Source organism: Candidatus Methylomirabilota bacterium, from assembly GCA_035936835.1.
In the GTDB taxonomy this organism is placed as follows: Bacteria; Methylomirabilota; Methylomirabilia; order Rokubacteriales; family CSP1-6; genus AR37.
The window spans coordinates 1-55,576 of record DASYVT010000015.1 but is presented as its reverse complement, the minus strand read 5'-3'; the positions used below and the strand labels follow the sequence as shown (position 1 = coordinate 55,576).

Here is a 55,576-nt window from a genome sequence, read left to right as displayed (position 1 = left end):
CAGGGCAAGAAGGTGGGCCTGGTGCGGCCGCGGTGGTTCCGCCCATTCCCGACCGAGCGGCTGGTGCAGGCGCTCTCGAAGGCGTCCGCCATCGGCGTCATCGACCGCGACTACTCCTTCGGCTCGCCCTTCAATTCGGGGGTGGTCGCCAACGAGATCCGCGCCGCGATGTACAATGCGGACAAGCGCCCGCCGCTGCTGAGCTTCATCTGCGGGCTCGGCGGTCGCGAGGTCACCCTGGAAGACGTCGCCAAGGCGGCGGACATGTGCTACGCGGCGGCGAAGGCCGGCAAGTCGGATCCCAAGACGCATTGGCTCGGTGTACGCGAGTAAGAGGAGACCAACCTCATGGCTGAGACCGCTTTCACGAACGCGACGCAGATCCTGGAGCCCTTCAAGGGCGTCAAGAAGGTCACGATCGAGGAATACTTCACCTCCGGCCACCGCACCTGCCAGGGCTGCGAGTCGGCCCTGGTGATGAAGCTCATGGTCAAGGCGGCGGGCCCGCGCACGATCGTGCTCGGCTCCACCGGCTGCATGTACGTGGCCAACACCACGTACTACACGACGCCGTGGGTGGTGCCGTGGATGCACACGCAGCTCGGCTCCTCGGGCTCGGCCGCGCTCGGCACCGCGGCGGGCCTGAAGGCGCTCATGAAGAAGGGCAAGATGAAGTCGGAGCCCATCAACGTCATCGCCTTCTGCGGTGACGGCGGCGGGGCGGACATGGGCCTGGGGGCGATCTCGGCGACCCTGACCCACAAGGAGTACAACTCGCTCATCCTGATGTACGACAACGAGTCCTACGCCAACACGGACATCCAGCTCTCGGGCTCGACGCCGTACGGCGCCAACACCACGTTCAGCCCGCCGGGCACTGTCAAACGCTTGATCCATACCCGGTGGAAGAAGAACATGGCGGGCATGCTGGCGGCCGGTCACCCCGAGTGCCGTTACGTCGCCACGGTGGATGCCTCGTACGCAGTCGAGATGATGAACAAGGTCAGGAAGGCCCTCTCCATCGGCGGGCCGACCTTCATCCACTCCCTCGACCCATGCCCGAAGGGCTGGGACTACGATCCGATGCTCAGCCACGAGCTGGGCGAGCTGGCGGTCGAGACCGGCATCTTCCCCCTTTACGAGGTCGAGGACGGCGTGGTGCGCCACTACGGCAAGACCAAGGCGATCGTCGAGGGACGGCCGCGCAAGCCGGTGCGGGAGTACCTCCTCAAGCAAGGCCGGTTCGCCCACTTCCTCGAGGAGGACATCGAATACTTCCAGGCCAAGGTGGACGAGATGTGGAACAAGTGGGAGATTCCGGGCGTGATCCCGTTCTGGAAGGAAGGCCGCCCGCGCTAGTGGACCAATTCGCACGGGGGTCGGGCCGCGGCCCTGATCTGCGCCCGGCCCCCCACGCACCAGCGCTCCACCTGCTGTCCCGGCCCGACGCGCGCCACGAACAGCCTTCGTCCCGTCCTCCAAACCGACCGCTTTGCGAGGAGGCTAGAACATGACACATCAACGGCGACGGGTTACCGGGTTGGTCCTGGCCTCTGTCCTTATTGTCGGAGCGCCAGGCGCCGCGTCGGCGGCATGGCAGCCCACCAAGCCCATCGAGTTCGTCATCCCCGCTGGCCCCGGCGGCGGCGCGGACCAGATGGCCCGCCTCATTGCCGGCCTGGCCGAGAAGCACAAGCTCACGCCGCGGCCCATCATCGCCGTCAACAAGTCGGGCGGCGCCGGCGCCGAGGGGTTCCTGCACGTCCAGGGCAAGAAGGGTGACGCCCACACCATCGTCATCACCCTGTCGAATCTCTTCACGACGCCGCTCCACACGGGCATCCCGTTCAGCTGGAAGGATCTCACGCCCGTCGCGCGCATCGCCCTCGATGAGTTCATCCTCTGGGTCAATGCCGAGACGCCGTACAAGACGGCGCGCGAGTACCTCGCCGCCGTCAAGGAGAAGAACGGCGCGATGAAGATGGGCGGCACCGGCTCGGCCCAGGAAGACCAGATCATCACCATCCAGATCGAGCAGGCGCTCGGGGTGAAGTTCATCTATGTGCCGTTCAAGGGCGGTGGCGAGGTCTGCGTCAACCTCGTGGGCAAGCACGTCGACTCGACGGTCAACAACCCGATCGAGTGCGCCAGCAACTGGAAGGCCGGCCGCGTCCGCCCGCTCGCCGTCTTCGACTCCGCCCGGATCTCCGTGCTCGAGTGGAAGGACATCCCGACGGTCAAGGAGGCGCTCGGCGCCGACATCACCTACCTCATGCTGCGCGGTGTCTTCGGCCCCCCCGACATGCCCAAGGAGGCTCTGGCCTGGTACCAGGACCTCCTGAAGAAGGTGGCCGAGACACCGGAATTCAAGGAGTACATGCAGCAGGGCGCGCTCAAGCCTGCCTGGCTCATCGGGCCTGAGTTCTACACCTGGCTCGAGCGCGAGGACCAGGTGCACAGGGATCTCATGTCCAAGGGCGGCCTGCTGAAGAGGTAACCGGCATGCGCGCCGCGGACCTTACGACGGCGGTGGTGCTGATCGCGGGTGGGCTGCTCGTGATCTGGGATTCGCTCCGCATCGGTATCGGCTGGGGCACCGACGGGCCCAAGAGCGGCTTCTTTCCTTTCTGGCTCGGCGTCCTGATGATCGGGGCCTGCATCGCCATCGCGGCGCAGGCCATCAGGCGCGCGGACCGTACGCCCTTCGTCCGGCGCGAGGCTATCGCGCCAGTCCTGAAGGTGCTGCTGCCGGCCACGGCCTTCGTGCTGTCCACGCACTGGATCGGCCTCTACGTTGCCACGACCCTCTACATGGCCTCCTACATGCGCTGGATCGGACGGCACTCGTGGCTGTCCGTGGTGGTCGTGAGCGTCACCGTCTCGTTCGTGACGTTCTTCGTCTTCGAGCTCTGGTTCCTCGTGCCCATGCCGAAGGGCCCGCTGGAAACCTCGCTGGGCTACTAGCGCATGGGCATCGAGAACCTGCTGCTGGGCTTCCAGGTCGCGCTCCAGCCGCACAACCTCATGCTCGCCGTCATCGGCGTCGCGCTCGGCACCATCATCGGCGTGCTGCCGGGCCTGGGTGGCGCCAACGGGGTCGCCATCCTGCTGCCGCTGACCTTCTCCATGCCGCCGACCTCGGCCATCATCCTGTTGACGAGCCTCTACTGGGGGGCGCTGTTCGGCGGCGCCATCACCTCCATCCTGTTCAATATCCCCGGCGAACCCTGGTCGGTGGCCACGACCTTCGACGGCTTCCCCATGGCCCGCAACGGGCAGGGCGGACAGGCGCTGACGGCCGCCTTCACCTCGTCCTTCGTCGGGGCGCTGTTCGCGGTGGTCCTCATCACGCTCTTCGCGCCGCTCCTGGCCGAGGTGGCGCTGAAATTCGGCCCGCCCGAGTTCTTCGCCATCCAGCTCCTCACGTTCTCGTCCTTCGTCGGGCTCGGCGGCGGCAGCGCGCTCAAGTCGCTCGTGTCGATGTTGATCGGCTTCGTCCTGGCCGCGGTCGGGCTCGACATCGTGACCGGCACGCTCCGGATGACCTTCGGCATCACCGACCTCATGAAGGGCTTCGACTTCATCGTGGCGGTGATCGGCCTCTTCGGCATCGGCGAGATCCTGCTGACCATGGAAGAGGGCCTGTCGTTCAAGGGCGCCTCGGCGAAGATGAGCCCTCGCATCGTCTGGGACACGTGGCGCGTCCTGCCGCGCTACTGGCGGACCTTCCTGCGCAGCTGCTTCATCGGGTTCTGGATGGGGTTCAAGCCGGGCGGGGCGACGCCGGCTTCGTTCATGAGCTACTCCTTCGCCAAGCGCTTCTCGAAGCACCCGGAGAGCTTCGGTCAGGGCGATATCGAAGGCGTCGTGGCGCCTGAGACGGCCGCGCACGCGGCCGGCGGCGCGTCGATCCTTCCCATGATCACGCTCGGCATCCCGGGCTCGCCGACGGCGGCCGTCATGCTGGGCGGGCTCATCATCTGGGGACTCCAGCCCGGGCCCATGCTCTTCAAGGAGAAGCCCGAGTTTGTCTGGGGCCTCATCGCCAGCATGTATACGGGCAACGTCATCGGCGTCATCATGGTGCTGGCCTTCGTGCCGGCCTTCGCCGCCATCCTGCGCGTGCCCTTCGCCATCCTGACGCCGCTCATCGTCTCCGTCTGCGCTGTCGGGGCGTATTCGGTCAACGGCCGCATGATCGACATCTGGTATATGCTCGTCTTCGGCGTGATCGGTTATGTCTTCAAGAAGCTCGACTATCCTCTGGCGCCGCTTGTGCTGGCCCTCGTCCTGGGCGACCTGGCTGAGAACGCCCTGCGCCAGAGCCTCATCATGTCGCAGGGCTCGCTCCTGATCTTCCTCGAGCGGCCCATCTCCGGGGTTATCACGGCCGTGGCGCTCTTCTTCTTCGCGCTACCGGTGATCACGCCGTGGTGGCGGCGGCTCCGGGGCCTTCCGACGCCGGCCGTCTCTCCCCGGGAGACCTGAGAACGGCCGGTCGCGCGTGACCTCTCTCGACCTCGGCCCGCAGTTCTGGCTCCGCCTCCTCGAGATCGGGTTCCTCAACCTCCTCCTCTCCGGCGACAACGCGATCCTCATCGCGCTGGCCGTGCGCTCCCTGCCGCGGCACCAGCGGATCCTCGGCCAAGTCTGGGGCGCCGCGGGTGCGGTGGTGCTACGCCTGGTCTTCGTGGGCATCATCAGCGCGCTCCTCGCCATTCCCTTCCTCAGGATGACGGGCGGCGCCGTGCTGCTCTGGATAGCCTACAAGCTCGTCCAGCCCGAAGGAGGCGAGGGGGACGCGGGTCGCCACGGCCGGTCGCTCTGGCATGCCATATGGCTCATCCTCGTGGCGGACGTGACGATGAGCCTGGACAATGTGCTGGCGATCGCAGGCGCCGCGCGCGGGGACATGCTGCTGGTCGGACTCGGCATCGGCATGTCCGTGCCCATCGTCATCGTCGGGAGCAGCGTTCTGGCGACCCTCATGAGTCGCTATCCGGCCATCATCTGGGTCGGCGGCGGCGTCTTGGGCTATGTGGCGGGGGACATGATGCTCGAGGACCCTGTGGTCGAGCGCCATCTGGGGGCGTTGGTTCACGCGCTCGAATATCTTCTCCCGCTGACCCTGGCCGCCGTCCTCACCGCGGTGGGCTGGTGGCTCGCGCGCCGCCAGCCTCGGGGAAGCGCGGCATGACGGCGCTCCTGGACCCTGAGTTCTGGGCGCGGCTCCTCGGCATCATCCTGATCGACATCTCGCTTGCCGGCGACAACGCCCTCGTGATCGCGCTGGCCGTGCGCGACCTGCCGCCGCGGCAGAAGCTCCTCGGGCGGATCTGGGGCACAGTAGGCGCCGTGGGTCTCCGCGTCGCCTTCATCGCGGTCGTGAGCTTCCTCCTGCGAATCCCGCTGCTCCAGCTCGCGGGCGGACTGGCCCTGATCTGGATCGCCGTCCGGCTCGTGCGCCCCGGCCAGGTCGACCATGCGGGCACGCGACACGGCACGTCGCTCAGGGAGGCGATCTGGATCATCATTGTGGCCGACGTGACCATGAGCCTCGACAATGTGCTCGGCGTCGCGGCCGCCGCCAAGGGTGACATGGTCCTCGTCGTTTTCGGGATTGCGCTCTCGCTGCCGCTCGTCGTCTGGGGCAGCGGGCTCCTGGCCAACCTCATGGCCCGCCACGAGTGGATTGTCTGGCTCGGAGGCGGAGTGCTGGGATATGTGGCCGGCGAGATGATGGCCAATGACCCCATCGTCGAGCGCTGGCTGGGCCACGCGGCCGACGCTGCCGACCAGTGGCTGTCGATCGTTCTCGGCGTGTTCGTGCTCGGCCTCGGATGGTGGCTCAGCCGGTCGGCCGCCCGCCCGGGCCGTGAGCGCAAGCGGGTGTGATGGATCTCGAGCCCGTCAAGTCCGTCCGGATCTACGAGGACATCGTCCGCCAGGTCAGGGCCTTGATCGCCGACGGCCATCTCAAGTCCGGCGACAGGTTGCCGCCGGAGCGGGACCTGGCCGAGCGCTTCCGCGTCAGCCGCACCTCGGTGCGCGAGGCGCTGCGGTCGCTGCAGAGCCGCGGCTTGATCGACATCAGGGCGGGGGAAGGCGCCTTCGTCCGTGACATCTCGGTCGAGGCCCTCATCGAGCCCCTGGCCCTCGTCATCCTGCCTTACCGCGAGGCGGTGGGAGAGCTCTTCGAGGCGCGCCGCCTCATCGAGCCCGCGATCGCGGCTCTTGCGGCGCGACGCGCGACCCGGGACGACCTAGCCGATATGGAGCGCATCCTCGCCGAGCAGGCGCGCGAGGTCGCGCACGGGCGCACAGGCATGGCCCAGGACTCGGCGCTCCACGCGGCCATCGCCGCCGCCGCTCACAACCGGGCGATCGTTCGCATCGTCAACGCGCTCGTGGATCTCCTGGCGCAGAGCCGGGAGGAGAGCCTGCACACGCCCGGCAGACCGAGACGCTCCCATCAGGACCACAGGCGGATCCTTGGCGCTATCCGCCGCCGCGACGAGGCCGGAGCGCGGCGGGCGATGCTCGACCATCTGATGGCGGTCGCGAAGCTCGTCGGCGGCTTGCCGGGCGGGCGCAAACCAGGCCGCCGGGCTTCCAAGGCCAAAGCCCGTGGAGAGCGACCCCGCTAGAACCTCGTAAGTGCCTGTTGCGGAAGAATATTCATTGACACCCGGCTGCCACTCGGAGTAGCATCTTTGGATAACGCAGGCCTCTTCGGGGCCTGCCTTTGTTTCTCTGCAGCCATTGTTTCTCTGCAGAATGTCCGGCCCGACCGAGGGGGTCTCTGTATGGCGCGCGCCACGTCACGCCGGAGAGCACGGACAAAGTCCCCGAGCCCTGCCCCTCGCCGACCCAGGTACGTGTACTCCTTCGCCAACGGCAAGGCGGACGGCTCGAGCGCCCTCCGCCACCTCTTGGGCGGCAAGGGGTGCGAGCTGGCGGAGATGACCAACGTGGGGGTGTCCGTGCCTCCCGGCTTCACGATCACGACGGAAGCCTGGGCCGCCTACAGCTCCGGGGGCCGCAAGCATCCCGCGGGGCTCTGGGAGCAGGTCGAGGGCGGGATGGCGCGCCTCGAGGCCGCGGTCGAGCTCCGGCTTGGGGACACGGCCAAGCCGCTTCTCGTGTCGGTGCGCTCGGGCGCGCGCGCGTCGATGCCCGGCATGATGGACACCGTGCTGAACCTCGGGCTCAACGACCGGACGGTGATCGGCCTCGCGCGCTGGACCAAGAACGAGCGCTTCGCGTGGGACTGCTACCGGAGGTTCATCACGATCTTTGGCGACGTCGTGCTCGGCATCGAGCGCCGCGCGTTTGACGAATTGCTCGACCGCGCGAAGGCCGCCGCGCGGGCGAAGAGCGACGCGGATCTCCAGCCCGAGCCCCTCAAGACCCTCGTGGCCGAGTTCAAGCGACTCGTCCAGACGCGCACGGGCAAGCCCTTCCCTCAAGATCCGCCCGAGCAGCTCAAGCTCGCGGTGAACGCCGTCTTCGACTCGTGGTACGCGAAGAAGGCGGTGGACTACCGGCGCATCCACCGGCTGCCGGACGACTGGGGCACCGCGGTCACCGTCATGGCCATGGTCTTCGGCAACCTGGGTGAGTCCTCCGGCACGGGCGTCTGCTTCACGCGTGATCCGTCGAGCGGGGAGCGACGCTTCTTCGGCGAGTTCCTCATCAACGCGCAGGGGGAGGACGTCGTCGCGGGCATCCGCACCCCGCAGCCCATCGCCACCCTCAAGGACAGCATGCCGGCGGTCTACGACGAGCTCGTGACCATCAAGGACCGCCTCGAGCGCCACTACCGCGACATGCAGGACATCGAGTTCACCGTTCAGGAAGGGCGGCTCTTCATCCTCCAGACGCGCTCCGGGAAGCGCACCGCTGGCGCGGCCGTGCGCATCGCCGTCGAGATGGTGCGGGAGCGCCTGATCGACCGGGACACGGCCCTGCTGCGCGTCGAGCCAGCCTCGCTCAACCAGCTCCTCGTGAAGACCGTGGATCCGCGGGCCAAGTACACGGCCATCGCTCGTGGGCTGGCCGCCACGCCCGCGGCGGCGGTGGGCAAGGTCGTGTTCGACCCCGAGAAGGCCGTCGAGATGGCGCTCCGCGAGGAGCACGTGATCCTGGTCCGGCAGGAGACCTCGCCGGAGGACGTGGCAGGGATGCACGCGGCTCAGGGGGTCCTGACCTCCCGGGGCGGCCTGACTTCTCACGCGGCCGTCGTGGCGCGCGGGTGGGGCAAGAGCTGCGTGGTGGGCGCGGGCGACGTGATCGTGGACGAGGAGAACCGGCTCTTCCGTGCCGGCCGAGCGGTGGTGCGCGAAGGGCAGGTCGTCACGCTGAACGGCGCGACGGGTGAGGTGGTCATGGGCGCCCTGCCGCTCGTGGACCCGAAACTCTCGGCGGAGTTCCGGCAGCTCCTGGCCTGGGCCCGGAAGGCGAGCACGACACGGGTGCGTGCCAACGCCGATACGCCGAACGATGCCGCGAAGGCGCGGGAGGAGTTCGAGGCGGAAGGCATCGGCCTCGTCCGCACCGAGCACATGTTCTTCAAGGACGACCGCATCCCGATCGTCCGCGAGATGATCATGGCCGGTGACGAGCAGGCCCGGCGCAAGGCCGTGGACAGACTCCTCCCGTTCCAGCGTGAGGATTTCATCGGGATCTTCACGGCGATGAACGGCTACCCGGTGACGATCCGGCTGCTGGATCCGCCGCTCCACGAGTTCCTGCCCAAATACAAGGAAGTGCTCGAGGAGTACACGCGGCTCGACGCGCTCGGCATCAACCCGGCGCGCCACCAGGAGCTGGGCGCGGTCAAGGCGCGGATCGAGGCCCTCCAGGAAGCCAACCCCATGCTCGGGCACCGCGGCTGCCGGCTCGGCATCACCTTTCCCGAGATCTACGAGATGCAGGTGCGGGCGATCATGGAGGCGGCGTGCGAGGTGGCGAGACGGGGCGTCCGGGTGGAGCCCGAGATCATGATCCCCCTCACGGGCACCGTCCCCGAGATGAAGATCACGCGCGACATGACCGTGCGCATGGCCGACAAGACCGTGGCCGAGATGGGCGCGAAGGTCGCCTACACCGTCGGCACGATGATTGAAGTGCCGCGCGCCGCCCTGATCGCCGACAAGCTCGCCGAGCACGCGGACTTCTTCTCGTTCGGTACGAACGACCTGACGCAGATGACATTCGGTTACAGCCGGGACGACATCGGCAAGTTCCTGCCTTTCTACCTCGAGAAGAAACTGCTCCCGGATGATCCCTTCGCGGTGCTGGACCAGGAAGGGGTCGGGGAGTTGATCGAGTTCGGGATCCAGCGCGGCCGCAAGACGAAGCCGAAGCTCAAGGTAGGCATTTGTGGCGAACACGGCGGCGAGCCGTCTTCGGTCGAGTTCTGTCATCGCGTCGGCATGGACTACGTTTCGTGCTCGCCGTACATGGTGCCGATCGCGTGGCTCGCGTCCGCCCAGGCCCAGATCAAGCAACCGCGGCCCGCCGCCAGGGGGAGGTCCCATGCGTGACTTCTACGGCGTCTACGTCCCTGTGCCCACGCCCTTCCGCGGCAAGGAGAGCCTGACTTCGGCGGGGCTCCTCTAACCAGATGAACCCCAAGATGTACCCATGGAGGGAAGGGCAGTGAAGCTTTCAGGTGCGCGGATTCTACTGGAGTGTTTGAAGCGCGAGGGCGTGGACCTCATCTTCGGCCTGCCCGGCGGGGCCGTGCTGCCAATCTACGATGTCCTGTACGACTTCGAGGGGATACGCCATATCCTCGTCCGCCAGGAGGCGGCGGCCGGGCACGCGGCCGAGGGCTACTCCCGGACGACCGGCCGGACCGGCGTCTGCCTGGTCACCTCGGGCCCCGCTGCGACCAACCTGGTGACTGCGCTGCAGGACGCCCTCATGGACTCGATCCCGCTCGTCGCCTTCACGGGCCAGGTGCCCACGCACCTGATCGGCAACGACGCCTTCCAGGAGGCCGACAACGTCGGCATCACGCGCTCCGCGACCAAGCACAATTTCTTGGTCAAGGACGGCAAGGACCTCGCCGGGATCATCAAGGAAGCTTTCCACATCGCGGCAACGGGCCGTCCCGGCCCGGTGCACGTCGACCTGCCCAAGGACATCCTGGTCAAGGAGTGGCCCTTCGAGTACCCGGAAACGGTGCACCTGCGCTCCTACAACCCGACCTACGACGGCCACCCGGGGCAGATCAAGAAGGCCGCGCGCGCCATCGTGCGGGCCAAGCGCCCCGTGCTCTACGTGGGAGGCGGCGTCATCTCGTCGGACGCCTCGCCGGAGCTCTACGAGCTGGCCGAGCTAACGCAGGTGCCGGTGACACAGACCCTCATGGGACTGGGCGCTTTCCCGATGGCGCATCCCCTGTCGCTCGACATGCTGGGCATGCACGGGACGTACTACGCAAATATGGCCGTCCACAATTCGGACTGCCTGGTCGCGGTGGGCGCCCGCTTCGACGACCGCGTCACCGGGCGCGTGGACGCCTTCGCTCCCAATGCCGAGATCATCCACATCGACATCGATCCCTCGTCGATCTCGAAGAACATCCAGGTCGGCATCCCGATCGTGGGGGATTGCAAGCGGGTGCTCGGCAAGCTCGTGGAGGCGGTGCGCGAGGAGATGAAGACGTACCCGCAGGGCGCCGTCAAGGAAGCGCGGCGCCAGTGGACGGAGCAGGTCGCCGAGTGGAAGCGCGCGGAGCCGCTCCGCTACGAGTGGAGCGACGAGGTCATCAAGCCGCAGTACGTGGTCGAGGAGATTTCCAATCTGACCAACGGCGAGGCCTTGATGGTCACCGGCGTGGGCCAGCACCAGATGTGGGCGGCGCAGTACTACCGTTTCAAGCACCCGCGCACGTGGTGCACGTCCGGGGGCCTGGGCACGATGGGCTACGGCCTGCCGACGGCCATGGGCGTCCAGGCGGGCAACCCGGGCAAGCTCGTGATCAACATCGACGGTGACGGCTCCTTCGCGATGAACAGCCAGGAGCTGGCGACCTGCTTCGAGGAGGGCCTGCCCGTCAAGACCGTCATCATCAACAACGGCGGCCACGGGATGGTGCGGCAGTGGCAGCGGATCATCTACAAGGAGCGCTTCTGCGCCATTGACCTCGGGTCGAGCCCCGACTTCGTCAAGCTCGCCGAGGCGTACGGCTGCACGGGTATCCGCGCCACGAAGCCTTCCGAGGTGGTGCCCGCCCTTGAGAAGATGATCGCGACGCCCGGCCCCGTCGTGCTGGACGTTCGGGTGAACAAAGACGAATGCGTCTTCCCGATGGTGCCCGCGGGCGGCGCGAACATCGACATGATCCTGGCGCCGCCGAGCCGCGAAGTCCGCGACCGCGCCGCCAAGTCGCAGACGGGGTTCTAGCCGTGGCCGACGCGTCGGGGAACACGAAACACACGATCGCGGTCCTGGTCGAGAACAAGTTCGGCGTGCTCTCGCGCGTGGCCGGGCTCTTCTCAGCGCGGGGGTACAACATCGAGAGCCTGTCGGTCGGGGAAACCCTCGACCCCTCCGTCTCGCGCATGACGCTCGTCGTCAACGGGGACGCCTTCGTCATCGAGCAGGTCATGAAGCAGCTGCACAAGCTCATCGACGTCATCAAGGTCATCGACCTGAGCGTGGAGACCCACGTGGAGCGGGAGATGCTGCTGATCCGCGTGAACGCGGAGCCCGCCGCCCGCGCCGAGATCCTCCGGATCGCGGACATCTTCCGCGCGAAGGTCGTCGACGTCACCGCCGCGAGCTACACCCTCGAGGTCACGGGCGAGGAGACCAAGATCGAGGCCATCCTCGAGCTGCTCCGGCCCTTCGGCATCCAGGAAGTCGTGCGGACGGGCAAGGTCGCCATCGCCCGGAGCCCGAAGGCGCGGCTGCGGCGCGTGGAGGAAAAGCTCGGCAAGGTCGCCCCGGCGCAGCCGGCCAACCAGGACCCGCGCGTGGTCGGGTTCGCGGACTAACAACTCAGAGGAGAGCACACGTCATGCCGGCGAAGATTTTCTACGACCAGGACGCTGACCTCGGGCTGATCAAGAGCAGGAAGATCGCCATCATCGGCTACGGCAGCCAGGGGCACGCGCACGCGCTGAACCTGAAGGACTCGGGGCAGGATGTCATCGTAGGCTTGTACAAGGGCTCGAAGAGCTGGGCCGCGGCCGAGAAGGCCGGGCTCAAGGTCATGACGGTCAACGACGCCGCCGCCGCGGCCGACATCATCATGATCCTGCTCCCGGACCAGACCCAGCGGCAGGTCTACGAGGAGTCGATCAAGGGCGTGCTCGGTAAGGGCAAGACGCTCATGTTCGCCCACGGCTTCAACATCCACTTCAACCAGGTCGTGCCGTCGCCCGACGTGGACGTCTCGATGATCGCGCCGAAAGCTCCCGGCCACGTCATGCGCGACCTCTTCACCCAGGGCCCGGGCGTGCCGGCCCTCGTCGCGGTGTACCAGGACGTCTCGGGGAAGGCGCGGGACGTCGCGCTGGCGTACGGCAAGGGCGTCGGCTGCACGCGCGCGGGCGTCATCGAGACGACGTTCAAGGAAGAGACGGAGACGGATCTCTTCGGCGAGCAGACGACGCTGTGCGGCGGCGTCTCGCACCTGATCAAGGCCGCCTTCGAGACCCTGGTCGAGGCGGGCTACCAGCCGGAGGTCGCCTACTTCGAGTGCATGCACGAGATGAAGCTGATCGTTGACCTCTTCTACCAGGGCGGCCTCGCCTACATGCGGTACTCCGTCTCCGACACGGCCGAGTACGGCGACTACACGCGCGGCCCGCGCGTCGTCAGCTCCGAGACCAAGGCAGAGATGAAGCGCATCCTGGGCGAGATCCAGTCCGGCCAGTTCGCGCGCGAGTGGATCCTGGAGAACCAGGCCCACCGCGCCGGGTTCCTCGCGATGAGGAAGCGCGAGGCCGAGCACCAGATCGAGGAAGTCGGGGCGCGGCTGCGCAAGATGATGTCCTGGATCAAGCCGCCGCGGATGTAGCGGTGGCGGGGGAGCGCGTGCGCATTCCCGTCGCCGCCGAGGGGTGGCCCTTTATCTTCCCACCCGCGGCGGCGGCGTGTATTCTGGGCTGGATGGGCTGGTGGCCGGCGGCGGCCGCCCTGGGGGCGGTGACGCTGTGCTTCCTGGCGTTCTTCCGCGACCCCGATCGGATCGCGCCGGTTGTCCCGGGCGCGGTCCTGGCCCCGGCGGATGGCCGTGTGATGCGGGTCGTGGAGATCGACGATCCGTGGGTGGGACGGGCGGTGCGGGTGTCCATATTCCTGTCGCCGCTCGACGTGCACGTCAACCGGTCACCGGTGGCGGCCCTGGTCGAAGGCGTCCAGCACGTGGCCGGGCGCTTCGTGGCCGCGTACCGGGACGAGGCCTCGGAGCTGAACGAGCGCTGCACGCTCGCACTCCAGGGCGAGGCCGCGAGGGTCGGGGTGAAGCAGATCGCGGGCGTGCTCGCGCGGCGCATCGTGTGCCGGGCGAGGCAGGGGGACAAGCTCCAGGCAGGCGAGCGCTACGGGCTGATCCGGTTCGGCTCGCGGACGGATCTGGTGGTGCCGCAGGGCACTGCGCTCAGGGTACGGGTGGGTGACAGGGTCAGAGGCGGCGAGACGATCATGGGAGTGCTGCAGTGGGGGGGGCTGAAGTGAGACGCCGACATCAGAGCGGGGAGGGGGCGCGGCATCCGCGCCGCCGGCGCTGGCAGGAGCTGCGCGAGCATCCTCGCCGCGGCATCTTCCTGCTCCCGAGCCTGCTCACGACCGGCAACCTCTTCTGCGGGTTCCTCGCCATCGTGCTCTCCGCCCAGGCCCGCTTCGTCGAGGCGGCGGTGGCCGTCTTCGTCGGCATGGTGTTGGACATCCTCGACGGTAAAGTCGCGCGGCTGACCCGGACCACGACCCAGTTCGGCGTGGAGTTCGACTCGCTGGCCGACGTGGTGTCGTTCTGCGTCGCCCCGGCCTTCATGCTCTACGCGCTGGCCCTCTCGCAGGCGGGCCGCGTCGCCTGGCTCGGCGCCTTCCTCTTCGTGATCTGCGGCGCCCTGCGGCTTGCCCGCTTCAACGTCCACCAGGGCGTCACGGACCGCCGCTACTTCGTGGGATTGCCGACGCCGGCCGCGGCCGGCATCGTCGCCTCGACCGCGCTCCTTCTCGAGGGCGTCGAGATCACGCGCTGGCAGGCGGCGGCCATCAGCGTGGGGACCGTTGTGGTCGCGCTCCTCATGGTCTCGACGTTCCGCTACTACAGCTTCAAAGAGGTGGACTTCGCGCGCCGCAAGCCCACTCAGGTGCTCGTGCTCGTGGTCCTGGGAGTGCTCATCGTCGCGACGCACCCGCAGTGGTTCCTGTTCATCCTCTTCTCGCTGTACCTGCTGAGCGGTCCTACGCGCCCCGTGTGGGCGCGCCGCCGTCTCGATCAAGTGCAGGCCATTGAGAAGGGAACCAGGGACGCGCTCTAGCGCGGTGAGGAGGCGGCCATGGATCGCATCATGATCTTCGACACGACGCTCCGGGACGGCGAGCAGGCGCCCGGGTTTTCGATGAACACGCAGGAGAAGCTCGAGATGGCGCGGCAGCTCGCGCGCCTCAACGTGGACGTCATCGAGGCCGGCTTCCCCATCTCCTCGGACGAGGACTTCGGGGCGGTGCGCGAGGTCGCCAAGCAGGTGGGCTCGCTGGAGGGCTCGCCCATTATCTGCGGTCTCAGCCGCGTGGGCCTGGGCGACATCGACCGGGCGTGGGAAGCGGTCAAGTACGCGCGCCGGTCGCGCATCCACACGTTCGTGGCGACCTCCGACATCCACCTCAAGTACAAGCTCAGGAAGAGCCGCGCGGAGGTGCTGAAAGCGGCGGTGGAGGCCGTCAAGCACGCGCGCGGGTACTGCCAGGACGTCGAGTTCTCGCCCGAGGACGCCTCCCGTACGGACTTCGACTACATGTGCGAGGTCCTGGAGGCGGTCATCGATGCCGGAGCCGGGACAATCAACATCCCGGACACTGTCGGCTACGCGATCCCCGAGGAGTGGTTCAACCGGATCATGAAGATCCGGGAGCGGGTCAGGAACAGCGCCAAGGCCGTGCTTTCCGTGCACTGCCACAACGACCTGGGGCAGGCCGTCGCCAACTCGCTGGCGGCGATCCGGGCGGGGGCACGGCAGATCGAGTGCACCGTCAACGGCATCGGGGAGCGGGCCGGCAACGCCTCCCTCGAAGAGATCGTGATGGCGCTCAAGACACGCCGGGACTTCTTCGAGACCGACACCCAGGTGCGGACGGAGGAGATCTTCAAGTCCTCGCGCCTGCTGTCGTCGATCACCGGCGTGCGCGTCCAGCCCAACAAGGCCATCGTCGGCGAGAACGCCTTCGCGCACGAGGCGGGCATCCACCAGGACGGTGTGCTGAAGGAGAAGCTCACGTACGAGATCATGCGGCCCGAGGACATCGGCCGGGCCGCCACCAAGCTCGTCATGGGCAAGCACTCGGGCCGGGCCGCGCTGTCGGCGCGCCTGAAGGAGCTCGGGTTCGAGCTGGACGACGTCGAGCTCGGCAAGGCGTTCAAGCGGTTCAAGGACCTCGCCGACAAGAAGAAGGAGATCTTCGACGAGGACCTGATCTCGATCGTCAAGGATGAGATCGCCCAGGTGCCGGAAACGTACGCGCTCGACTACCTGCACACGATCAGCGGCACGGGCATCATCCCGTCGGCGACCGTGCGGCTCAAGAAGGACACGGAGGTCTTCCAGGACTCGGGCGTCGGCGACGGCCCCGTGGACGCCGTGCTCAACGCCATCGACGCGATCACGGGGCTCAAGGGCAGGCTGCAGGACTACCAGCTCCGATCCGTCACCTCGGGCAAGGACGCGCTCGGCGAGGTGTCGGTCAGGGTGGACTTCGACGGCACCGTGGTGCCGGGCAAGGGCAGCTCGACGGACGTGATCGAGGCGAGCGCGCGGGCATACGTCAACGCGCTCAACCGCCTGGTGCAGTCTGCGGGCGGACAGAAGGTCAAGGAGGTCGGCCCGTAGCCGACGGAGAGAGTGAAGACTCCCTGATGGCGACACACAAGATCGCGCTCCTGGCGGGCGACGGCATCGGGCAAGAGGTCATGCCCGAGGCCCGCAAGGTGCTCGAGGTGGTGGGCCGGGCGACCGGCGCCTCGTTCGAGTTCGAGACGGCGCTCGTCGGCGGCTCGGCCATCGACGCCACCGGCGACCCTCTGCCGCCGTCCACGCTCGCCCTCTGCGAGCGGAGCGACGCCATCCTCTTCGGGGCGGTCGGCGGACCCAAGTGGGACGACCTGCCGCAGGAAATGCGTCCCGAGCGGGGTCTGCTGGGATTGCGCAAGGAGCTCGACCTCTTCGCGAACCTCAGGCCCGCCACATGCTTCCCGATGCTGGTGGACGCCTCGCCGCTCAAGCGCTCCGTCGTCGAGGGCACGGACATCATGGTGATCCGCGAGCTGACGGGCGGTCTCTACTTCGGCGAGCCGCGCGGCCGGGAGGAGTTTGCCGACGGCGGCGCGCGGGCGATCAACACGATGGCGTACACCTCCCGCGAGATCGAGCGCGTGGCGCGGGCGGCCTTCGACGTCGCCATGAAGCGGAAGAAGCGCCTGGCGTCGGTGGACAAGGCCAACGTCCTGGTCGTGTCCCAGCTCTGGCGCGAGGTCGTGACCCGCGTCTCGAAGGACTATCCACAGGTGGAGCTCGAGCACGTGCTCGTGGACAACTGTGCCATGGCGCTGGTCCAGAAGCCGACGCACTTCGACACCATCGTGACCGAGAATACTTTCGGCGACATCCTGTCGGACGAGGCGGCGATTCTGGCGGGCTCCATGGGCATGCTGCCCTCGGCGAGCCTGGGCGGGCGCATCGGCCTCTACGAGCCGGTGCACGGCACCGCGCCCGACATCGCGGGGCAGGGGGTGGCCAACCCCATCGCGGCCATCCTCTCGACGGCCATGCTGCTGCGCTACTCGCTCGACAAGGGCGCCGACGCGGACCGGATCGACGCGGCCGTCCTGCGGGTGCTCGAGCAGGGGCACCGAACCCGCGACATCGTGGGGGCCGGCGCGAAGATTTGCGGCACGAAGGAGATGGGCGACCTGATTTCGACCGAAATCGAGAAGTCCTACTCTTGACAGCCAGGAGACGCTAGAGACATGGCATCCGGCGTGACGGTCGCGATCGTTGGGGTGACGGGAGCGGTCGGGCAGACGACCCTCCGGATCCTCGAGGAGCGCAAATTCCCCGTGAAGGCGCTCCGCGCTTTCGCCTCCGAGCGCTCGGTGGGCAAGACCGTCACCTTCAAGGGCGAGTCGATCCGCGTCGAAAAGATGGGGCCCGAGGCCTTCAAGGGCGTCGAGGTCGCCTTCTTCTCGGCCGGCTCAGCCCAGGCCAGGGAGTACGCGCCGCAGGCGGTCAAGGCGGGCGCGGTCGTCGTGGACAAGTCGAGCGCGTATCGGATGGATCCCAAGGTCCCGCTCGTCGTGCCGGAGATCAATGCCCACGCCCTCCAGGGACACCAGGGCATCGTCGCGTGTCCCAACTGCACGACCATCGTCACCGTCATGCCGCTCAAGCCGCTCCACGACGCCGGGCGTCTCACGCGCGTGATCGCCACGAGCTACCAGGCCGTCTCCGGCGCAGGCGTCAACGGGGTCGAGGAGCTTCGGGAGCAGACGCTCGCCTGGGCCCGCGGCGAGGCCATGATACCGAAGTATTTCCTGCACCAGGTCGCGTTCAACGTCATCCCCCACATCGACACGTTCGTCGAGGGCGGCTACACGGGGGAGGAGATGAAGCTGGTCGACGAGATCCGGAAAGTTCTCGAGCTGCCGGACCTGCGCATCTCGCCCACGACCGTGCGCGTGCCGGTCTTCACCGCGCACTCCGTGGCGGTCAACGCCGAGACCGAGAGGGCCGTGGGCCCCGACCGGGCGCGCGAGCTCTTCGCCGCGTTTCCGGGCCTCACGCTGTGGGATGACCCAGCCCAAAATCGCTACCCGATGCCTATCTCTGTCGAGGGGCAGGATGACTGCTACGTCGGCCGCGTCCGCCAGGATCTCTCGCTGCCCAATGCGATCAACTTCTGGGTGGTAGGCGACCAGCTGCGCAAGGGCGCCGCGTTGACCGGGGTCCAGGTCGCCGAGCTGCTGATCCGTTGAGGGCGCCCTGCGCACCCTGCGCCTGACGCTGGCCTACGACGGCACGGACTTCGCGGGCTGGCAGGTTCAGCCCGACTGCCCGACGGTGCAAGGCCTTGTGCGCGATGCCTGCGCGCGAATCCTGGGCGAGCCGGTGAAGCTGACGGGGGCGAGCCGCACCGACGCGGGTGTCCACGCCCTCCGCCAGGTCGCGAGCCTCGTCACCGCGTCCTCCCTCGCTCCGGCCAGGCTCGCCCGGGGTCTGAACGCGCTGCTGCCAGACGCGATCCGTGTGCTTCAGGCATCCGAGGCGCCGGCTGGATTCGACGCCAGGCGCTCGGCCCTGGGGAAGCGCTACCTCTACCTGATCGACCGGGGCCGGGTCGCCCATCCGCTGGGACGCCGCTACGCTTGGCACCCGCGTTTCTGTCTCGACGTCGGGGCGATGCGGAGCGCGCTTGGAGCGCTCAGGGGCAAGCACGACTTTTCCGCCTTCTGCGCCGCGCCCGGTCGCGCGCGCACGCCAACCTGCACGGTGCGCTCGGCGCGCCTGGTCGAGCGCGGCGACCGGGTCGCCATTGCCCTGTCCGCCGACAGCTTCCTTCATCACATGGTCCGCAACATCGTGGGCAGCCTCGTCGAGGTCGGGCGGGGGGCCCAGCCGGCTTCCTGGATGGCCGACCTCTTGGCGGGGCGCGACCGCACCCGGTCGGGCCCCACCGCCCCGCCCCAGGGGCTTCTGCTCGTAAGGGTGCTGTACGGGGAGGCCGGTCGTGGATGAGGCGCCCGGCGAGCCTGTCCGGGACCGGGGATTCAAGGCCCGCAAGCGGGAAGACCACGCGCTCGTACTGATCGAGAGGCTCAAGGAGAATCTCGCGGACCTCGCTGAAGTGCGTAGAATCCTTCGAGAGCTTGGCCGCTACTACGATCCCGTGCTGGGCGGAGCCATCATGGAGGTCCGCCACCAGCGGGCCATCGTCGAGGCGCTCGAGGCGGGCCGGCAGGCCGAGGCGCTGGCCTTGGTCGAGCAGCGCTACGAACTCTACTTAAAGGATAGGGCCCACCTGGGTCACGGCGGGGGAAGAGGCGGGGAAGGCTGACGCGAGGCGTCACCATCCGCTGTCTCGAAGCTTGACACCCAGACGTTCCGGCACGATAATCCGCGCAGTTCCGCAGCACCGTCGGTCGCTGGACCAGAATCGCAGAGAAGCTGACGTGGATCATGGACCCTAGTGGCCCGTTCGAAATATTGAACGCTCCAAAGAAGGAGACGCCGCCATGAGCCTCTCACGCAGGGACTTCTTCAAGTACGCGGGGTCGGCCGGCGCCGGCGTGGCCATGGGCACGGCGACGCTGGACCTCAAACCGGTGGCGGCGGCGGCCACCGCGCTCAAGCTCAAGGAAGCCAAGGTCCACACGAGCGTCTGTCCGTATTGTTCTGTCGGCTGCAACCAGCTCGTGTATTCGAAGGGCGACACCATCATCGACATCGAGGGGCACCCGGACACGCCCCACACGCTCGGCAAGCTCTGCCCCAAGGGCGCCGCGACCATCCAGCTCTCCAACAACCCGCTTCGTCCCACGAAGGCGCTCTACCGCGCGCCCGGCTCGGACAAGTGGGAGGAGAAGCCGATCGAGTGGATGTACGACCAGATCGCCAAGCGCTACCGCGACACGCGCGAGAAGTACTTCATCGAGCGGGAGAAGGACAAGGACGGCAAGGAAGTGACCGTGAACCGATTCGAGGCCCTCGCCTCGCTCGGCTCGGCCTGCATCGACAACGAGGAGTGCTACCTCCTCACCAAGCTCAACCGCACGCTCGGCATCGTCTACCACGAGCACCAGGCCCGAGTCTGACACTCCGCCACGGTCCCAGCTCTGGGGACCACGTTCGGGCGGGGGGCGATGACGACCAACCTGATCGACCTCCAGCACTCGGATGTCATCATGTGCACCAACAACATGGCCGAGAACCACCCGGTGGGCTTCCAGTGGGTGATGAAGGCCAAGGAGCGCGGCGCCAAGGTCATCCACGTCGACCCGCGCTTCACCCGCACGAGCGCCGTGTCGGACATCCACGTCCCGCTGCGCTCCGGGACGAACATCGCGTTCTTTGGCGGGCTGATGAGCTACGCGATCCAGAACAACCTCTACTTCAAGGATTACGTCGTCTCCTACACCAACGCCTCCTTCCTCATCGACCCCGCGTTCAAGACGCCGACCGACCTGAGCGGGCTCTTCGAGGGTCTCGAGCAGACGGGCAAGGGCGGCACGGACCCGCACGTCGCCCAGACCTACAACAAGTCCACGTGGAAGTACCAGCTGGACGGCGAGGGCAACCCCAAGCGGGACCTGACCCTCCGGGACCAGAACTCCGTCTTCCAGCTCCTCAAGCGGCACTACAGCCGCTACACGCCCGAGATGGTCGAGCGCGTCTGCGGCATCCCCAAGGCCAAGTTCGTCGAGGTGGCCCAGCTCTACTGCGGCACCTCCGGGCGTGAGAAGACCGGCACCATCACGTACGCGCTTAACCTGACCCAGCACACCAACGGCGTCCAGAACATCCGGGCGTTGTGCATGCTCCAGCTCCTGCTCGGCAACATCGGGCGGCCCGGCGGCGGCGTCACCGCGCTGCGCGGCCACGCCAACGTCCAGGGCGCCACCGACCTGGAGCTGCTCTACCACGAGCTGCCCGGGTACATGGCCATGCCGCTCCGGGACGCGCATCCCGACCTCAAGACCTACCTCGAGAAGGAGACGCCGAAGGGCGGCTTCTGGATCAACAAGCCCAAGTTCTTCGTGAGCCTGCTCAAGGCCTTTTACGGCGATGCCGCCACGAAGGACAACGAGTTCGGCTACCAGTGGCTGCCCAAGCGCGCCTCCACCGACGCCTACAGCCACCAGCACACCTTCGTGGATATGTACAAGGGCAAGGTCAAGGCCTTCCTCTGCGACGGTCAAAACCCGGCTGTCGGCGGGCCCAACGCCAAGCTCGCGCGCGCGGCCATGCAGAAGCTCGACTGGATGGTGGTCGTGGACATCTTCCTGACGGAGACGGCGGAGGTATGGAAGACGCCCGGCACCAACCCCAAGGACGTCAAGACCGAGGTCTTCTTCATCCCGGCCGCCCCCGCCGCGGAGAAGGACGGCTCGCTGACCAACACCATGCGACTCATCCAATGGCACGAGAAGTCGGTCAACCCTCCGGGCGAGGTCCAGACCGACGCCCAGTTCGTCTGCACGCTCGCCCACCGCCTCCAGAAGATGTACGCGGGCTCGAAGAAGGAGCGCGACAAGGGGTTCCTCGCCGCCAATTTCACCTTCGGCGAGAAGCCCGACCACCCCGACATGGAGCTGGTCCTCAAGGAGATCAACGGCTTCGCGACCGAGGACATCAACGACAAGGACGGCAAGCTCGTCTACAAGAAGGGGCAGGCGCTCAACACCTTCGTCCACATGACGGACGACGGCAAAACGGCCAGCGGCTGCTGGATCTACACCGGCGTCACGGTCGAGGGCCCTGACGGCAAGCTCGTGAACAAGGCCAATGCCCACAAGCCGCCCGACGAGAAGGACTACCTGGCCCACGGCTGGGCCTTCTCGTGGCCGGCCAATCGGCGCATCCTCTACAACCGCGCGTCGGCTGACCTTGCCGGCAAGCCCTGGAGCGAGAAGAAGAAGCTCATCTGGTGGGACCCGGAGGCGCCGGGCCAGACCCCGGACAAGAAGGGCAAGTGGGTCGGGCTCGACGTGCCGGACTTCAACGCCTTCCTGGCGCCCGACGCCAAGAATGGGGACAAGCCGTTCATCATGCGCGCCGACCTCGTCGGCGCCTTCTTCGGCCCGCTCAACGACGGGCCGTTCCCCGAGCACTACGAGCCGATCGAGTCGCCGACGCGGAACCTGCTGTCGAAGCAGCAGAACAACCCTGTCGCCAAGATCTGGAGTTTGCCGGACCACAAGAACGACCTGGTCCCGCTGGGCTCGAAGGACTACCCCTACGTCATCACGACGTACCGGCTGACGGAGCACCACCTCTCCGGCGTCATGTCGCGCTACCTGCCGATGCTGGCGGAGATGTTCGAGTCCCACTTCGCCGAGATCAGCCAGGAGCTGGCGAAGGAGATCGGTATCGCCAACGGCGACAAGGTCACCGTGTCGACCCCGCGCGGGAAGATCGTCGTCAAGGCCATGGTCACGCACCGCCTCAAGCCCTTCAAGATCGACGGCAAGACGGTGCACCAGATCGGCGTGCCGTGGCACTGGGGGTGGAAAGGCATAGACTCGCTCCCGGGCAGCAAGGGTGACATCACCAACGACCTCTCGGCCACGGTGGCGGACCCGACGGTGTACATCCAGGAGACCAAGGCCTTCATGTGCAACGTCAAGAAGGGGGAGGTGTAGCCATGGCCCGCACGCTGGCGATGTTCACGGACACGTCGCTGTGCATCGGCTGTCGCGCCTGCCAGGTCGCCTGCAAGCAGTGGAACGAGCTGCCGAGCGAGCAGCCGGAGTGGACGGGCTCCTACCAGAACCACGCCACGTTCACCGACAAGACGTACCGCCTGGTCCGCTTCATCGAGAAGCCCCAGGCGAACGGCGAGCTCTCCTGGCTCCTCATGTCGGACGTGTGCAAGCACTGCGCCCAGGCCGGCTGCCTGGACGCGTGCCCGACCGGGGCTATCTACCGGACCGAGTTCGGCACGGTCAACATCAACCAGGACGTCTGTAACGGCTGCCGCTACTGCGTCAGCGCCTGCCCCTTCGGCGTGGTCTCCTTCAACCACGACACGGGGCGGGCCAACAAGTGCACCTTCTGCAACGACCGCATCCACAACGGGCTCGGGCCCGCCTGCGCCAAGGCGTGCCCCACGGAGTCCATCCAGTTCGGCTTCCGGGACGAGCTGGTGACCAAGGCCGGCAAGCGCGTCGCGGCGCTCAAGGAGATGGGCTACAAGCAGGCGCAGCTCTACGGCGCCGACAGCAACGGGCCGCTGGGAGGGCTCAACGCCTTCTTCCTGCTGCTCGACAAGCCGTCCACGTACGCCCTTCCCGAGAAGCCGCTCCTGCCCCAGCGTAACGTGCTGGTCGATTCCCTCCTCTCGGTAGGCTCGGCGCTGCTGGTCGGGGTGGGGGCGGTCCTGGCCTTCCGCGAGCGCGGCGGCAATGCCCCAGCCGGCGGCAGCCCTACGGGCGGCGGCGATGCTTAAGAACCCCGATTGGCATCTCCTGATCGTCTGGTACTTCTTCCTCGGCGGCATCGCCGGCGGCGCCTATTTCACGGCCGCCATCGCGGACAACTTCGGCAGCCCCAGGGACAAGAGCGTCTTCCGCATCGGCTACGTGCTGGCCCTGCTGCTGATCGGCCTCTGCGGCATCCTTCTGATCCTCGACCTCGGCACGCCGAGTCGCTTCCTCAACATGGTCATGTACTTCAAGTTCTCGAACCCGATGTCGATCGGCGCGTGGATGCTCGGCGTCTTCGGCGCCTTTGCCTTCCTGTCCTCGGCGCTCTCCTTCGCCGGCGGCGAGGGCGTCGCCCCGCTCAGGCGGCGGCTGAGCCTGATCGGCACAATCTCCGGCTTCTTCATCGCGGCCTACACGGGCGTGCTCCTCTCCGCCACTGCGCTGCCGTTCTGGACGGACGCGCGTCTCTTGGGCGCGCTCTTCCTGGCGTCGGGCGCTTCGACGGGCATGGCGGCGATCTCGCTGCTGCTCTACCTTTCCGGTGAGTCGGCGGGCGAGGGGTTCAGCAAGGTCAAGCGCGCCGACCGCTACGCCATCATGTTCGAGATAGTGGTGCTCGCGGCCTTCCTTGTGCTTTTGGGGGGGGCGGCCGGGCCGCTCGTTTCGGGCCAGCTGGCTCCGCTCTTCTGGGGCGGCCTCGTGGTTGTCGGGCTCGTCATCCCGCTGCTGGTGGATCTCGTCGGGCTCAAGCTGCCCGGGGCCGTGCCCGCCGCCCTCGTGCTGGTCGGCGGATTCATCCTGCGCTACGTCATCGTCATGGCCAACGCTTGAACTTTTTGGTTCCGGGGGGGAGCGACCGCCGCTCCTGCTGAGGGTGAGCTCGGCTCGCCTTCGGCTGCGCCTCACAATTCGCCCCGGACGCCCCCACCGGCTTCCGCGTCAGATTTGGCGATAGAGCAAGGGTCTCCTACCGGGGGCCCTTTGCCTTTCCCGACGGGCATGGCACGATAGGGCCATGCGCACCTATTTCCAGCTCAAGAGCGGTCGCCTGGACGAGGTCAAGGGCGAAGTCGTCCGCGAGCAGCCGCTGACCGTCTACGTCGACGGCGAGCGCTTCCTGACTCTCCTCTGCTCGCCGTTCGAGCTGGATGCCCTCGTCCTGGGGTACCTCTGGATGGAGAAGGTCATCGGGAGCCTCGACGAGGTCGCGGGGCTCCAGATCTCCGAGGTGGACGGCCGCGCAGACGTGACGCTGACGCGGCCGGTGACGTTGCCCACGGAGCGCATCCTGACGTCCGGCTGCGGCGGCGGCATCACGTTCCGCATCGACCCGCGGCTCTTTCCGCGCATTGCGTCGGACCTGCGCGTCCGCCCAGCGGAGCTGGGGGACCGGATGCGCGATCTCATCCAGGAGGCCGTCCACTACCGCGCCTCGCGGGGCATCCACGGCGCCGCCTTGGCCGACCGCGACAGGGTGCTGCTGGTCGCCGAGGACGTGGGCCGCCACAACGCCGTGGACAAGCTCATGGGCATGGCGCTGCTTCGCGGCATCCCCGCGACGGACAGGATTCTCCTCTCCACGGGGCGCGTGTCCTCCGAGATGCTGCTCAAGGCCGCCCGCATGGGCGTGCCGGTCGTCGCCTCGCGCACCTCGCCCACGGAGATGGCCGTCGCCCTCGCCGAGCAGCTCGGCGTGACCGTGGTGGGCTATCTCCGCGGTGAAAGCCTCAACCTGTACGCCGGCCAGGCCCTCGAGCTGCCGGACCCCTCCTGAGCCATGCCGGACTACGCGGGGCTGTGTGCGGAGTGGCAGGAGATGCTCACGCGGCGGCGGGCCATGGGCGACGCGCTCGCTCTGTGGACCTCGGTGCTCGATGGCTGGCGCGGTTGGCAGGATCCCGGGGTTGAGCCCTTAAAGTCGAGCGCGGAGGAGTGCCTGGAGCGCTGGGAGAGGGGCGTACCGCTCCTTGCCGAGGCTCTACCCGCCATCGCACCCGAGTCTCTCGAAGACCTTCTGGGGCCGGTCATGGAGCGGCTTGCAGCTGCCGGACCCGACGACGCCCTGGCGCTCGGACGATTCGCCGAGGCCTGGGACGCGGGACGCATCGGGCCGGCCGCGCTCTTCCCGGCCTCCGGCAAGGACGCGGCCGCGGCGCTCCAGCCCGCGGCGCTCCAGCCCGCGGCGCTCCAGGACGAGACCGGTCTCCCCGCCCACCTCGCGGGTTTCCTCGCCCATGCTGGCATGCGCCCCGCGCTCGAGACCTTCTTCTCACGGGTCCGCGCGCTGCCGGAGGGCGGCTGGGACCGTGGCTTCTGTCCGTGGTGCGGCGGCCTGCCGTCCTACGGCGACCTGCTCGAAGACGGCCGGCGGCGGCTGTCCTGCCATCTCTGCGGCGGCGCCTGGACGGCCGCGCGCCTTCGCTGTCCCTTCTGCCAGGCGTGGCAGTCGGGCGACATGGTGCGGCTCGTGGCCGGGGGCGCCGAGGAGGGCTACTTCGTGGAGGCGTGCCTGGCCTGCCGGGGCTATCTCAAGGGCGTGGACCGGCGGGAGCGCTGGAACGCGGCCTCGCCGCTCGTGGAAGATTGGGCCTCGCCCCACCTCGACTACTACGCCGCGCGGGAAGGGTACTGGCGGGGCACGCCGTCCCTTGCCCAGCTCTTGCCACCGGACTCAGACCCCCCCGCATGAACGCCGTCGTCTTTGACGTCGCGCTCACGGCCTACATCGTCGCCGCCGCCGCGGCTCTGGGCTCGCTCTTCGGACGACGGGAGGATCTGGCGCGCTTCGCGCGACTGCTGACCGCGGCTGGCTGGGCGTGCCACACCGGGGCGATCATCCTCCGCTGGGCGGAACTCCGCCGTGCCCCTGTGCTGACCCTGGCCGAGGGCGTCTCGGTCGTGATCTGGGTCGCGGTGCTCTTCGGTCTCTGGATCGAGTACAGCTACGGGATCACGACCTTCGGCGCCTTCTTCCTGCCGGCGATCCTGGCTCTGGGCCTGGGGCTGCCGACGGGGCTCAGGGGCCTGGCTCTCGAGCCGCAGTCGCAGAGCGGCTGGGCCGTCGTCCACGTGGCGCTGATCCTGGTGGGGTTGGCCGCGCTGGTCCTCAACTTCGGCAGCGCCCTCATGTACGTGCTCCAGGAGCGGCAGATCAAGGCCAAGCGCCGCGGCGCCTTCTACTACGGGCTCCCGGCGCTCGAGACGCTCGACCATCTGACGCTGGTGACGCTCACCGTGGGTTTCCCGTTCCTCACGGTCGGGCTCGTTCTTGGTATTCTCCGAGCTTGGGGCGTGCCCCAGGCTGGGCGCTCCTGGGCCAGCCTGCTGGCCGGCGACCCGCTGGCGCTCTTCTCGCTGGTCATGTGGCTGGTCTACGCGGCGACGCTGTCGGGCCGCGCGGTCGGCCGGTGGCGGGGCCGCCGGGCCGCCTACTTCGCGATCGCCGGCTTTTGCGTGCTACTGGCGACGCTTGGCGCAGGCGCCCTCTTCCACGGGCGGCACGGCTCATGATCCACACCGTCTTCGTCGCCGGGCTGTCCCACAGGACCGCGCCCATCGAAGTCCGGGAGCAGCTCGCCCTCGAGGAGGACAAGCTGCGCGAGGTGCTGCGAGACGTCGCGGGGCGCGGCGTCTGCTCCGAGCTGATGATCCTCTCCACGTGCAACCGCGTCGAGGTCTACGGCGTCGCGGAGGTGCCCGGCGAGGCCCGCGGCGCCGCCTTCCGTGGGATGAGCGCCCAGCGGGGCCTGGACTTCCAGGCTCTCGAGCCGCTGCTCTACACGAAGACGGGCGCCGACGCGGTCCTGCACGCCTTCCGGGTCGCCGCAAGCCTCGACTCCATGGTGCTGGGCGAGCCGCAGATCCTGGGTCAGGTCAAGGACGCCTTCGCGCTCGCCCAGTCGTGCCGCGTCGTGGGGCCGATGCTGCACGCGCTGATGAGCCAGGCCTTCGCCGTCGCCAAGCGTGTGCGGACCGAGACGGAGATCGGGCGCTTTGCCGTGTCCGTGTCCTTCGCCGCCGTCGAGCTGGCGCGAAAGATCTTCGGCAGCCTCGACGGCAAGACGGTGCTGCTGATCGGGGCGGGGGAGATGGGCGAGCTGGCCGCCCGGCACCTCCAGGATCAGGGGACGCTGCCCGTGTACGTCGCCAACCGCACCTGGGGCCGCGCCCAGGACCTGGCGCGTGACCTCGCGGGCACGGCCGTCAGGTACGAGGACTTCCCGTCGGTGATGGCCGAGGTGGACATCGTCATCACCTCCACGGCAGCCCCCGAGCCCATCATCCGCTGCGCCGACGTCGAGGCGGTGCTGCGCGCGCGCCACGAGCGTCCGCTCTTCTTCATCGACATCGCCGTGCCGCGGAACGTCGAGCCCGCCGTCAACGACCTCGACAACGCCTTCTGCTACGACGTCGACGACCTCCGCTCGGTCGTCGAGTCCAACCTGCGCGAGCGCCAGCGCGAAGCGCAGCGGGGCGAGGCGCTGGTCCAGGGTGAGGTCCGAAAGTTCGCCGAGCGACTCAGAGATCTCGAGGTCGTGCCGACCATCGTGTCGTTAAGGGAAAAGCTGGAGGCTATTAGGCGGGGCGAGGTGGCGCGCGCGCTCGGACGCCTGCCGGGAGCGGATGAGGCGACGAAGCAGGCGCTCGAGGCGCTCTCGCAGGCCATCGTGAACAAGGTCTTGCACGGCCCCACGGTCAAGCTGCGCGACTCGTCGCGGGCGGGCCATGCGCGCCGCTGGATCGAGGTCATCTCGGAGGTGTTCGGGCTCGGGGCCAAGGGCCGGACCGGGCCTCCGCCATGAGGACGCTCCGCCTCGGCACCAGAGGCAGCCGGCTTGCCGTCGCACAGGCTGGGCAGGTCGCCGACGCACTCCGCGCGCGCGGCGCGGAGATCGAGGTCGTGGTCATCCGCACGTCGGGCGATCGTCTGGCGGACGTCGCCCTCGCCGATTTCGGGGGCAAGGCGCTCTTCGTGAAGGAGATCGAGGAGGCTCTCCTCGACGGCCGGGTGGACGCGGGCGTCCACAGCCTCAAGGACATGCCCGCCGAGCTGCCCGCCGGTCTCTGGCTCCCGGCCTATCCCCCTCGTGAAGACCCACGCGATGTCCTGCTCACGCGCTCGGGCGGCGGGCTCGACGAGCTGCCGCGGGGCGCCCGCGTCGCCACCTCGAGCCTGAGACGGCGCGCCTTGCTCCTCGCCCGGCGTCCCGACCTCAGCATCGAGCCTATCCGCGGCAACGTGGACACGCGGCTGCGCAAGCTCGATGAAGGTCTCTGCGACGGCCTCGTCATGGCCCGCGCGGGGCTCGATCGCCTGGGCCTGAAGCCCGAGCACGCCCACGCGCTGCCCGTGGAGGAGTTTCTTCCCGCCGTGGGGCAGGGCATCCTGGGCGTAGAGGCGAGAACGGCCGACACCGAAGTGCTCGAGGCGCTGCGGGGCGTGGACCACGCCGGGACGAGGATGCAGGCCTTGGCGGAGCGCGCGTTCCTCCGCCGTCTCGGCGCGGGCTGCCACACGCCGGTGGCGGGCCACGCGCGCCTCGACGGCGACGCCATCTCGATGGCCGGGCTCGTGGCGAGCTCCGACGGCGTGACCGTGCTCACGGGCGAGGTGAGCGGACCGGGCTCACGGGCGGAAGCGCTCGGCGAGCGTTTGGCGGACGATCTGCTGGCCCGCGGGGCGCGCGCACTACTCGACGCCGGAGGCCCCGCATGACGGCCGTCGCGGCCGCGCGGCCGCTCCGCGGTAGGGTCGTCGTCGTGACGCGCCCGCGCGCCCAGGCCCAGGCCTTCGCCGGCCTGCTTGAAGCGGCCGGCGCGCGAGTCCTCCTCGTGCCGACCATCGCCATCGAGCCTCCCGCCTCGTGGGAACCGCTGGACCGCGCGCTCGAGCGTCTCGACGACTACCGGTGGGCGGTTTTCACCAGCGTCAACGGCGTGGAGATGACGCGGCGCCGTCTCGAGGAGAAGGGCCGCGGCGCCGACGCGCTTCGCGGGCGCCGGTTGGCCGCGATCGGTCCCGCCACTGCCGAGGCTCTCCATGTCATGGGACTCGAGGCCGAGGTCGTGCCCGAGGAGTACGTCGCCGAAGCGCTCGCCGAGCGGCTGCGCGCCCTGATCAGGCCCGGAGAGCGCGTCCTCCTCGCCAGGGCCGCCGAGGCCCGCGATGTGCTCGTGACGCTCCTCGAGGCCGCGGGCGCCAGGGTCGACGAGGTGCCGGCCTATCGGACGCGGCCGGCGGCCGAGGACGCGGGCGAGCTCCGCGTGGCGCTCGGCGAGGGCCGGGTCGACGTCGTCACCTTCACCAGCTCGTCCACCGTCCGTCATTTCGCCGAGCTCTTCCCCGGCGAGAGCCTGCCGGGGCTCCTCCGCGGCGTAGCCGTGGCCTGCATCGGCCCAGTGACGCGCGCCACCGCCCTAGTCCTTGGACTCGAGACGCGGATTGTCCCGAGGGAGTACACTATCCCAGCGCTGGCCCAAGCCATCACCGACCACTATGCCTCGGGACCATCGCGCGCGAATGACGCAACGTGATTGGCCCACGGTCAACATGCCGAACGGCATACTGAAGCGATTGACCTGGTCCACGGTCAACATGCCGAAAGGCATGTTGAGGATGGATAAGGAGGCCTGAGACATGCCGTATCCATTGTACCGGCCGCGCCGGCTCCGCGAGTCTCCGCTCCTGCGCAAGATGGTCCGCGAGACCGTGCTCCGCACGGACGACCTCGTTTATCCGCTCTTTGCCGTTCACGGTCGTGGCGTGCGCGAGCCCATCGGTCCCATGCCGGGGCAGTTCCGCCTGTCCATAGACGAGCTGCTCAAGGAGTGCAAGGACGCCGCGTCCATGGGCATCCCCGCGGTGCTGCTCTTCGGCCTGCCGGCGGAGAAGGACCCGCGCGGCAGCGAGGCCTATGCGGAGGACGGCATCGTCCAGCAGGCCGTGCGTGCGGTGAAGGAGACCATCCCCGATCTCCTGGTCGTGACCGACGTCTGCCTCTGCGAGTACACGAGCCACGGCCACTGCGGCGTCGTCGAGGACGGCAGGGTCAAGAACGACCCGACGCTCGATCTCCTCGCGCGTACGGCGGTGTCTCACGTCGAGTCGGGCGCCGACATGGTGGCGCCGTCCGACATGATGGACGGGCGCGTGGCGGCCATCCGCGAGGCCCTCGACGAGTCGGGCTACCAGGAGACGCCGATCATGGCCTACTCGGCTAAGTACGCCTCGGCGTTCTACGGGCCGTTCCGGGAGGCGGCGGACTCGACGCCGCAGTTCGGCGACCGGCGCTCCTACCAGATGGACCCCGCGAACTCGGCCGAGGCGATGCGCGAGGTTGCGCTCGACATTGACGAGGGCGCCGACATCGTGATGGTCAAGCCTGCGCTGCCGTACCTCGACGTCATTGCCAGGGTCAAGAACGAGTTCGGGCTTCCCGTGGCGGCCTACTCAGTGTCCGGCGAGTACGCCATGCTCCGCGCGGCGGGCCAGCTCGGCTGGCTCGACGAAGAGGCCGCCATGATGGAGGCGCTGACGGGCATCAGGCGGGCCGGCGCCGACATCGTCATCACCTACTTCGCCAAGGAGGCGGCGCGGATCCTGGAGCGGGGGCGGAGGTGAGGATCTCCGCGAAGGGCGAGTACGCCATCAAGGCGATGCTCGACCTGGCGCTGTGCGACGACGGCGAGAGGCTCCAGCCGATCCAGGACATCGCCAGGCGCCAGGGCATTCCCCAGCGCTACCTCGAGCAGGTGCTGCTCGGGCTCAAGCGGGCGGGGTTTCTCCACTCGCGGCGCGGCTCGGCCGGCGGCTACCGTCTCGCGAAGCCGCCCGCCCAGATCACGGCCGGCGCGCTGCTCCGCGCCGTCGAGGGCCAGCAGGGGGTCGGCTCCGCCGGGCGCGCCGCGCGCGGATCGGTCGGTGATGGGGGCGGCGATCTCATTCAGCTCTGGCGGGCGGTGTCGGAGGCCATGGATTCGGTGGTGGACGGCACGACGCTCGAGGATCTCAGGCGGCAGGCGTTGGAGCGGCGGGCGTCGACGAAGCCCATGTACCACATCTGACCTTTTTTTTTGCCTGGGAACCTGCGTTCCCGATAGGATTGCACGCCATGACCCTACGTAGACCTTCAGCGGCCGCTCGACCGCGCATCGCCGCGTCGGTGCTCGATGTCGTGGGAGGCACGCCGCTCGTGAAGCTCAACAGGCTGCCCGCTGCCGGCGGCGCCGCGGTCCTCGCGAAGATGGAGTCGCTCAACCCGGGAGGCAGCGTCAAGGACAGGATCGCCGTCGCCATGATCGAGGACGCCGAGCGCCGGGGGCTGCTCAAGCCCGGCGCCGTCGTGGTCGAGCCGACGAGCGGCAATACGGGCATCGGGCTCGCCATGGTCTGCGCGGTCCGCGGCTACCGGCTCATCCTGACCATGCCCGATGACATGAGCGTGGAGCGCCAGCGTCTCCTCGCGCGCTACGGCGCCGAGATTCACCTGACCCCGGCCGTCGAGGGCATGAGCGGCGCCGTGTTCGCCGCGCAGGAGCTCCGGCGCGAGCACCCCGACTACTTCATGCCACAGCAGTTCGAGAACCCCGCCAACCCCGAGGCGCATCGGCGGACGACGGCGCTCGAGATCCTGGACGCGACCGAGGAGCGCCTGCACGCCTTTGTCGCCGGCGTGGGCACCGGCGGCACCGTCACGGGCGTGGGCGAGGTGCTCAAGGAGCGCGTGCCGGGCATCCGCGTGATCGGCGTCGAGCCAGCGCGCTCGCCGGTGCTCTCGGGAGGCAGGGCGCGGCCCCACGGCATCCAGGGCATCGGGGCATCCTTCGTGCCGGGCGTGCTCAACCGCGCCGTCCTCGACGAGATCATCCTGGTCCGTGACGAGGACGCCACCGCGACGGCCCGGCGCCTGGCAAGGGAAGAGGGGCTGCTGGTCGGCATCTCGGCCGGCGCCAACGTCTGGGCGGCCTGCCGCGTCGCCGAAGCGCTGCCGTCGGACCGGGTCGTCGTGACAGTGCTGTGCGATACTGGCGAGCGCTATCTCAGCGTGTCGTTCTAGGACCGCGAGGAGGAGAGCCATGAGCATTGACGTGTATATCCCGACGCCGTTTCGCCGCGCCACGAACAACAAGGACCGCGTGTCCGTCGATGCGCGCGATATCCGCGGGCTGCTCGACGAGCTCGAGGGGAGCTTCAGCGGTCTCAAGGGCCTCGTCCGCAACGAGGCCGGCGAGATCCACCACCACGTCAACATCTACGTGAACAACGAGGGCATCGAGTCGCTCCAGGGGCTTCAGACGCCGCTGAAGGATGGCGACGAGGTGTCGATCATTCCTGCCCTTGCAGGGGGCGGGCCTGCCCTTGCAGGGGGCGGGCCAGCTCTCGCCGGGGGCTGACTGACTCGCGCACGATGATCCTGACGCCGGAGGAATACGCGAGGATCCAGGCCCAGGCGCTTGCTGCGTACCCGTCCGAGTGCTGCGGGGTCGTGATGGAGCGGCCAGGTGCTTCGCCCGAGCGCCTCCTCCTGGCGTGCCGCAACATCCAGAACGAGCTGCACGCCAAGGACCCCACGCGTCACCCTCGCGACGCGCGGACCGCCTACTACATCGACCCGCGAGACCTGATCGCCATGGGCCGCCACGAGGCGCAGGGCTTCCGGGTCCTGACGATCTACCACTCGCACATCGACGCCGGTGCATACTTTTCCCCCACCGACAGGGCCAACGCCTTGATCAACGGCGAGCCTGCCTATCCCGACGCGGCCTACGTGGTGCTCTCCGTGGTGGAGCGCCGCGCGGCGGAGGTGGGGGTGTTCCGCTGGGACCCGGCGATCCACGACTTCGGGGCCGCCGAGTGGAAGAAGCCGGATGACTGATCCCGGAGGCGCGATTCCGCAAAGCTCCGACGCGCTCTTTGAGAGAGCCCAGCGGGTGATCCCCGGCGGCGTCAACAGTCCCGTGCGCGCCTTCCGCGGCGTTGGCGGCAGGCCCTTCTTCGTCGCGCGCGCCGAAGGCTGCCGCATGACGGATGTGGACGGCCGCACCTATATCGATTTCCTGGGCTCGTGGGGTCCGCTGATCCTGGGCCACGCGGCGCCCATGCTGGTCGAGGCCGTGGGCGAGGCGCTCGCCCGCGGGACGAGTTACGGCGCCCCCACGGCGGCCGAGGTGGACATGGCGGAGCTGATCTCGCGCGTCGTGCCCTCCATGGAGATGACGCGCCTCGTCTCCTCCGGCACCGAGGCCGCGATGAGCGCCATCCGTCTGGCACGAGGCGCCACGGGGCGTGACGTCATCGCCAAGTTCGAGGGGTGCTACCACGGCCACGCCGACAGTCTGCTGGTCAAGGCAGGCTCGGGCGGCGCCACCTTCGGCGTGCCCAACAGTCTGGGCGTTCCCGCGGTCCTCGCTTCGCTGACACTGACCGCGCCGTTCAACGACCTTCCCGCCGTCGAGCGCGTCATGGCGGCGCGGGGGCGGGACGTGGCCGCCATCATCGTCGAGCCCGTCGCCGGCAACATGGGCGTCGTGCCGCCGGCGTCCGGCTTCCTCCAGGGGTTGAGAGCCCTCTGCGACACGTACGGGGCGCTGCTGATCTTCGACGAGGTGATCACGGGCTTCCGCGTCGCCTACGGCGGCGCCCAGGCGCTGTATGGAGTCCGGCCGGATCTCACCTGCCTCGGCAAGATCATCGGGGGCGGCCTTCCGGTCGGCGCCTACGGCGGCCCGCGGGCTATCATGGAGCGCGTGGCGCCGCTCGGTGGCGTCTACCAGGCGGGGACGCTCTCCGGCAACCCGCTCGCCGTGGCGGCGGGGCTCGCCACGCTGCGGGCGCTCGCGAGCCCCGGGGTCTACGCGCGCCTCGAGGAATCGGGGGCGCGGCTCGAGGCGGGCCTCGTCGACGGGGCGAAGGCCGCCGGCGTGCCGCTCGTGGTCAACCGGGTCGGCTCGATGCTGACCGCCTTCTTCACCGCCGCGGCGGTGACCGACTTCGCCTCCGCGAAGCGCTCGGACACGGCGCGCTACGGGCGCTTCTTCCACGCGATGCTCGACGGCGGCGTCTTCCTTGCCGCCTCGCAGTTCGAGGCGGCGTTCGTGTCGCTCGCCCACGGCGTCTCCGACCTCGAGGAAGCCGCCGGGGCTGCCCGCCGGGCCTTCGCGAAGGCTCGCTGAGCCGGTCGACATCGGAACGTTGGGGCCGGCTGGGGCCCGCAGGGCACCTTGGCCGGACATCGCTATTGACCTCGATTTTCCCGCGTGATAGGGTTCACAAGGCCGCGAGCCTGGAGCCTCGTCGTTCCGTTTACCGGCCAGCTTGGATCGCACGTCTTGGAAGCGCATGTCTTGCCTGCGCGATGCCGCGCGAGGAGCGTACGAGCGTAGATGGTCCGTGAGCTCGCCGTTTCCGTCCCAGCTTCAACCTCCGGAATCCAAGCGCCCCCGTTTTATCACCGCAGCAGTTCGGCCGCCTCCGGAATTGCCGCAGCAGGGAGAGGTGAATGAGCGGGATCGATCGCCGGTCATTCTTCAAGATCGTCGCGACCTCCGGGGCGGCCGTGGCCGCGGGCGGCTGCGGCCAGGACGCCGACGAGCTGCTGGGGCGCGTCTCGCAGAAGCTGATCCCATACGTGGTCCCGCCTGACGGGATCGTGCCGGGCGTGGCCTCGTATTTTTCCACGGTGTGCCGCGAGTGCCCGGCGGGCTGCGGCCTCGTCGTCAAGAACCGCGACGGGCGGGTCATCAAGCTGGAGGGCAATCCCGACCACCCGGTCAACGCGGGCGCCCTCTGCATCCGTGGCCAGGCCGCGCTCCAGGGGCTGTACCACCCGGACCGCTACCGCGGCCCGCTCCAGGCCGGCAAGCAGGTAAGCTGGGATGAGGCCGAGAAACAGCTCGCAGGCAAGCTGGCGGAGCTCGTCAAGGGACGGCAGGGGAGCCGGATCGCCCTAGTAAGCGCCCTCGAGACGGGAAGCCTCGGGCGGCTCATGGACGAATGGACGCGCGCGCTCGGCGCGAGAGCGCGCATCGCGTACGAGCCGCTCGGCTACGAAGCCCTCCGCGCGGCCAACCGCGCGACCTTCGGCCGCGACGCCATCCCGCACTACGCCATCGAGGACGCGGGCTATTTGCTGTCCTTCGGCGCCGACTTCCTCGAGACCTGGCTCAACCCGGTCTCTTACGCCGGTTCATTTGCCAAGATGCACGCGCTCGGCCGCGGGCGCGCCGGCACGTTCGTCGCCGTCGAACCCCGCCAGTCCATGACGGCCGCCAACGCGGACGAATGGCTGCGCAATGCCCCTGGCACCGAAGGGCTCCTGGCCTTGGCGATCCTCAAGGCGATCGTCGACGAGGGGCTCCAGGCCAAGGAGGCTGACGCGGGCGCGCTGCGCGCCGCGGTCAAGGGCGTGGATCTCGCGAAGGCCGCCGAGCTCTCGGGCGTCTCCGCCGAAGCGATCAAGCGCGTCGCCCACGCTTTCGCGGGGGCCAAGGGCGCTCTGGCGGTGGGCGGTGGCATGGCCGCGGCAGGGCCTCAGGCCACGGAGACTCTCGTGGCGGTCAACCTCCTAAATGTCGCCGTCGGCGCGGTCGGGAAGACCGTGCGTTTCGGCGCCGACTCGCCGCTCGGCAAGGCGAGCCCCTACGCCGACATGCTCAAGCTCGGGAAGGCCATGGCCGCGGGCGAGATCGAGGTGCTGATCCTGGCCGACGTCAACCCAGTCTACGGCATGCCGCCCAAGTCGGGCTTCGTCGAATCTCTTGCCAAAGTCCCGCTGGTGGTGAGCCTGGCCAGTCGGCCCAGCGACAGCACGGCCAAGGCCGGGCTCGTTCTCCCGTCGCTGCACCCGCTCGAGTCCTGGGGCGACTACGCGGCGCGGGACGGCGTCATCGGGCTCATGCAGCCGACGATGGGACCCGTGGTGATCGACGGCAAGCCGGTCGAGGGGAAGGCGGCGGGTGACATCCTGCTGTCGGTCGGCCGCCAGGCGCTCGGGACGGAAGAAGGCAAGGGCCCGCTCAAGTGGGCGAGCTTCGAGGCCTACGTCAAGGAGCAGTGGCAGGGGCTGGCGCGGGAGTACGGCGCGGGCAAGCCCTTCGCCGATTTCTGGGAGGAGTCATTGAGACGGGGCGGCGCTTGGCGCGCTCAGGCTCAGGCTCCTACGTCGGCGAAGATCGACACGAGCCGCGTGAGCGCAGAGCCCGCGAAGCTCGAGGGCACCGGTTCCCACGCGCTCATCGTCTATCCCTCGTCGCGCTTCTACGACGGCCGCGGCGCCGACCAGCCGTGGCTCCAGGAAGCGCCCGACACCATGACGCAGATCGCCTGGGACGGATGGGTCGAGGTGCCGGCCGAGACCGCGGCCAAGCTCGCGCTCGAACGCGGCGACATCGTCAGGCTGACCTCGCCCCACGGCACCATCGAGCTGCCCGCCTGGCCCTCGACCACGCTGCACCCGGCGGCGGTGGCCGTGGCGATGGGGCAGGGGCACGACTACCCGGGCGCCTTCGCTCGAGGCGGCAGGCTTCGCAGCAACGCCGCCAACGACGTAGTCCTCAACACGGGCGCGAATCCGATGCGCCTGCTCGGCCCGGTGCCGGAAGCCGCGTCGGGCGGACTGCCGCATCTGGCCGTGAAGGTCTCCCTCGCCAAGACCGGGGCGCGGAGGCCACTCGCGATCCCGCAGGCCACCTTCGACGACGACAACCGCGAGATCGTCGAGGTGGTGGGGCTGGCTGCGGCGCGCGAGATGGAGCTGCGCGGCAAGGCCCCGGAGGGCGCGAGCCACCCGAGCATGTACCCGAAGGTGAAGTACCCGGAGTACCGCTGGGGCATGGCGGTGGATGTGGACTCCTGCACGGGCTGCCAGGCCTGCGTCGTCGCCTGTTCGGCTGAGAACAATGTGCCCGTCGTCGGGAAAGCGCAGGTCGCCTACGGGCGCGCCCAGCAGTGGATACGCCTCGAGCGCTGGGAGCACAATGGGGCCGGCAAGGCCAATGTCTTCCTGCCGATGTTCTGCCAGCATTGTGAAATCGCGCCGTGCGAGCCGGTCTGCCCGGTCTACGCCGCGTACCACACGAAGGAAGGGCTCAACGCGCAGGTCTATAACCGCTGCGTCGGCACGCGCTACTGCGGCAACAACTGCCCCTACCACGTCCGTCGCTTCAACTGGTTCAACTACACCTGGACCGCGCCGCTCGACCTCCAGCTGAATCCCGACGTGACCGTGCGCCAGCTGGGCGTCATGGAGAAGTGCACCATGTGCCTGCAGCGCATCGAGAAGGGCAAGGACGAGGCGCGCGAGGCCGGCAGGGCGGTCAAGGACGGCGACATCCAGACGGCCTGCCAGCAGACCTGCCCGACCCAGGCCATCACCTTCGGCAACCTGAAGGACGGCGGTACCCGGGTCTCCAAGCTTTCGGCGAGCCCACGGAGCTACCACGTGCTGCACGGACTCGGCACCCGGCCTGGCGTGACGTACCTCGCCAAGGTCATGCGGGGCGAGTCCAAGGCCCACGGCGAAGGCAAGGAGCACAAGGCATGAGCGTGGCGACCCAGCCGGGGCAGCCGACCTGGGCGGACGTCAACCGCGACGTCATCCGGACGGTAGGCATGCCGGGCAACGGCTACTTCGCCTGGATGTGCCTCGTCGCGGCGACGCTCGGCTGCGGCGTGCTCGCGTGGGCCTTCCAGATCTGGACGGGCATGGGCGCGGCAGGCAAGCGGACGCCCGTGATGTGGGCGATGTACATCACGACCTTCGTGTTCTGGATCGGCATCGGGCACGCGGGCACGCTGATCTCCGCGATCCTGTACCTCTTCCGCGCGAAGTGGCGGACCTCGATCTTCCGCGGCGCCGAGGCCATGACGGTCTTCGCCGTCATGACGGCGGGCCTCTTCCCGCTGATCCACGCGGGACGGATGTGGTTCGCGTACTGGCTGATGCCGTACCCGAACCAGCGCTACCTCTGGCCGAACTTCAAGTCGCCGCTGGTCTGGGACGTCTTCGCGATCTCGACCTACCTGACCATCAGCGTGGTCTTCTTCCTCGTGGGCCTGGTGCCCGACATCGCGGCCCTCCGCGACAGCGCCACCGGGTTCAAGAAGAAGGTCTATACCGTTATGGCGCTCGGCTGGGAGGGGTCGGACTCGCAGTGGCGCCACTACCGGCGCGCCTACGGGCTCTTCGCGGCGCTGGCGACCCCGCTCGTCCTCTCGGTGCACAGCGTCGTGTCGTTCGACTTCGCGATGGCGCTCGTGCCCGGGTGGCACTCGACGCTGTTCGCTCCCTTCTTCGTCGACGGAGCTATCTTCTCCGGCTTCGCCATGGTGCTGATCTTGATGCTGCCGATGCGGTACCTCTTCAACTGGTACGACTACATCGTCGACAAGCACCTCGACGCCATGGCCAAGCTCATCCTGCTCACGAGCCTCGTGCTGACGTACTTCTACCTCTGCGAGGCCTTCACGACCTGGTATAGCGCCGAGCACTACGAGCGGGCCTCGCTCTTCGACAGGGCGACCAAGCAGTATGCCTGGGCTTTCTGGCTCCAGTACTTCTGCAACAGCTTGGCGCCGCTCGTCTTCTTCTGGAAGAAGCCGCGCACCCACGTGATAACGCTGTACGTGGTCTCGATCCTGGTGCTGATCGGCATGTGGTTCGAGCGCTTCAACATCATCGTCCTGGGTCTGGCGTTCGACTTTTACCCGTACACGTGGGGCACGTACGTCCCGACCGTGACGGACACGACCATCGTCGTGGGCTCCTTCGCCTTTTTCCTTATCCTCTTCCTCGGTTTCATCCGGGTGATGCCGTCGCTGTCCATCGTCGAGGTCAAGGAGACGCTTGCGCACCCGCTCAAGCACGCCCACGGGGGGCAGCACTAGCATGGCCACGGCCAACGTGCTGGGCGTCTTCGCCCACGTGGACACGACGCTGGACGCCATCCGGACGCTCCGCGACAAGGGCTTCTCGGAGCTGACCGTGTACACGCCGGTGCCGGTCGAGGAGATCGAGGAGGAGATCGAGAAGGTCCGGCCGCTCAGCAAGGTGCGGTTCTTCACGCTGATCGGCGGCCTGACGGGGACGGCGACAGGCTTCTTCCTGACGATCTGGACCTCGCTCCAGTGGGAGCTGATCACAGGCGGCAAGGCGCCGGTGTCCTTCCCGCCGTTCGTCATCATTGCCTTCGAGCTGACCATCCTCTTCGGCGGTCTCTCGACCCTGGCAGCCCTCCTCCTGCTGGGCAGGCTGCCCAAGCTCAAGCCGTCGGCGACCTACGACCCGCGCTTCACCGTGGACCGCTTCGGGGTGGCCGTCGCCTGCTCCGCCGAGGCCGCCGACCAGGTCCGCTCCCTCCTGACCGCCGCGGGGGCGGAGGAGGTGAGGCGATGATGAAGTACGTCTTCGTCCTCGTGCTCCTGGCCGTGGGCGCGGTCGCGGGCGTCCAGGGCCTGGCCATCGTGTACCGGTGGAACCACGACATGGCAGAGACCCAGCGCGTGATGCCCGGCGAGATGAACTTCGCGATGGCCCCCGGCAGTCTCCCTCGGAGCGGCAGCCAGCTCTACTACGCGAAGGAGCAGCGCGAGGCCGCGTCGCTAAGGAAGAACCCGGTGCCGGCCACCCCCGAGTCCATCAAGAAGGGCGGCGATCTCTACGTCGTGTACTGCACGCCCTGCCACGGCGCCTCGGGCAAGGGCAACGGTCTCGTGGCGGCCAAGTTCGTGACTCCCGCGGATCTCACCAATCCCGCCCTCCAGAAGGCGCGTACCGACGGCTACTGGCAGAGCTACCTCTCGGTCGGCGGCGCCGTCATGCCGTCCTATGGCGAGTCGCTGTCCGCCGAGGAGCGGTGGCACGTGATCAACTACCTCAGGACGCTGGCCCAGAAATGAGCGCGACGGTGGCTGCCGCCGAGCCTTCACCGCAGCACGGGGGGCTCCTCTGGGCGCTGGCCGCGGCCGGCGCTGCCGCCTTCCTCTGGGGCGTCCTCGGCTCCGACCCCCGGGCGACGTGGGGCATCTACCTCGTCAACCTGCTCTTCTGGTCGAGCTTCGCCATCACGGGCCCGGCGCTGGCCGGGATGATGCAGATGACGGAGGCGAGGTGGTCGCCGTCCGTCAAGCGCCTGGCACTCACGACGGCGGGCTTCCTGCCGGTGTCCTTCGTCGGGTTCGTGATCCTCTTCTTCGGACGGTCGGCGCTGTATTCGTGGGTCAGCCATCCGCTCGAGAAGAAGGCCGCCTGGCTCAACGTGCCGTTCATGTCGCTGCGGATCGCGTTGGGAAGCCTCGCGCTCTACTGGGTGGCGCTGATGTTCGCCAAGGCGGTGTTCGCCCAGGACGCGCCGGGAGCGGACTCCCCCGAGGCCCACGCGCGCCGCAACAGGCTCGCGACCGTGCTCCTCATTCTCTTCGTGGTGATCCTGTCGCTCTGGGGCTTCGACCTGATGATGTCGCTCGACCCGGCCTGGTACAGCGGCCTCTTCGGCGGCTACTACGTGGTCACCTCGCTCTACTCGGGATTCGGGCTGGTCACGTTCCTGACGATCCGGGCCAACGCCCGAGGGGTGATTCAGGTCACTCCGTCGGTCATCCAGGACATGGCCAAGCTGACCTTCGCCATGTGCGTCATGTGGATGTACTTCTTCTTCTCCCAGTACCTCGTGATCTGGTACGGCAACGTGCCCGTGGAGACCCGGTTCTTCCTCAACCGGTTCTTCAACCCGCCGTGGGGGCACATCGCCTGGGCCATCTTCGTCGTGGGCTGGCTCGTTCCGTTCGCGTACCTGCTGAAGCGGCTGACGGGGCGCCCGCCGACGCGCCACAAGGTGTTCACGGTCATCCTCTTCATGGGCTGGATCGCCATCTTCGTCGAGCGCATCCTGATCATCTTCCCCTCGCTCGACAAGAACATCGCCTTCCCGCTGGGGCCCACCGCGGTCCTGATCACCGCCGGGTTTTTCGCGCTCTTCTCACTGAGCCGGCGGCGGTTCATCGCGAAGTACCAGCCGGTCCTCCGCCAGCCCAAGTAGCCGGTCTCCGGGTGCCCGCCCCCCCGCCGGCCCGCCCGCCGTGACCCGAGCGAGACCCGCGGTACAATACCCGCGTGATCCCGGTCCCCGCGTGATCCCTGTAGAGGAAGCCCTCGAGCGTATCCTGGCCCGCGTGGGCGTGCTCGGCGACGAGCAGGTGCCGCTGACGCGCGCGCTGCGTCGCGTGCTCGCCGAGAGCGTCGTCTCGAGCCTCGACGTTCCACCCTGGCCCAACTCCTCGATGGACGGCTATGCGCTCCGGAGCGCTGATACGCGCGAGGCCTCGACCGGGGCGCCCATTCGGCTGTCAGTCTCGGGACGGGTCGCTGCGGGGCACGTCACCGACCGCGCGGTTGGGGCGGGTGAAGCCTTCCGGATCTTCACGGGTGGGCCAGTGCCCGAAGGCGCGGACAGCGTCATTCCCCAGGAAGACGTGAGCAAGGACGGTGGAGCGATCGTCGTGTCGCGCCCGGTCAAGACGGGCGACTTCATCCGCCCCCAGGGCGAGGATATGCGGGCGGGCGATGGTGTCCTCGAGCGCGGGCGGCTGCTGGGCCCCGCCGAGATAGGTCTGCTGGCGGCGCTCGGCCGCTCCCAGGTGCGCGTGCTCCGGCGGCCGCGGGTCGGCGTCCTGTCCACGGGCGACGAAATCGTGGACCTGGGCGGGCACCCGGGACCGGGGCAGATCTTGAACTCGAATACGTATTCGCTGATGGCGCAGATCGACGAGGCGGGCGGTGAGCCCATCTCATTGGGAGTGGCCGCTGACCGGCTGGGAGACATCGAGACGCGACTCCGCTGGGGCCTCGACTGCGATCTGGTGATTTCCTCGGCGGGCGTCTCGGTCGGCGAGCACGACTTCGTGAAGGCCGCGCTCGAGCGTCTCGGCGCGGAGCAGCACCTCTGGCTCGTGGACATGCGGCCCGGCAAGCCCATCGCCTTCGCGACCATTCCATCCGCGGGCAAGCGCGCGCTGCCCGTCTTCGCGCTGCCGGGCAACCCGGTCTCGGCCATGGTCACCTTCGAGCTCTTCGTGCGCCCCGCCCTCCTGAGGCTCGGCGGTCACACAAGGCTCCAGCGGCCCGTCGTTGGGGCGCGCGCGGAAGCGCCGATCGCCAACCCGGGAAGGCGCCGCGGCTACCTTCGCGTGACGCTGTCCGTGGGCGAGGACAGCGGCTATCGCGCGCGGCTGACGGGCGATCAGAGCTCGGGGATCTTGCGCTCCATGGTCGCCGCCGACGGTCTGGCTGTCGTGCCGGGCGATACGACGGTCGAGGCGGGCGGAACCGTCCCGGTCATTCTGCTTCGCGAGGTCCGCTAGGACCGATCAGCGCGTCGTGCCGTAGAGAGCGCGAAGGGTCAGCCAGCCTCCGACGAGCATGGAGGCGAGGGTGACGAGGCTTCCGAGCGCGAGCGTGGATCCGTTCGTCAACCCCTGCGTGATGTTGCATCCCTCGGCGAGAATCGCCGAGCCCCCCATGAGCAGCCCGCCGGAGAAGATCTTCACGAGGGACCACCCGGGCGGCAGCTTCCAGCGGAAATCGCCCGACGGCCACGCGGCGGCGAAAGCGCCGACCGGTACGGCCACCAGCATGACCATGCTCCAGTTGACGCGGTTGGGGAACCCGACCAGCGGGTAGGTCAGGAGCTCGCCGGTGTTGACAGCAAAGGTCAGCCCGACGGGCCGCTCGCCAACGGTCGACGCCCACCAGCCGGCGGCGATGAGGACGCCGACCGCCGCGCCGGTGACGTGCCAGGGCCACTTGCCGTGCTGCGGCTGCCCGCGCGCCCGCGCGAGCCAGATGCCGCCCACGAGCCACAGCGCGGCGATCACGAGCCACGGGGAGACGCCGAGCGCCGTCGCGAGAGTGGGCGGCGCGTCGCCGATCGTGATCGTGGGGACCTGGAGAGCGGAGCGTAGAGGGGAAAGGAAGCCCAGCCTCACCGTCGTGGCGCCCATCGCGAAGCCCAGCAGGATGACCCACGCGCCGACCGCGCCCTCGCCCACGCGGTACCACGTGCTGCCCGAGCAGCCGCCGGCCAGCACCATGCCCACGCCGAAGACGAGCCCGCCGATGCAGTTCGACATCCAGTGGAACGGCCTGATGGGGAACTCGACGAGCCCGGCGGCGGAGAGCGCCTGCACGGAGGCCATGGCGACGAGGAGGGCCAGCACGTACGCGCGCGCGATGGCCGCGTCGCCCATGAGGAACAGGTTGGCCAGCGCCCGCATGAGGCAGAAGCCGCCGCGCTGGATGACGTAGCCGAACGCTGCGCCTGCGAGCACTGCCGAGACGTAGAAGGGCCAAGCGGTGTCGGACATGTGCGCATGCTAGCGAAAAGGCCCCGCCGAGTCAAAGTTGCCGGGCGCGCGCGCCGCGACATTGACTTGGCGTGGAGGCGGGTGCTACGGTGCCCGTGATGCTCTCACTCTCCGTCCGCGCGCTGCTCTGCGGCGTGGCCGCGGCCGCACTTGCCGGCTGCACGACTGGTCGCGGCGCTCAAACACCCCAGGACGCGCCGCCGGCCAGGGTCACGCTGGCCGACATGAAGAACGCGCAGGACGCGCAGGCGCAGGAGATCGCGCGCCTCGCGGGCGACGTCAAGGCAATGGACGCGCAGCAGGCATTCCTCGTGGCCGAGATCAAGAATCTCAACGACCAGCTCGCAAAGCTCCAAGCGTCGCTGAGCGAAGCCGAGGGCGCGATGCGCTCTCTGCGCGCGACGCCCGTGCCGCCGGAGTCGCGCCCAGCCCCCGCTGTCGTGCCGCCGCCGGCACCGTCCGTGACGCCCGTCCCGATTCCCGCTCCGGCGCCGAGGCCCGCCGCGCCGGCGGCAACCGCGCTGGCCGCGCCTCCCTCGCGCAATGCGGAGGCGGACAGGAATTTCGCCGCCGCGCTCGCCAAGCTCCACGCCGGAGACGACGGGCAGGCGGCGCTCGAGTTCACTGAGTTCGTGGTCCAGTACCCAGCGCACCCGCAGGCGGCGGCGGCGCAGAACCACATCGGCGAGGCGTACTACCGCCAGCGCGACTACCGGCAGGCGATGGCGGAGTTCCAGAAGACGGTGGACGGCTATACGCAGGCCGCCCAGGTTTCCGAGGCCCTGTTGAAGATCGGCCTCTGCCAGCGCGCGCTTGGGGACGCCGCGCGCGCGAAGGCCTCCTGGGAGCAGGTGATCAAGCAGTTTCCGAAGAGTGACGCGGCCCGGCAGGCCCGCACGCTCCTGGCTTCGCGGGCCGCCGGCGGGCGGTAGGGGGTTTGCGGGGGCGGGCATGGCGGTCTGCTATACTGATTTTCATTCCGTCGAGCCGACGGACGAAGCCATGAACACCACGCGCGAACGTATCCGGACGGAGACAGGCCGCGCGCCGAGGCAGATCGCGCTCGGCGACACGGCGTACCCTGCCAACCTCCGCGAGATCCAGGCGCCGCCCGAGCGGCTGTACGTGCGCGGCGCGCTCGCGGAGGACGACGCCCTCGCGATCGCCATCGTCGGCGCGCGCGCGGCGACGCCCTACGGCTTGGCCGTGGCGGAACGGCTCGGGGCCGATCTCGCAGCCCGCGGCGTCACCGTGGTGAGCGGACTCGCTCGCGGCATTGACAGCGCGGCCCACCGCGGGGCACTCCGGGCCGGTGGCCGGACGATCGCGGTGCTGGGCTCGGGAGTGGACGTGATCTACCCGCCCGAGAATCGCCCGCTCGCGGGAGAGATCGAGGCGTCTGGCGCGCTCGTGTCGCAGTTCGAGCCCGGGACGCGGCCCCTGGCGGGATATTTCCCGGCACGCAACCGTGTGATCGCGGGCCTGTCGCTGGGCGTGGTGGTCGTCGAGGCCGCTTCGAGGAGCGGCTCGTTGATCACGGCGGGGCTGGCGGGCGAGCTTGGCCGCGAGGTTATGGCCGTGCCCGGGCCGCTCACGAGCCCGCAGAGCGTGGGCGCGCACCGGCTGATCCAGGACGGTGCCGCGCTGATCCAGGGCTGGGAGGACGTCGTAGGCCAGCTGCCCCTGCGGTGGCGCGATCGGGTCCGCGCGCTACCGCTAAGCCGCGAGGCGCGCGGGGAGTCTCTACCCGAGGACAACACGGAAGCGGGTCTTCTCCTCCGGATCATCGGCGAAGAGCCGGTGGGGATCGACAGCATCATCGAGAGCAGCGGTATGGCGGTGGGCCGGGCTTCGGCCCTGCTCGTCACGCTCGAGGTCGAAGGGCGCATCCGGCAGCTCGACGGCAAGCGCTTCGTACAGGTGAGGCTCGCCAGGTGAGATTCGAATGAAGGCCAAGGCCGCCCAGAAGAAGTCTCCGACGGAGGCGAAGTCGCCGGCGCCGACGAAGCCGCCCGCGTCGGCAAAATCGCCCGGGTCGGCAAAGCCGCCCGGATCGGTAAAGTCGCTGGTGGTGGTGGAATCGCCCACCAAGGTCAAGACGATCCAGAAGTACCTGGATTCGAGCTTCATCGTCAGGGCCTCGATGGGGCACGTCCGCGACCTGCCCAAGAGCAAGCTTGGGGTGGACGAGAAGAAGGGCTTCAAGCCGGACTACCGCGTGCTGCCGGCGAAGAAGAAGGTGCTCGACGAGCTCAAGAAGGCGGCCGAGAAGGTCGGCGCTCTCTATATCGCGACGGACCCGGACCGCGAGGGCGAGGCGATCGGCTGGCACCTTGCCCAGGAGCTGGGCGTGCCCAAGGCCAAGACGTACCGGATCATGTTCAACGAGATCACGGAGCGGGCGGTCAAGGCGGCCTTCCAGCACCCCGGCAAGATCGACACGAACAAGGTGGACGCGCAGCAGGCCCGGCGCATCCTCGACCGGCTGGTGGGCTACAAGCTGTCCCCACTGCTCTGGCAGAAGATCCGACGGGGACTCTCGGCCGGGCGCGTCCAGTCCGTCGCGGTGCGGCTCATCACCGAGCGCGAGCGCGAGGTCCTGGCCTTCGTCCCGACCGAGTACTGGTCGCTGCACGCGCGGCTCAAGGGCAAGAACCCGCCGGAGTTCATCGCCACTCTGCGCGAGGTCAAGGGCGAGAAGGCCGTGCTGGCGACCGAGGCCGCCACCATGGCGGTGATGACGTCGCTGCATGGCGCGTCCTGGCAGGTCAAGAGCGTCACGCGCGGCGAGCGCCGGCGCAATCCCTCTGCGCCTTTCATCACCTCCACGCTCCAGCAGGAGGCGAGCCGCAAGCTCCACTTCACGGCCAAGAAGACCATGATGCTGGCGCAGCAGCTCTACGAGGGCATCGAGCTGGGCAGCGAGGGCGCGCTCGGCCTCATCAGCTACATGCGTACCGACGCCGTGCGGGTCGCGGGCGAGGCCCAGGACGAGGCGCGGAGCTGGATCACGGGACGGCTCGGCCGGGAGTATCTCCCCGATGTCCCGCCGTTCTACAAGGCCAAGAAGAGCGCCCAGGACGCCCACGAGGCCGTGCGGCCGAGCTCGGTCGCGCGGGAGCCCAAGGCGGTAGCGCGCTTTCTCTCCAAGGACCAGCTGGCACTCTATCGCCTGATCTGGGAGCGCTTCCTGGCGAGCCAGATGCTACCGGCCGTCTACGACACCGTGGCGGCGGACATCGAGGCCGGCACGTGCCTCTTCCGGGCCCAGGGCTCGACGCTCAGGTTCGCGGGCTTCATGGCGGTCTACGTCGAATCACGCGAAGAGTCGGAGGCGGTGCCCGAGGAAGAGCAGGAGGCCGTGGTACCGCCGCTCACCCAGGGCGAGATCCTCAAGCTCCTGGCGCTCGACCCCAAGCAGCACTTTACCCAGCCGCTGCCGCGCTACACCGAAGCCTCGCTGGTCAAGACGCTCGAGGAGCGGGGGATCGGTCGGCCGTCCACGTACGCCCAGATCCTCTCGACCATCCAGGACCGCGAATACGTGCGGCGGGAGAAGGGCACGCTGTTCCCGACCGAGCTGGGGATGCTCGTGACGGATCGGCTGGTGCCGTTCTTCCCAGAGATCATGGACATCGACTTCACCGCCCAGCTCGAGGAGTCGCTCGACAAGGTCGAGGAGGGCGACGCCGACTGGGTGGAGCTGGTCGGGAAGTTCAACAAGCAGTTCGACAAGGACATCCGCAAGGCGAAGTCGGGCATGCCGGACAACAAGGTCGGGGAGGACACGGGAGAGAAGTGCCCCGACTGCGGCAAGCCCGTCCTCGAGAAGTGGGGACGGTTCGGCAAGTTCCTGGCCTGCTCCGGCTACCCGGACTGCAAGTACACCAAGGACCTCAGCGGCCGCGAGAAGCCCGCCGACGAGATGACCGACGAGGCCTGCCCGACGTGCGGCAAGCCCATGGTCATCAAGCACGGCCGCTTCGGGAAGTTCATCGCCTGCTCGGGCTACCCCGACTGCAAGACGACCAAGCCCGTGACCCTCGGGATCGCGTGCTCCGAGGCCGGCTGCGGCGGCCAGCTCGTCGAGCGCCGGAGCAAGCGGGGCAAGACCTTCTACGCCTGCAGCAAGTACCCCGACTGCAAGTTCGTCGCCTGGGCGCGCCCCATCGCGGAGCCGTGCCCGAGGTGCGGCGCGGCTTTCCTGACAGAGCGGATCGCCAAGGGCGGCAAGCGAACCCGCGCCTGTATCCGCGGCGAGTGCGGCTACAAGGAAGAGGTCGCCCCTTCGGTGGCGTGAGCCTGCGGCCATGAAGGATTCGGCGGCCGAGTTTCTCCGCTACCTTGATCTCCAGCGCGGCGCCTCCAGGCACACGCTCAGGGGCTACGCGACTGATCTAGCCGAGTTCCGCGCCTTTCTCTCCCGCGAGGGACTCGGCGACCTCGCGAACGCGGATGCGAGGGCCATCCGGGCGTGGCTCGCGTGGCTGCACGACAGGAAGCTCGCCAAGAGCTCCATCGCGCGCAAGCTCGCCACGATGAGGAGCTGCTTCAGGTACCTTGCCCGGCTCGGCGTGGTCGAATTCAACCCCGCCCGCCAGGTCAGGAGCCCCAGGCTGCCCAAGCGGCTGCCCTCCTTCCTGCCCAAGGACGAGTCGAAGGGGCTCCTGGACGCCGAGACGGAGCGGTCGGAGGCGGGGCTGCGGGACCACGCGCTGCTCGAGCTCCTTTACGCCACGGGGGTCCGCGTCGCCGAATGCTGCGGCCTCGACCTCGACGACGTCGACCGGCGCCGTGGCGCGGTGCGGGTCATGGGCAAGGGCGGCAAGGAGCGCGTGGTGCCCGCCGGGGACGCGGCGCTCGAGGCGCTCGACGCATGGCTCTCGGTGCGCGGCGAGGAGACGGGCGCGCTCTTCACCAATTCGCGCGGCGGGCGGCTCGGGACGCGGAGCGTGCACCGGATCGTCAAGCGGCGGGCGCGGGCCGCGGGCATCGACAGGCGCGTGACACCTCATACGCTGCGCCACACCTTCGCCACGCACATGCTCGGCGAGGGCGCCGACCTGCGCCTCATCCAGGAGCTCCTCGGCCACAGCCGCCTCACCACCACGCAGCGCTACACCCACGTGAGCCTCGAGCATCTCATGAAGGTGTACGACTCCGCCCACCCGCGCGCGTGATGCCGTGACGATGGTCAGCGATTCCTTTCATTCAACGACTGTCGCCTGTGTCCGCCACAAGGGGCGCGTGGCGCTGGCCGGCGACGGGCAGGTTTCGATCGGCCAGACGATCGTCAAGGCAGGAGCGCGCAAGGTGCGCAAGGTCTACCACGGGCGCGTCCTGGCCGGCTTCGCGGGCGCGGCGGCCGACGCCTTCACGCTCTTTGCCAAGTTCGAGGCGAAGCTCGAAGAGCACCGCGGCAACCTGTCCCGCGCTGCCGTCGAGCTGGCGAAGGACTGGCGGATGGACCGCGTGCTGCGCCGCCTTGAGGCGCTCCTGGCGGTGGCGGACGCGGAGGTCTCCTTCATCGTGTCCGGCACGGGCGACGTGATCGAGCCCGACGACGGGCTGATCGGCATCGGCTCGGGCGGGCCGTACGCGCTGGCGGCGGCGCGGGCGCTGTGCGCCCACTCCAGCCTCCCGGCCGAGCAGATCGCCGAGCAGGCGCTCCGGATCGCCGCGGGCATCTGCGTCTATACCAACGACCACATCACCGTCGAGACATTGGACCCATGAGCTTGGCGACCCCGCTGACGCCGACCGAGATCGTCACCGAGCTCGACCGCTACATCGTGGGCCAGCAGGCGGCCAAGAAGGCGGTCGCCATCGCGCTGCGCAACCGCTGGCGGCGCCAGAACCTGCCGGCCGAGCTCCGCGACGAGGTCGCGCCGAAGAACATCATCATGATCGGGCCGACCGGGGTCGGGAAGACCGAGATCGCGCGCAGGCTGGCGAAGCTCTCGCAGGCGCCCTTCATCAAGGTCGAGGCGTCGAAGTACACCGAGGTCGGCTACGTCGGGCGGGACGTCGAGTCCATGATCAGGGACCTGACGGAGCTCTCGGTCACGATGGTCAAGGCCGAGATGGCGGCCGCGGTGCGCGAGCGGGCCGAGGGCCTGGCCGAGGAGCGGGTGCTCGACCTCCTGCTGCCCCGCCGCGCGGGGGAGGCGTTCTCGAGCGAGACGCTCGAGGAAGTCTCGCCCGACGCGTCGAGGGACGCGACCCGCGACAAGCTCCGGGCCCAGCTGAGGGCGGGCAAGCTGGACGAGCGCATGATCGAGTTGGACGTCCAGGCCCAGGCCGGACCCATGTTCGAGATCTTCTCGGGCCAGGGGATGGAAGAGGTCGGCATGAACATCAAGGACATGCTGGCCAATCTCATGCCCGGCAAGACCCGCCGCCGCCGGCTCAAGGTGGGCGAGGCGAGGCGGCTCCTGGCCCAGGAGGAGGCCCAGAAGCTGGTGGATGTGGACGAGGCGGTCAGCCAGGCCATCCGCCGGGTGGAGGATTCAGGGATCGTCTTCCTCGACGAGCTCGACAAGATCGCCGGGCGGGAGGGGGCTCACGGGCCCGACGTCTCCCGGGAGGGGGTCCAGCGTGACCTCCTGCCCATCGTCGAGGGCTCGACGGTGACGACGAAGTACGGCATGGTCCGGACGGACCACATCCTGTTCATCGCCGCCGGAGCCTTTCACGCGTCCAAGCCGTCGGACCTGATCCCAGAGCTGCAGGGCCGCTTCCCCATCCGCGTCGAGCTCGAGCCCTTGACGCGGGAGGATTTTGTCCGCATTCTGAGCGAACCGCAGAACGCCCTCATCCGCCAGTACGTGGAGTTGCTGAAGACCGAGGGCGTGACGCTCGCGTTCGCGCAGGATGCCGTCGAGGAGGTGGCCGAGATCGCCTCCACGGTCAACCAGCGCGCCGAGAACATCGGGGCGCGGAGGCTCTACACGGTCATGGAGAAGCTGCTCGAGGAGGTCTCCTTCGCGGCGCCGGAGATGCGCGGCCAGGAGGTCAAGATCGACGCGCACTACGTGCGCGCCCACCTGGCCGCCGTCCTCGAGGACGAGGACCTCTCGCGCTTCATCCTTTAACAAGGCAGGCCGGAGCGACAGGGTGGACACGGACACGCAGGCGATGGTCCAGCGGGCGGAAGTGCTGCTCGAGGCGCTGCCGTACATCCGCGCCTTCCAGGGCAAGACCCTCGTCATCAAGTACGGCGGGGCGGCCATGGAGCAGGCGGACCTCAAGGAGCAGTTCGCCAAGGACGTGCTCCTGTTGAAGCTGGTCGGCATGCGCCCCGTCATCGTCCATGGCGGCGGCCCCCAGATCGGCGCTCTCATGAAGCGGCTCGGCAAGGAGCCGCACTTCGTGGGCGGGATGCGGGTGACGGACGCCGAGACCATGGAGATCGTGGAGATGGTGCTGGTCGGCAAGATCAACAAGGAGATCGTCGGCCTGATCAACCTCCACGGCGGCCGGGCCGTGGGGCTGTCCGGCAAGGACGGCTCGCTGATCCGGGCGCGCAAGCGGCTGCACCGGCAGGCCGACGGGAGCATGGCCGACATCGGGCTCGTCGGCGAAGTGGAGACGGTCAACCCCGAGCCCATCCGGGTGCTCGAGGACGGCGGCTTCATCCCCGTGATCGCTCCCGTGGGTGTTGGCGCGACGGGCGAGACGTACAACATCAACGCCGACCTCGTGGCGGGGGACGTGGCGGCGGCGCTCTTCGCCGAGAAGCTGATTCACCTCACGGACGTGCAGGGCATCAAGAGCGGCGACGGCAAGCACATCTCGACATTGACCAAGCGGGAGGCGGAGCGCCTGATCAAGGGCAACGTGATCGACGGCGGGATGCTGCCGAAGGTCGAGTCGGCGCTGCGGGCGCTGGCGGGCGGGGCGCAGAAGGCGCACATCATCGACGGGCGCGTGCCCCACGCCATCCTGCTCGAGGTGCTCACGAAGGAAGGCATCGGGACCGAGATCGTCCTCTAAAACAGCTACGACGGCATCCCTTAGCACTACCTAAAACCGTTTCAACGCACGAGGAGAGACAAGGTGGACACGAAGCGGATGTTCGAGCTGTCCGACAAGCACCTCATGACCTTCACCAAGCGGTACCCGGTAGCCCTGGTGCGAGGCGAGGGGTCGCGAGTCTGGGACTCGAACGGCAAGGAATACCTGGACTTCACCGGCGGCATCGCGGTGACGGCGCTCGGCCACTGCCACCCGAAGGTCGTGGGGACGCTGCGCGAGCAGGCGGCGACCCTCGTCCACGTGTCCAACTACTTCTACATCCCCCAGCAGGCGCAGCTGGCGCAGCTCCTTTGCGAGCACTCCTTCGCCGATCGCGTCTTCTTCTCGAACTCGGGCGCCGAGGCCAACGAGACGGCCATCAAGCTCGCCCGGAAATGGGCCAAGGAGCACGGGTCGAGCGACCGCGGCGACATCATCAGCATGCGGGGCGGCTTCCACGGCAGGACGCTGGCGACCGTCACGGCCACGGCGCAGGAGAAGTATCACCACGGCTTCGAGCCCCTGCCGGGGGGCTTCAAGTACGTCGCGTTCAACGATCTCATGGCCCTCGAGCGTGCGATCGACAGCCGGACCGCGGCCGTGCTGGTCGAGCCGATCCAGGGCGAGGGCGGGGTCATCGTGCCCGACGAGGGCTACCTGCCCGGGTTGCGCAAGCTCTGCGACGAGGCAGGCATCCTGCTCATCCTCGACGAGATCCAGACCGGCATGGGTCGCACCGGCAAGCTCTGGGCTTACGAGCACTCGGGGGTGGCGCCCGATATCATGACCGTGGCCAAGGCGCTGGCCAATGGCGTGCCGATAGGCGCGACGCTCGCCACTGAGGACGTGGCACGGGTTTTCACGCCCGGCACGCATGGGTCTACCTTTGGCGGAAACCCGCTCGCCACGGCTGTCGGCGTCACCGTCTTCAGCACGCTCATCGAAGACAAGCTCGCCGAGCGCGCCGGGCGCGTGGGCAAGCTGCTTCTGCAGGGGCTCGAGGCGGTCCGGGCCAAGCATCCGAAGGCGGTGAAGGAGGTCCGCGGCCGCGGCCTCCTCGTCGGCCTGGACCTGGTGCCGCCGGTGGGCGACGTGGTGGCCGCTTGCCGCGAGCGGGGGTTGCTCGTGCTCACGGCCGGGGACAACACCCTGCGCCTCGCGCCCGCCCTCATCGTCGCCGAGAAGGAGGTCGCGGAGGCCTGCGCCATCATCGACACCGCTCTCAAGGCCGTCGCCCCGTGAACCACCTGCTGTCCATCCGTGATCTCGACCGGAAGCACGTGCTCGACATCTTCAAGCTGACGGCCGAGCTCAAGGCCAAGCTCAAGGCGGGCCAGCGGGTCACCCCGCTCGCCGGCCGCACGCTGGCGCTCATCTTCGAGAAGCCGTCGCTGCGGACGCGCGTCACCTTCGAGGTCGCCATGGTCCAGCTCGGCGGGGCAGCCGTGTACCTCTCGGCCCAGGACATCGGCCCGGGCAAGCGCGAGTCCGTGCCCGACATCGCGCGCAACCTCTCGCGGTGGGTGGACGGTATCGTTGCAAGGGTTTTCGAGCACAAGACGCTCGAGGAGCTGGCGCGCTGGGCCTCCGTGCCGGTCATCAACGCGCTCTCGGACCTCGAGCACCCGTGCCAGGCCATGGCGGACCTCTACACGCTCTGGGAGCGTGGGATCGAGCTCAAGGGGCTCGAGCTGGCCTGGGTCGGGGACGGAAACAATGTCTTCAACTCGGTGCTGCTCCTCTCGGCCCTGACGGGCGTCAGGGTGCGGGCCGCCTGCCCGCCCGGCTACGAGCCCGCGCCCGCCGTGCTCGACGCCTGCCGCGCCCTGGGCGGCCTCGTGCGGGTGACCACGGACGCCCGCGAAGCGGCGGAGGGCGCCGACGTGCTCTACACCGACGTCTGGATCAGCATGGGACAGGAGGCCGAGCGCGAGAAGCGGCTCGAGGCCTTCCAGCGATACCAGGTCAACGAGACGCTCCTGGGATTCGCCTCACCGAAGGCGCTCGTCATGCACTGCTTGCCGGCGCACCGCGGGGAGGAAGTCACCGACGCGGTCCTGGACGGGCCGCGCAGCATCGTCCTCGACCAGGCCGAGAATCGCCTGCACGTCCAGAAGGGCATCGTGATGCACCTGTCGGGGGCCGCGTGAGCGCGTCGGTCAAGAAGGTCGTGCTGGCCTATTCCGGGGGGCTCGACACCTCCGTCATCCTGCGCTGGCTCATCGAGACCTACAAGTGCGACGTGGTCGCCTACTGCGCCGACCTGGGCCAGGGCGAGGAGCTCCTTTCGGTCCGCGACAAGGCCCTTCGCACCGGCGCGTCGAGTGTCCACATCCGCGACCTACGCGAAGAATTCGTCAGGGACTTCGTCTTCCCGATGCTGCGCGCCAACGCGATCTACGAGGGCTCCTACCTCATGGGCACCTCCATCGCGCGCCCGCTCATCGCCAAGGCGCAGGTGGAGATCGCGCTCGCCGAGGGCGCGGACGCCGTCAGTCACGGCGCGACCGGCAAGGGCAACGACCAGGTGCGCTTCGAGCTGACGTACGCCGCCCTCGCTCCGGAGCTGACCGTGATCGCGCCGTGGAGAGAGTGGGACCTCAACTCGCGGACCGCTCTCATGGGGTTCGCCAGGGAGCACGACATCCCCGTGCCCGTCACGGCCGAGCGGCCGTACTCCACGGACCGCAATCTCTTCCACATCTCCTTCGAGGGCGGCATCCTGGAAGACCCGTGGGCCGAGCCGCCGCCCAAGATGTTCCTGCTGACGAACTCGCCGGAGTCCGCCCCTGATGTGCCCATCTACGTCGAGATCGACTACGAAGCGGGCAACCCGGTGGCCGTGGACGGCAAGAAGCTCGGGCCCGTGGCGCTCCTGGAAACCGTCAACCGCCTTGGAGGCGAGCACGGGATCGGCCGGGTGGACCTGGTCGAGAACCGTTACGTCGGGATGAAGTCGCGCGGCGTCTACGAGACGCCCGGCGGGACCATCCTGCACGCGGCCCACCGCGCCCTCGAGTCGATAACCCTCGACCGCGAGCTGCTGCACCTGCGCGATTCTCTCATGCCGCGCTACGCCGAGATGATCTACTACGGCTTCTGGTTCGCTCCCGAGCGCGAGGCGCTCCAGGGCTTGATGGACAACGTGCAGACAGACGTCACCGGCACCGTGAGGCTCAAGCTCTACAAGGGCACGGTGACGGTCGCCGGCCGCCGGTCACCTCGCTCGCTCTATCGGACCGACTTCGTCACCTTCGAAGCCGACCGCGTCTATCGCCAGCAGGACGCGGAGGGATTCATCAACCTCAGCGCGCTCCGCCTCAAGATCCGCGCGCTCCGCGACCGCAGCCGGTAGGCCGCGCGGGCCATGCGCGTCCACGTGGCGCTGACACCGGGGGAGTTCCCCGATCTCGCGCTCGGCGGCCGAGCGGCCCTCGTCGTAGACGTGCTCCGCGCCACGAGCATGGTCGTCGCGGCCTTCGACGCGGGCTGCGCGTGCGTCATCCCCGTGGCGGGCGCCGCCGAGGCGCGCGAGCGGTCCCGGGCGCTCCGTCCCGAGCCCGTCCTGCTGGCCGGCGAGCGTGGGGGAGACCGGATCGAAGGCTTCGACCTCGGCAACTCTCCGCTCGACTGTACTCCCGAGACCGTCGGCGGGCGCAATATCCTATTGACCACGACCAACGGCACGGCCGCCATGCTGAAGGCCTCCCAGGCCGCCGCGGCGGCTGTCGCCGCGCTGACCAATGTCGGGGCGGCTGTGCGCTGGGCGGTCTCGACGGGGAGAGACCTGACGGTGCTCTGCGCCGGTGACAGGGGAGGGTTCT

General features: G+C 68.6%; 52 protein-coding genes. 51 read left to right on the top strand and 1 reads right to left on the bottom strand.

Features of this window, described 5'->3' with window-relative positions; genetic code table 11:
• The 40 genes from VGV06_01115 to glp all read left to right on the top strand — a co-directional run.
• A partial coding sequence (locus tag VGV06_01115) for a pyruvate ferredoxin oxidoreductase (GenBank protein ID HEV2053753.1) occupies positions 1-333 on the top strand: 333 nt, incomplete at its 5' end.
• Positions 334-348: 15 nt separating this feature from the next.
• Positions 349-1,359 carry a thiamine pyrophosphate-dependent enzyme gene (locus VGV06_01110; protein HEV2053752.1) on the top strand — a complete coding sequence of 337 codons (1,011 nt, stop codon included), beginning with the start codon at positions 349-351 and terminating at the stop codon, positions 1,357-1,359.
• Positions 1,360-1,510: 151 nt separating this feature from the next.
• Entirely contained in the window at positions 1,511-2,497 is a 987-nt protein-coding gene (locus VGV06_01105) for a tripartite tricarboxylate transporter substrate binding protein (GenBank protein ID HEV2053751.1), read from the top strand.
• A 5-nt stretch (positions 2,498-2,502) separates the two neighbouring features.
• Positions 2,503-2,964, top strand: a complete 462-nt coding sequence (locus VGV06_01100) for a tripartite tricarboxylate transporter TctB family protein (protein ID HEV2053750.1) — start codon at positions 2,503-2,505, stop codon at positions 2,962-2,964.
• Between the two features lie 3 nt (positions 2,965-2,967).
• Complete coding sequence (locus VGV06_01095) at positions 2,968-4,488, top strand: tripartite tricarboxylate transporter permease (GenBank protein HEV2053749.1); 1,521 nt, start codon at positions 2,968-2,970, stop codon at positions 4,486-4,488.
• Positions 4,489-4,504: 16 nt separating this feature from the next.
• Complete coding sequence (locus VGV06_01090) at positions 4,505-5,197, top strand: TerC family protein (GenBank protein ID HEV2053748.1); 693 nt, start codon at positions 4,505-4,507, stop codon at positions 5,195-5,197.
• Positions 5,194-5,895 (top strand): TerC family protein, encoded by a 702-nt coding sequence (locus tag VGV06_01085; GenBank protein HEV2053747.1) that lies wholly within the window; start codon positions 5,194-5,196, stop codon positions 5,893-5,895. Before VGV06_01090 ends, VGV06_01085 begins: the two co-directional genes overlap by 4 nt.
• Complete coding sequence (locus VGV06_01080) at positions 5,895-6,647, top strand: FCD domain-containing protein (GenBank protein ID HEV2053746.1); 753 nt, start codon at positions 5,895-5,897, stop codon at positions 6,645-6,647. The genes VGV06_01085 and VGV06_01080 overlap by 1 nt, the downstream gene beginning before the upstream one ends.
• Before the next feature lie 231 nt (positions 6,648-6,878).
• On the top strand, positions 6,879-9,548 hold the full coding sequence (gene ppdK, locus VGV06_01075) for a pyruvate, phosphate dikinase (protein HEV2053745.1): 2,670 nt from the start codon (positions 6,879-6,881) through the stop codon (positions 9,546-9,548).
• A 100-nt stretch (positions 9,549-9,648) separates the two neighbouring features.
• A complete protein-coding gene (gene ilvB / locus VGV06_01070) occupies positions 9,649-11,418 on the top strand; it encodes a biosynthetic-type acetolactate synthase large subunit (GenBank protein HEV2053744.1) in 1,770 nt (589 codons plus the stop codon).
• A gap of 2 nt (positions 11,419-11,420) precedes the next feature.
• Positions 11,421-12,011 (top strand): acetolactate synthase small subunit, encoded by a 591-nt coding sequence (gene ilvN, locus VGV06_01065; protein ID HEV2053743.1) that lies wholly within the window; start codon positions 11,421-11,423, stop codon positions 12,009-12,011.
• A gap of 23 nt (positions 12,012-12,034) precedes the next feature.
• Complete coding sequence (gene ilvC / locus VGV06_01060) at positions 12,035-13,039, top strand: ketol-acid reductoisomerase (protein HEV2053742.1); 1,005 nt, start codon at positions 12,035-12,037, stop codon at positions 13,037-13,039.
• Between the two features lie 2 nt (positions 13,040-13,041).
• A complete protein-coding gene (locus tag VGV06_01055; protein HEV2053741.1) occupies positions 13,042-13,698 on the top strand; it encodes a phosphatidylserine decarboxylase in 657 nt (218 codons plus the stop codon).
• Entirely contained in the window at positions 13,695-14,507 is an 813-nt protein-coding gene (gene pssA, locus VGV06_01050) for a CDP-diacylglycerol--serine O-phosphatidyltransferase (protein HEV2053740.1), read from the top strand. The genes VGV06_01055 and pssA overlap by 4 nt, the downstream gene beginning before the upstream one ends.
• A gap of 18 nt (positions 14,508-14,525) precedes the next feature.
• On the top strand, positions 14,526-16,073 hold the full coding sequence (locus VGV06_01045; GenBank protein HEV2053739.1) for a 2-isopropylmalate synthase: 1,548 nt from the start codon (positions 14,526-14,528) through the stop codon (positions 16,071-16,073).
• A gap of 26 nt (positions 16,074-16,099) precedes the next feature.
• A complete protein-coding gene (gene leuB, locus VGV06_01040; protein HEV2053738.1) occupies positions 16,100-17,188 on the top strand; it encodes a 3-isopropylmalate dehydrogenase in 1,089 nt (362 codons plus the stop codon).
• Positions 17,189-17,209: 21 nt separating this feature from the next.
• Complete coding sequence (locus tag VGV06_01035) at positions 17,210-18,214, top strand: aspartate-semialdehyde dehydrogenase (GenBank protein ID HEV2053737.1); 1,005 nt, start codon at positions 17,210-17,212, stop codon at positions 18,212-18,214.
• A 7-nt stretch (positions 18,215-18,221) separates the two neighbouring features.
• Complete coding sequence (gene truA, locus VGV06_01030) at positions 18,222-18,974, top strand: tRNA pseudouridine(38-40) synthase TruA (GenBank protein ID HEV2053736.1); 753 nt, start codon at positions 18,222-18,224, stop codon at positions 18,972-18,974.
• Positions 18,967-19,293 (top strand): hypothetical protein, encoded by a 327-nt coding sequence (locus VGV06_01025; GenBank protein HEV2053735.1) that lies wholly within the window; start codon positions 18,967-18,969, stop codon positions 19,291-19,293. Before truA ends, VGV06_01025 begins: the two co-directional genes overlap by 8 nt.
• A gap of 178 nt (positions 19,294-19,471) precedes the next feature.
• Positions 19,472-22,597, top strand: a complete 3,126-nt coding sequence (gene fdnG / locus VGV06_01020; GenBank protein ID HEV2053734.1) for a formate dehydrogenase-N subunit alpha — start codon at positions 19,472-19,474, stop codon at positions 22,595-22,597.
• Positions 22,598-22,599: 2 nt separating this feature from the next.
• The gene (locus VGV06_01015; GenBank protein HEV2053733.1) at positions 22,600-23,403 is read left to right on the top strand and encodes a 4Fe-4S dicluster domain-containing protein; all 804 of its coding nucleotides are present in this window, start codon (positions 22,600-22,602) and stop codon (positions 23,401-23,403) included.
• Positions 23,396-24,211 (top strand): NrfD/PsrC family molybdoenzyme membrane anchor subunit, encoded by an 816-nt coding sequence (nrfD, locus tag VGV06_01010; protein ID HEV2053732.1) that lies wholly within the window; start codon positions 23,396-23,398, stop codon positions 24,209-24,211. The genes VGV06_01015 and nrfD (VGV06_01010) overlap by 8 nt, the downstream gene beginning before the upstream one ends.
• Before the next feature lie 184 nt (positions 24,212-24,395).
• Positions 24,396-25,154, top strand: a complete 759-nt coding sequence (gene fdhD / locus VGV06_01005; protein HEV2053731.1) for a formate dehydrogenase accessory sulfurtransferase FdhD — start codon at positions 24,396-24,398, stop codon at positions 25,152-25,154.
• Between the two features lie 3 nt (positions 25,155-25,157).
• Entirely contained in the window at positions 25,158-26,069 is a 912-nt protein-coding gene (locus VGV06_01000; protein HEV2053730.1) for a formate dehydrogenase accessory protein FdhE, read from the top strand.
• Complete coding sequence (ccsA, locus tag VGV06_00995) at positions 26,066-26,890, top strand: cytochrome c biogenesis protein CcsA (GenBank protein ID HEV2053729.1); 825 nt, start codon at positions 26,066-26,068, stop codon at positions 26,888-26,890. Before VGV06_01000 ends, ccsA begins: the two co-directional genes overlap by 4 nt.
• Positions 26,887-28,182, top strand: a complete 1,296-nt coding sequence (gene hemA, locus VGV06_00990; protein ID HEV2053728.1) for a glutamyl-tRNA reductase — start codon at positions 26,887-26,889, stop codon at positions 28,180-28,182. Before ccsA ends, hemA begins: the two co-directional genes overlap by 4 nt.
• Positions 28,179-29,096 (top strand): hydroxymethylbilane synthase, encoded by a 918-nt coding sequence (gene hemC, locus VGV06_00985; GenBank protein HEV2053727.1) that lies wholly within the window; start codon positions 28,179-28,181, stop codon positions 29,094-29,096. The genes hemA and hemC overlap by 4 nt, the downstream gene beginning before the upstream one ends.
• A complete protein-coding gene (locus tag VGV06_00980; protein HEV2053726.1) occupies positions 29,093-29,914 on the top strand; it encodes a uroporphyrinogen-III synthase in 822 nt (273 codons plus the stop codon). Before hemC ends, VGV06_00980 begins: the two co-directional genes overlap by 4 nt.
• Positions 29,915-30,017: 103 nt before the next feature.
• Positions 30,018-31,001 carry a porphobilinogen synthase gene (gene hemB, locus VGV06_00975; protein ID HEV2053725.1) on the top strand — a complete coding sequence of 328 codons (984 nt, stop codon included), beginning with the start codon at positions 30,018-30,020 and terminating at the stop codon, positions 30,999-31,001.
• Positions 30,998-31,444 carry an Rrf2 family transcriptional regulator gene (locus VGV06_00970; GenBank protein ID HEV2053724.1) on the top strand — a complete coding sequence of 149 codons (447 nt, stop codon included), beginning with the start codon at positions 30,998-31,000 and terminating at the stop codon, positions 31,442-31,444. The genes hemB and VGV06_00970 overlap by 4 nt, the downstream gene beginning before the upstream one ends.
• Positions 31,445-31,491: 47 nt before the next feature.
• Positions 31,492-32,436 carry a cysteine synthase A gene (gene cysK / locus VGV06_00965; GenBank protein HEV2053723.1) on the top strand — a complete coding sequence of 315 codons (945 nt, stop codon included), beginning with the start codon at positions 31,492-31,494 and terminating at the stop codon, positions 32,434-32,436.
• A 19-nt stretch (positions 32,437-32,455) separates the two neighbouring features.
• Positions 32,456-32,773 (top strand): MoaD/ThiS family protein, encoded by a 318-nt coding sequence (locus VGV06_00960; GenBank protein ID HEV2053722.1) that lies wholly within the window; start codon positions 32,456-32,458, stop codon positions 32,771-32,773.
• 14 nt (positions 32,774-32,787) lie between these two features.
• On the top strand, positions 32,788-33,255 hold the full coding sequence (locus VGV06_00955; protein HEV2053721.1) for a Mov34/MPN/PAD-1 family protein: 468 nt from the start codon (positions 32,788-32,790) through the stop codon (positions 33,253-33,255).
• Positions 33,248-34,552, top strand: coding sequence for a glutamate-1-semialdehyde 2,1-aminomutase (hemL, locus tag VGV06_00950; GenBank protein HEV2053720.1), 1,305 nt, complete (start codon positions 33,248-33,250; stop codon positions 34,550-34,552). The genes VGV06_00955 and hemL overlap by 8 nt, the downstream gene beginning before the upstream one ends.
• Positions 34,553-34,878: 326 nt before the next feature.
• Positions 34,879-37,920 (top strand): molybdopterin-dependent oxidoreductase, encoded by a 3,042-nt coding sequence (locus VGV06_00945; protein ID HEV2053719.1) that lies wholly within the window; start codon positions 34,879-34,881, stop codon positions 37,918-37,920.
• A complete protein-coding gene (gene nrfD / locus VGV06_00940) occupies positions 37,917-39,263 on the top strand; it encodes an NrfD/PsrC family molybdoenzyme membrane anchor subunit (GenBank protein ID HEV2053718.1) in 1,347 nt (448 codons plus the stop codon). The genes VGV06_00945 and nrfD (VGV06_00940) overlap by 4 nt, the downstream gene beginning before the upstream one ends.
• Position 39,264: 1 nt before the next feature.
• A complete protein-coding gene (locus VGV06_00935) occupies positions 39,265-39,771 on the top strand; it encodes a DUF3341 domain-containing protein (protein HEV2053717.1) in 507 nt (168 codons plus the stop codon).
• Positions 39,768-40,274 carry a cytochrome c gene (locus tag VGV06_00930; GenBank protein HEV2053716.1) on the top strand — a complete coding sequence of 169 codons (507 nt, stop codon included), beginning with the start codon at positions 39,768-39,770 and terminating at the stop codon, positions 40,272-40,274. The genes VGV06_00935 and VGV06_00930 overlap by 4 nt, the downstream gene beginning before the upstream one ends.
• On the top strand, positions 40,271-41,413 hold the full coding sequence (locus VGV06_00925) for a hypothetical protein (GenBank protein HEV2053715.1): 1,143 nt from the start codon (positions 40,271-40,273) through the stop codon (positions 41,411-41,413). The genes VGV06_00930 and VGV06_00925 overlap by 4 nt, the downstream gene beginning before the upstream one ends.
• Positions 41,414-41,504: 91 nt before the next feature.
• Positions 41,505-42,734: a gephyrin-like molybdotransferase Glp gene (glp, locus tag VGV06_00920; protein ID HEV2053714.1), complete on the top strand. Its 1,230-nt coding sequence runs from the start codon at positions 41,505-41,507 to the stop codon at positions 42,732-42,734.
• A 6-nt stretch (positions 42,735-42,740) separates the two neighbouring features.
• Here the strand turns inward: glp and VGV06_00915 are convergent, their stop codons facing one another.
• Positions 42,741-43,736, bottom strand: coding sequence for a YeeE/YedE family protein (locus tag VGV06_00915; GenBank protein HEV2053713.1), 996 nt, complete (start codon positions 43,734-43,736; stop codon positions 42,741-42,743).
• 98 nt (positions 43,737-43,834) lie between these two features.
• Here VGV06_00915 and ybgF point away from each other — a divergent pair, with 98 nt between their 5' ends.
• From ybgF to VGV06_00860, 11 genes are all read left to right on the top strand, one after another.
• On the top strand, positions 43,835-44,668 hold the full coding sequence (ybgF, locus tag VGV06_00910; GenBank protein HEV2053712.1) for a tol-pal system protein YbgF: 834 nt from the start codon (positions 43,835-43,837) through the stop codon (positions 44,666-44,668).
• A 19-nt stretch (positions 44,669-44,687) separates the two neighbouring features.
• The gene (gene dprA / locus VGV06_00905; GenBank protein HEV2053711.1) at positions 44,688-45,674 is read left to right on the top strand and encodes a DNA-processing protein DprA; all 987 of its coding nucleotides are present in this window, start codon (positions 44,688-44,690) and stop codon (positions 45,672-45,674) included.
• A gap of 7 nt (positions 45,675-45,681) precedes the next feature.
• On the top strand, positions 45,682-48,036 hold the full coding sequence (gene topA, locus VGV06_00900) for a type I DNA topoisomerase (protein HEV2053710.1): 2,355 nt from the start codon (positions 45,682-45,684) through the stop codon (positions 48,034-48,036).
• 10 nt (positions 48,037-48,046) lie between these two features.
• Entirely contained in the window at positions 48,047-48,916 is an 870-nt protein-coding gene (gene xerC, locus VGV06_00895; GenBank protein ID HEV2053709.1) for a tyrosine recombinase XerC, read from the top strand.
• Positions 48,917-48,926: 10 nt separating this feature from the next.
• Positions 48,927-49,472: an ATP-dependent protease subunit HslV gene (gene hslV / locus VGV06_00890; GenBank protein HEV2053708.1), complete on the top strand. Its 546-nt coding sequence runs from the start codon at positions 48,927-48,929 to the stop codon at positions 49,470-49,472.
• Positions 49,469-50,830 carry an ATP-dependent protease ATPase subunit HslU gene (gene hslU, locus VGV06_00885; protein ID HEV2053707.1) on the top strand — a complete coding sequence of 454 codons (1,362 nt, stop codon included), beginning with the start codon at positions 49,469-49,471 and terminating at the stop codon, positions 50,828-50,830. Before hslV ends, hslU begins: the two co-directional genes overlap by 4 nt.
• 43 nt (positions 50,831-50,873) lie before the next feature.
• Positions 50,874-51,731, top strand: a complete 858-nt coding sequence (gene argB / locus VGV06_00880) for an acetylglutamate kinase (GenBank protein HEV2053706.1) — start codon at positions 50,874-50,876, stop codon at positions 51,729-51,731.
• A 63-nt stretch (positions 51,732-51,794) separates the two neighbouring features.
• Positions 51,795-52,994, top strand: a complete 1,200-nt coding sequence (locus tag VGV06_00875) for an aspartate aminotransferase family protein (protein HEV2053705.1) — start codon at positions 51,795-51,797, stop codon at positions 52,992-52,994.
• A complete protein-coding gene (argF, locus tag VGV06_00870) occupies positions 52,991-53,902 on the top strand; it encodes an ornithine carbamoyltransferase (protein HEV2053704.1) in 912 nt (303 codons plus the stop codon). Before VGV06_00875 ends, argF begins: the two co-directional genes overlap by 4 nt.
• Positions 53,899-55,107 (top strand): argininosuccinate synthase, encoded by a 1,209-nt coding sequence (locus VGV06_00865; GenBank protein ID HEV2053703.1) that lies wholly within the window; start codon positions 53,899-53,901, stop codon positions 55,105-55,107. The genes argF and VGV06_00865 overlap by 4 nt, the downstream gene beginning before the upstream one ends.
• Before the next feature lie 12 nt (positions 55,108-55,119).
• The coding region (locus VGV06_00860; GenBank protein ID HEV2053702.1) for a 2-phosphosulfolactate phosphatase at positions 55,120-55,576 on the top strand (457 nt) is incomplete at its 3' end.

Excerpts from the sequence above, each read along its gene's own strand:
- VGV06_01110 (HEV2053752.1), top strand. The coding sequence starts at position 349 with ATGGCTGAGACCGCTTTCACGAACGCGACGCAGATCCTGGAGCCCTTC.
- VGV06_01105 (HEV2053751.1), top strand. The coding sequence starts at position 1,511 with ATGACACATCAACGGCGACGGGTTACCGGGTTGGTCCTGGCCTCTGTC.
- VGV06_01100 (HEV2053750.1), top strand. The coding sequence starts at position 2,503 with ATGCGCGCCGCGGACCTTACGACGGCGGTGGTGCTGATCGCGGGTGGG.
- VGV06_01095 (HEV2053749.1), top strand. The coding sequence starts at position 2,968 with ATGGGCATCGAGAACCTGCTGCTGGGCTTCCAGGTCGCGCTCCAGCCG.
- VGV06_01085 (HEV2053747.1), top strand. The coding sequence starts at position 5,194 with ATGACGGCGCTCCTGGACCCTGAGTTCTGGGCGCGGCTCCTCGGCATC.
- VGV06_01080 (HEV2053746.1), top strand. The coding sequence starts at position 5,895 with ATGGATCTCGAGCCCGTCAAGTCCGTCCGGATCTACGAGGACATCGTC.
- ilvB (HEV2053744.1), top strand. The coding sequence starts at position 9,649 with ATGGAGGGAAGGGCAGTGAAGCTTTCAGGTGCGCGGATTCTACTGGAG.
- ilvC (HEV2053742.1), top strand. The coding sequence starts at position 12,035 with ATGCCGGCGAAGATTTTCTACGACCAGGACGCTGACCTCGGGCTGATC.
- VGV06_01045 (HEV2053739.1), top strand. The coding sequence starts at position 14,526 with ATGGATCGCATCATGATCTTCGACACGACGCTCCGGGACGGCGAGCAG.
- leuB (HEV2053738.1), top strand. The coding sequence starts at position 16,100 with ATGGCGACACACAAGATCGCGCTCCTGGCGGGCGACGGCATCGGGCAA.
- VGV06_01035 (HEV2053737.1), top strand. The coding sequence starts at position 17,210 with ATGGCATCCGGCGTGACGGTCGCGATCGTTGGGGTGACGGGAGCGGTC.
- VGV06_01015 (HEV2053733.1), top strand. The coding sequence starts at position 22,600 with ATGGCCCGCACGCTGGCGATGTTCACGGACACGTCGCTGTGCATCGGC.
- nrfD (HEV2053732.1), top strand. The coding sequence starts at position 23,396 with ATGCTTAAGAACCCCGATTGGCATCTCCTGATCGTCTGGTACTTCTTC.
- fdhD (HEV2053731.1), top strand. The coding sequence starts at position 24,396 with ATGCGCACCTATTTCCAGCTCAAGAGCGGTCGCCTGGACGAGGTCAAG.
- VGV06_01000 (HEV2053730.1), top strand. The coding sequence starts at position 25,158 with ATGCCGGACTACGCGGGGCTGTGTGCGGAGTGGCAGGAGATGCTCACG.
- ccsA (HEV2053729.1), top strand. The coding sequence starts at position 26,066 with ATGAACGCCGTCGTCTTTGACGTCGCGCTCACGGCCTACATCGTCGCC.
- hemA (HEV2053728.1), top strand. The coding sequence starts at position 26,887 with ATGATCCACACCGTCTTCGTCGCCGGGCTGTCCCACAGGACCGCGCCC.
- hemC (HEV2053727.1), top strand. The coding sequence starts at position 28,179 with ATGAGGACGCTCCGCCTCGGCACCAGAGGCAGCCGGCTTGCCGTCGCA.
- VGV06_00980 (HEV2053726.1), top strand. The coding sequence starts at position 29,093 with ATGACGGCCGTCGCGGCCGCGCGGCCGCTCCGCGGTAGGGTCGTCGTC.
- hemB (HEV2053725.1), top strand. The coding sequence starts at position 30,018 with ATGCCGTATCCATTGTACCGGCCGCGCCGGCTCCGCGAGTCTCCGCTC.
- cysK (HEV2053723.1), top strand. The coding sequence starts at position 31,492 with ATGACCCTACGTAGACCTTCAGCGGCCGCTCGACCGCGCATCGCCGCG.
- VGV06_00960 (HEV2053722.1), top strand. The coding sequence starts at position 32,456 with ATGAGCATTGACGTGTATATCCCGACGCCGTTTCGCCGCGCCACGAAC.
- VGV06_00955 (HEV2053721.1), top strand. The coding sequence starts at position 32,788 with ATGATCCTGACGCCGGAGGAATACGCGAGGATCCAGGCCCAGGCGCTT.
- hemL (HEV2053720.1), top strand. The coding sequence starts at position 33,248 with ATGACTGATCCCGGAGGCGCGATTCCGCAAAGCTCCGACGCGCTCTTT.
- VGV06_00945 (HEV2053719.1), top strand. The coding sequence starts at position 34,879 with ATGAGCGGGATCGATCGCCGGTCATTCTTCAAGATCGTCGCGACCTCC.
- nrfD (HEV2053718.1), top strand. The coding sequence starts at position 37,917 with ATGAGCGTGGCGACCCAGCCGGGGCAGCCGACCTGGGCGGACGTCAAC.
- VGV06_00935 (HEV2053717.1), top strand. The coding sequence starts at position 39,265 with ATGGCCACGGCCAACGTGCTGGGCGTCTTCGCCCACGTGGACACGACG.
- VGV06_00930 (HEV2053716.1), top strand. The coding sequence starts at position 39,768 with ATGATGAAGTACGTCTTCGTCCTCGTGCTCCTGGCCGTGGGCGCGGTC.
- VGV06_00925 (HEV2053715.1), top strand. The coding sequence starts at position 40,271 with ATGAGCGCGACGGTGGCTGCCGCCGAGCCTTCACCGCAGCACGGGGGG.
- VGV06_00915 (HEV2053713.1), bottom strand. The coding sequence starts at position 43,736 with ATGTCCGACACCGCTTGGCCCTTCTACGTCTCGGCAGTGCTCGCAGGC.
- ybgF (HEV2053712.1), top strand. The coding sequence starts at position 43,835 with ATGCTCTCACTCTCCGTCCGCGCGCTGCTCTGCGGCGTGGCCGCGGCC.
- dprA (HEV2053711.1), top strand. The coding sequence starts at position 44,688 with ATGGCGGTCTGCTATACTGATTTTCATTCCGTCGAGCCGACGGACGAA.
- topA (HEV2053710.1), top strand. The coding sequence starts at position 45,682 with ATGAAGGCCAAGGCCGCCCAGAAGAAGTCTCCGACGGAGGCGAAGTCG.
- xerC (HEV2053709.1), top strand. The coding sequence starts at position 48,047 with ATGAAGGATTCGGCGGCCGAGTTTCTCCGCTACCTTGATCTCCAGCGC.
- hslV (HEV2053708.1), top strand. The coding sequence starts at position 48,927 with ATGGTCAGCGATTCCTTTCATTCAACGACTGTCGCCTGTGTCCGCCAC.
- hslU (HEV2053707.1), top strand. The coding sequence starts at position 49,469 with ATGAGCTTGGCGACCCCGCTGACGCCGACCGAGATCGTCACCGAGCTC.
- argB (HEV2053706.1), top strand. The coding sequence starts at position 50,874 with ATGGTCCAGCGGGCGGAAGTGCTGCTCGAGGCGCTGCCGTACATCCGC.